Genomic DNA, 52433 nt, shown 5'->3' with positions numbered 1-52433 from the left:
GGGAGGGCGGCCGCCTCGATGAGGGTGCGGGGTGGGCTCCACGGGCCCTCAGGGGCCGGGGCGGTGCGCAGGACCACCGAATTGGCCGGGTCGGTGGTGAGCATGACGAATTGGCCGAGATGGTCGTTCCACTGCACCGACAGTTCGGCCACGCCGCCCACGATGGGAGCGGAGGCCTTGGCATCGTTGGGTTTCCAGCCGTGGCCGTCCCAGTATTCGTAGGCGTCGAGATTGGCGATATCGGGTTCTTTGACCCGGCTGATGTATCCCGCGTGGTCGCGGCCTGCGGAGGTGCCGTATTTGTAGACGTAGCCGCCGCTCTTGACGAAGGCGTTCTGCTGGAAACGTTCGAAGCCGTCGACATTCGCGCGGCGAGTGGTCGGCAGCTGGGCCCAGGTCTGGCCGCCGTCACCCGAGACGGCGAGGGTGGAGAAATTGGTGTCCCACTTGCCGTGATCGCCCCAGTGCCGCACCGACATCATGCTCATGTACTGGACGCCACCCACGGAGATACCCGCGGTGGGGATGAGGCTGATCTCGATGCCCGGAATCTTCGGGCTCGGCAGCGGATTCGGGACGACGCCGTCGAAAATGATGCCGTCCGACGGGTCCGGATCGTGGCTGCGGAACAGGACATTGCTGGTCCAGGCCCAGACGCTGCCCGCGAGCAGATTCGGCACACCGAGCCCCGCACTGTCACCGAAGGCGGTGATCATGCCGCCGCGGCCGTCATCCCACATGATGCCGAGGTCGGTGCCGAGCACATTGGCGTTCTGGGTTTGGTTGGGACTGTCCATGCCCGTGACCTGGAAGACCGCTTGCGTGGGCCCGGGCAGCGCGGGCAGGCCGCGCGGTTGCCCGTTGAGTCCCGGAATCGGGTTGACGTTGTTCGGATCGGCGATCGCCGGCCCGGCCAGAACCATCGAGCACACGGCACCGACCACCCCGACACGAGCAACCGCAGACAACGATCGCTTCCCGATCACGTTTCCTCCTGGCGTGCTCTCCGGTTCCGAACGCTAGGAGAACCCTATCGGGGACGACCGCGACCTGCCACGCCAGAACAGACGAGGCCACGCCGGGCAAGGCCACGACAGGAACGAGCACGCAAAAGAGTGGCCCGGAATGATTTCCGGACCACTCTTCGCTTTATCCCAACTCGCCACCTGATCTCGCAAGATCCGGGTAACTCACCGGGTACGGGCTAACCCGGCCAGACGACCTATCGCCGCCCGCCAACGCCACGCACGTAGCGTCTGAGTCCGGCCAAGAACCTCGGGTAGGCGGGACCGCTAGAAAGCGGCTTCGTCGAGTTCCATGATGTCGTTGTCCAGGTTGGCGAGCACCGCGCGGGTGGAGGTCAGCTCCGGCAGGACGTTGCGGGCGAAGAACTGCGCGACCGCGACCTTGCCGGTGTAGAAGGACTCGTCGGCACCGGTGACGCCCTCGTCGAGCTTGGCGCCCGCGACTTCGGCCTGACGCAGCAGCTGCCAGCCGATGAGCAGGTCACCAACGGCGAGCAGGAAGCGCACCGAACCGAGGCCGACCTTGTACAGCTCGGTCGGCTGTTCCTGGGCGCCCATCAGGTGCCCGGTCAGGGTGGCGGCCATGGCCTGCACATCCTCGAGCGCGGTGGCCAGCAGCTTGCGCTCGGCCTTCAGGCGGCCGTTGCCCGCTTCGGAGTCGATGAACTTCTGGACCTGGCCTGCCACGTGGGCAAGGGCCACACCGCGGTCGCGGGCGATCTTGCGGAAGAAGAAGTCCTGCGCCTGGATGGCGGTGGTGCCCTCGTACAGCGAGTCGATCTTGGCGTCGCGAATGTACTGCTCGATCGGGTAGTCCTGCAGGAAGCCGGAGCCACCGAAGGTCTGCAGCGATTCGGTCAGGTACTGGTAGGCCCGCTCGGAACCGACACCCTTGACGATCGGCAGCAGCAGATCGTTGACGCGGAAGGCGGTGTCCTTGTCAGCACCCGACACCAGGTTGGCGATGTCGTCGTTCTGGTGCGCGGCGGTGTAGAGGTAGATGGCGCGCAGGCCCTCGGCGTAAGCCTTCTGCAGGGCCAGCGAGCGACGCACGTCCGGGTGGTGGGTGATGGTGACGCGCGGTGCGGCCTTATCGGTCATCTGGGTCAGGTCGGCACCCTGTACGCGCTGCTTCGCGTAGTCCAGGGCGTTCAGGTAACCGGTCGACAGGGTTGCGATGGCCTTGGTGCCCACCATCATGCGGGCGTTCTCGATGACGTCGAACATCTGCGCGATGCCGTTGTGCACCTCGCCGACCAGCCAACCCTTGGCGGGCACGCCGTGGCCGCCGAAGGTGACCTCACAGGTGGCCGAGACCTTGATGCCCATCTTGTGCTCGACGTTGGTGACGAAGACGCCGTTGCGGTCACCCTTGGTCTTGGTGTCGAAGTCGAAATGCCACTTCGGCACGTAGAACAGCGATAGGCCCTTGGTGCCGGGGCCTGCGCCCTCGGGGCGGGCCAGCACCAGGTGCATGATGTTCTCGAACAGGTCGTCGGAGTCACCCGAGGTGATGAAGCGCTTGACGCCCTCGATGTGCCAGGAGCCGTCTTCCTGCTTGACGGCCTTGGCGCGGCCCGCGCCGACGTCGGAGCCGGCATCGGGCTCGGTCAGCACCATGGTGGCGCCCCAGTTGCGCTCGGCGATGATCTGAGCCCACTTCTTCTGCTCATCGGTGCCGTTGTTGTAGAAGACCTGGGCGAAGCCTGCACCTGCCGCGTACATCTGCGCGGGCGGGTTGGCGCCGAGGACCATCTCGCCGAGGGCCCAGCCGACGACGCTCGGGGCGCCGAGGCCGCCGAGCTCCTCGCGGACCGGAACCTTGGACCACTCGCCGTCCTCGAGGGCGCGGTAGGACTTCTTGAACGATTCGGGGAGAGTGACGGTGTGGGTCTCCGGGTCGAAGACCGGCGGGTTGCGGTCGCCGTCGACGAAGGAATCGGCCAGCGGGCCTTCGGCCAGGCGCCGGACCTCGCTCAGCATTTCCTTCACGGTCTCGGTGTCCAGGTCACCGTAGGCGCCGTTGTCCAGCAGCGAACCGATGCCGAGGACCTCGAAGAGGTTGAACTCCAGGTCGCGGACGTTGCTCTTGTAGTGGCCCATGTCTGCTACTCACTCTCCATCGAGTTGGTGCGGTCGGTTGTTCTGCCGTTCCCGCCCGTTGTCGCCTCCGGGTAGCCATGCCGGTTTTCCGCATGCTACTCGCGGGTAACTTATGTGCCATATTACCGGCCGGTAAGGCGGTCGCAAAGACGAACCTCGCCAATGTGACGCGATGAACACGCCGCCAACCTCTGGCCCGGCTGCTGGCAGTTGACCTGGGGTTACTGTGAGGTGTGCGGATCGAGACGAGTGCCGGGCCCGCCGAGGTGGAGCTGCGGCGGCCGCGTGGGGCGAAGTTCCTGTTGCTGCTCACCCACGGCGCCGGCGGTGGTGTGGATACCAAAGACATTATCGCTGTTCGCGATTCGGCTATTGCCACCGGTGGAGCGGTCGGCTTGGTGCTCCAGCCGTATCGGGTCGCAGGTGGACGGGCGCCCGGATCGGCGGCGAAACAGGACGCGGCCTGGCTCGAGATCGTCGACGCGGTCCGTCGACGGGTGGGCAGAAAAGCGCCGCTCATCCAGGGCGGCCGCAGTAACGGGGCGCGGGTGGCGTGCCGCACCGCGATCGAGGTGGGTGCGCGCGGGGTGATCGCACTGTCGTTTCCCCTGCACCCGCCGGGTAAGCCGGAGAAATCCCGCCGCGATGAGCTGCTCGCACCCGGCGATATCGAGGTCGTCGTGATCAACGGTGGTAGCGACCCCTTCGGTATCCCCGATCCGGCCGATGCTGCCGAGGTACGTGTCATCCCAGGTCAGCCGCACTCCTTCCGGACGGGCTTCGAGATGATCGCCGAGACGGTGACCCCGTGGTTCGAGCGCTGGAGTAGATAGCGCCGATACGACGCTCGCCCCAGAGCGGGTGCGCGCGGTTCGGTCGAGAAGCGGCAGTGCGACGGGCTCGATTGCCACGCGGCCGGGACCGAGAGCGCGACCGTGTCGGTGGGCGGCGGTGCCATCTGCCGCTCGAGACGTGCGCGAACTCCGGCTCCTGTGGGCGCGCGAACTCCGGTCGGTTGGTCGGCCGGTTCCGGTCGCGTCGATCAGGCCGGTGGCGCTGGTTGTTCGGGGTCGGGTTCCGGATCGGCGCGGGTGACGATGACGAGGGCGTCGATGGCATCTCGTTCTTCGGTCGGCCGGTGGATCCGGTCGGCGACGCGGATCCGGATCTCAGGGAGTCCGTCCAAGTCGGCGACAATGTCGTCGGGAGTGAACAGGATCTCGGGGTCCTGCGGGCCCCCGTAACCCTCGGTGAGGTTGGTGCTGTCGTGGCCGAGGACCAGCAGAGTGCCGCCCGGACTCAGCAGCTCGGCCGCCCGCCGCACCAGCGGGCGACGCTGGGCGGCGGGCAGGTGGAGGAACACCATCAGAACGAGTTCGAACGGTCCGGTGATCCCGGCGCTGTCGAGGTCGGTGAGATCGGTGCACTGCCAGGTCAGCCTGTCCCGTACCGAACGCGACAACCGGGTCGCGACAGTCCGCCCCTTGTCGATGCCGACCTGCGAGAAGTCCACGGCGTGCACCTGCCAGCCATGGGTGGCCAGCCACAGCGCGTTGCGTCCCTCGCCGCAGGCCAGATCGAGTGCGCGCGGCAGGTCGGGGACGACGCCGTCCGCATCCGGAGACAACGGCGTCACCCGGTCCAAGCCGAACACATGCTCCACGACGGTGCTGTTCGGCGGTGCGCCCCACACCAATTCACCTTGCGCGTACCGCGCATCCCAATCGGCCGCGTCCATAGCGGCCAGTGTATTGACCACCCGGGTGCGGGGCGCGACGTCAGGCCGCGAACTCGGGCAGCCAGTCCACCGGCGACGTCTCGCGGATGTGGATCAGCACGTCGAAGGATTCGACGAGCGAGTCGACCGCCGTGAACGCCTCACCATCCTTGGCGGGTTCGTAGACGCCGCTGATCGTGCGCAGCTTCGCCGGTGCGTGACGCCACTGCTCGACGGTGCCGGGAGCGTCTCCGTGCAGGTCGATGGCGAAGGCGGGTAGGTCGATCGTGCCAAGGGCCGCATCGATGAGTTCGGGCGCCGGATCGGGTGCGATCGCCAGGCCGAGGTCCCCGTGGTGGAAGCCGATGGCAACCGAGGCGTATTGCTCGCCGAACTCCGCACGCAGATGGGCGCCAACGCCGCGGAATTGCTCCGGATCGGTTCTTCCGATGCTCGCTCCCGTGGCTGCGGTGTGCCCGATCCCGTCCCAGTAGACGATCTTGGCGCCGGCACGCCGGTGTCGTTCGATGATGGAGTCGGCCGAAGCGCTTTCATCCCGGGCGAATCCGCCCTGACCCGCGACGCTGGACTGATGGAAGTCGACGATCATCCGCATGCGCGCGGCGATGTCATCGGGCACCTCGGGCAGCTGTTCGAGCAGTGACAGGGCGTCGCGGGCATGCTCGACGAACGGGCGGCCGGGGTGGATGCCCTGATGACGCTGCACGTGCTCGTCGATTCGGTGCGCGGTACGGATCGGATCGAGATGGGATTCCAGCCGCGCCCGTGCGTCCGGGGCGTGCCGGCGGACGTGGTCGAGGATCGCGTCGTAATCGGCGGGTTCGGCGGCGGGCGGCACGATGCCGAACACCGTGACCGGATCGTCGGGATGCTGCTCGTTGAACGCGCGGATCCAGTCGAGCGCGGCCACCATTTCCGCTGTCCGCCACGGGCGCCAGGCTTTACTGAGCGCCGTCGCCGGATCGCCGTCGCCGGTGCGGACGTAGGCGTCGAGCCGGTCCCCTGACCGTGCGCCGTCCTGGACGGCCAAGGCCCGGAAACCGTGCTGTTGCACCAGCGCGCGGAAGATGCGCTCGCGTACTCCGAAGGTCTGCCGCGAGAACCGGGTCGACTCGCCGAGCCCGACCACGGTCGCATCGGCGAGCCGCGCGATCAACGGATCGAGATCGGTGCCGACGGCATCGGATTCGGTGCGCAGCGGCTGAGCACGGGCATGCAGCCACGCGTGCACTGCTGTGATGTCCGGGCTTGCCTGAGTGTTCGTGGTCATCGGTTCCTCCCGGGGTCGGTCGAGCATGATTCCCCGAGACTCGTACATCAACCATTGTTCAGGTCAAGCCTGTCTCGGATTCGCGGGAGTCTCAGCAGGTCACCGTCTCGGCGAGCGCCGAGACGGCCGGTAGTCCCCTCGCCCGAGTTGTCGCATGCGCGAACTCCTCCGAAACGACGATGCCCGCGCTGTTCGGCGCGGGCATCGGCAGGAGCACAGGTATTTACAGCTGTGTACGCATCAACACCACGTTGTACTGGCTGTGCACCGTGGTGAGGAAATAGAGGTCGCGTCCGGTCTGGTACGGGAAGATCGACGGTGCGTAGGCACTGGGCAGTTCACGGGTGTCGATGAGTACCTCGGGCGCGCTCCATGGGCCGACCGGCGAGGAGGCGCGACGCATGACGACCGAGTTCCACGGATCGGTGGTGAGCGAGATGAACTGGCCGAGATAGTCGTTGTACATCACCGACAGTTCGCCGACGCCGTGCATGATCGGGGCCGCCTTGTTGACATCGCGGATCCAGCCGCCGCCGTCCCAGTACTCGTAGGCGCCGAGGTTCTGCATATCGGGCTCGCGTACCCGCGAGATGTAGGCGGCGTTGTCGCGACCGGACGGCGTGCCGTAGACGTAGACGAAGCCGCCGTCCTTCAAGAAGGCATTCATCTGGAAGTTGGCGTTGCCACCCTCGTTCGGGCGCCGGGTGGCGGTGAGATCGGCCCAGGTCTCGCCGTTGTCGGCGGAGGCGGCCAGGCCGGAGAAGTTGGTCGTCCACTCGCCGGGAGCGTCCCAGGTCTTCACCGACATCGTGCTCATGTACTGCACTCCGCCGACCGAGATACCCGCGGTGGGGATGCGACTGATCTCGAGGAACGGAATCTTCGGGCTCGGAATCAGATCCCTGGCCTGACCGAAGACGTCGCGGACCACGCTGTCGAAGAAGATGCCATTGGCCGGGTCGGTGGTGTGGCTACGCACCAGAATATTGCTGCGCCAGGCCCACATGCTGCCTGCGAGCAGATTCGGGAAACCGAGACCGGCCGTATCGCCGAACGCGGTGAGCATCTCGCCGTGCCCGTTGTCCCACATGATCCCGAGGTCGGTGCCGAGCACGTTGTAGTTCTGGGTGACATTCGGGCTTGCCATGCCGGTCACCTGGAAGACGGCCTTGGTGCGCCCGGGCAGGTTGGGCAGGCCGTTGGTGCCGTTGAGCACCGGAATCGGGTTGATGGCGTTTGGGTTTGCCGTGGCCGGGGTAGTCGCGGTGAGAAGCAGGGCTGAGGCGCCCGCGATCGCGGTCATCAGGATGGACGCGGTTCTACTCACTGAGTCGAGCCTCCGGGGTCGCGCCGAAATGGGCCTCGATCCACGGCATGCACGTGTGTCGTGCACCACATTTCGGCTGGCGGGCAAATCGTCGGAAATGCTAGCAGTGAATTCCGTGAAATTGGGGGGTTGCGCCTGCGACCGGCCGATCCTCCACATCTATTTCGTTGTTTTTCCACCTGATCCCAATGCGCGCCGCACGATCAGCGGCAACTGCGCAGCACGCTCGAGGGCGAACGCTCGGCGTGCGGACGCGTGCCACGCGCGGTCGATGAGCCGCTTGGCACTGGCGACGGCCTGGGGCGGACGGGAGGCGATGCGGTCGGCCAGCTTCTCCGCCTCGGCCATCGGGTCCGCGCTGATCTCGGTGATCAAGCCGATGCGGTCGGCGTAGGTGGCGTCGACGGTGTCGGCAGTCATCGCGAGCAGCAGCGCCTGGTCGGCGCCGACGAGCCTGGCCAGCGTCGCTGTCCCGGTCATATCCGGGATCAGCCCGTGTCTGACTTCCATGACCGAGTATTCGGAATCGGGGGTGCCGAAGCGGACGTCGGCGGCGAGGGCCAGTTGCAGACCGCCGCCGTAGCAACGCCCGTGCACGACCGCGATCACTGGGACCGGCAACCTGCGCCAGGCCCAGCACGCTTCCTGGAAGGTGTTGGTGCCCCGCCATGGCAGTGGGACGAAGTTGCGCACGATGGCGAGCGGGTCTCCAGTGGCCTCGGCGATGTCGAGGCCACTGCTGAAGCTGGGGCCGTTGCCGGACAGGATGACCGCCCGCACGTCGTGATGGGCGGCGATGGTGTGTGCGGCGGCGATCAGTTCCCGCAGCATGTCGATGGTGAGCCCGTTGTGCTTGTCCGGACGGTTCAGCGTGACGTAGGCGCGCCGGCCGTCGAATCGAACCGCGATATGTGAACCCATGACCCGGATCTTACTCTCCGGTAAGGTCGAATGCGGTCCGCTGAGCGGAAGAGCCACCCGAAGCCGCGTCACACACCGCCCGGCTCGCCTAGTGTCGATCCCGGTGGTCGTCACCGGACCCGATCGCGACGGCCATGTGCTGCTCATCGAGAGGACATTCCATGACCGATCTGGTGCTGGTCGAACGGCGCGACGCGATCACCGTGCTGACCGTGAATCGCCCAGAGGCCCGCAATGCCATCGACCTGGCGACCGCAAAGGCCATCGAAGCGGCCGTCGACGCGTTCGAGGCCGATGTGGAAGCCAGGGTGCTCGTGCTCACCGGCGCGGGCGGCACATTCAGCGCCGGGATGGATCTGGTCGCCGCCTCCCGTGGCGAGATGCCGATCACCCCGCATCGCGGCCCGTTGGGGATCGCGGCGAAGCCGCCCGTCAAGCCGATGATCGCGGCGGTCGAGGGGTTCGCGCTGGCCGGCGGGTTCGAGCTGGCTCTGTCTGGTGATCTGATCGTCGCCGCCCGCGACGCACAGTTCGGGATTCCCGAGGTCAAGCGCGGTCTGGTCGCAGCCGGTGGCGGCGTACTACGGCTGACCCAGCGCCTACCCCGCAGTACCGCCGCCGAACTGGCGCTGACCGGTGGCCGGATCAGTGCCGAGCGGCTATATCAACTCGGCTTGGTCAACCGGATCACCGAACCCGATGCGGCGCTCGATACCGCCCTCGAACTCGCCGCCGAGATCGCGGCAGCGGCTCCGCTGGCGGTCGCCGCGAGCAAACGCATCATCGACGAATCACCCGACTGGACCGTCGCCGAAGCCTTCGCCAAACAAGGTGAGGTCGCGCTCCCCGCGCTGTTCTCCAAGGATGCCGCCGAAGGCGCGCTTGCCTTCGCGCAGAAACGTGAGCCGCAGTGGCAGGGCCGCTGACCCACTAATCTCGGATCCGGCCGTCGCCTCGCAGGGGGAGGCGGCGGCCGCTTTCGTGCGACTACCGCCGCTCGCCGAGTAGCACCTGCGCGCAGGCGTCGGGGTCGTCGTAGAACGGTGTGTGGCCGATGCCGTGCAACGTGATGTGCTTCGCGCCCGGAAGGTATTGCTTCGCGCGGCGGGCCTGGGTGGCGTAGGTCAGCAGAATGTCGCGGTTGCCCCAGGCGATGGTGACCGGAATGCCGGCAAGGGCGGCGGGGTCGGGCAGACGGAAATCGGTGAAGGAGGCGAGGGCGTCGTCGAAACCGGGCGCGTCGATGGCGCCGAGTGCGGTGGCGATCGCGATATCGGTGTCGAGTGCCCACGGCTTGCCGACCACCAGGCTGAGGAAGGCGGTGCGGCCGGCAGCGGTGCCGAGAACCTTCGGCAACAGGGATCGCAGATGCCCGCCAAGAGCCTTCGACTTGCCAAGCGACTGCTGGCACCAGATCCGGCCCGCGGTGTCCCAGAAGCCGATCGGGGAGTAGGCGGTGACCGAGCGGGCGAGCCCGCGGGCGCCGAGTTCGAGTGAGATCCCGCCACCCATCGAATTGCCCGCGAGGTGGGGTCGTTCGATGCCTTCGGCGATGAGGAAGCCTGCGAGGGCGTCGGTGAGAGTGGCGACCGAAGTGTGCGGCAGCGGCTCCGATTCGCCGAAGCCGGGCAGATCCACCGCGATCACCTCGAAGGAGTTCGCGAGCGCCGGGATGATCGGCCCCCATACCTGCCTGCGGCTGCCGACTCCGTGGACCAGGATCAGGGGTTCGCCGGAGCCGAACCGGTCATGGCGAATCGTGCTCATCGTCGAACTCCGATCGGTCGTCTGGTTGTGTCGGAAGATTAACAGTGGGCGGGCGCTGTCAGTTGTGGAAATCTGGGCTGGTGGATACCCGGCGACCGGTACGATAAAAGGTATGGCAACGCGTAAGGTAACCCTTTCGCTGGACGAAGCCGCCTGGTCGTTCGCCGAACAGGCCGCCGCCCGCGCGGGAATGTCGCCGTCGGCCTGGATCTCCAAGGCCGCGCGCCGCGAGGCCGTGCGCACCGGCGTCGGCCCCGTCCCCGACCGGGCCGTTATCGCTGCAGAGGCGGCGATCGAGGCGGCAGAACTGGCCGCCGCCGAGGAGGCGATGCGTGCGCAGGGGTGAACTCTGGCTCTACCACCCGCACGGTTCGCCACGACATCGCACAGTCGTGCTCATCAGCAGTGACGGCATCAACGAATCCCCGCGCCCCTGGTTGATCGCCGCCGAACTGCTCGACCAGGACCCCAAGGACATCCTCGCGGTTCAGCTCGGCACGCTCGGCTGGGTGCACGCGGGCAATATCGGCCGGATCTATCGCGGCTGGCTGGCCGAACGGGTGGACGAGGCCGATCCGGAGACGATGGACCGGCTCGACACCGCCCTGCGCGCCGCCATGGATCTCTGATCGGCTGCCCGAGAGCGAGCGCGAATGCGCAGGGCCGCGCTGTGTAGCGCACGGAATCCGGCCTTCGGGTTGCGGACCTCGCCCCGCTGCGACTACACACGGTGCGTGGATTCGGCCGCATCGGCGGTGCGGGCCATCGACCCGGCGCCCGCCGCCGGTTCGGCATCACCACCTGAGAGAGGATTTCGGTGCGGATCAAGCTCATTGCCACGGCGCTCATCGCCCTGCCGCTGCTGGCTGCGTGCGGCGGCAGCGATGCCGAGGCGGCCTCCGTTACGGAGGCAGAACTGTCCAAGTCCATGCAGGACAAGGGCATGCAGGACAAGGCACTCGCCGATTGCGTGGCGAAGGTCTTTGTCGCCGAGGGCATCTCCCAGGACGGGCTACGCACGCTGTTGAGCGGCGAGCACGATCCGCAGTCCCCGGATGGGGAGAATTTCGGGATGAGTCAGGAGGACGCCGACAAGACGCGTGCGGCGCAGGCCAAGATCGTCACCGAATGCGTGAAGCTGCCCAGCTGACGGGATAATCGGTGCGCGGATCAGATCGCGATGACGATCTCGATCCGCGCCCGTGAGCCCGCAACCAAATCTTCGGCCAGACGAACCGGCTTTTTCACCGGCAGCACATAGGTGGCGCGGGATTTATCCGGGAACAGCGACGTCGACCAACGACTGCCGCCGATCGTCACCCGGACCCGCACCGAGCCGAATCCACCCGAGCGGTGCCCATAGATCTCCTCGATCTCGTCAGCGATTTCTTCGGGCAGGTCGACGAAATGCCATGAGCCCTGACCGTGGTGCTCCCATAATCGCGCGGTGAAGGTGTATCGCCCGTCCGTCACACGTCGACCGTAGCGCTGGGCACCGACATGCCCGGTTTCGATCGCGCTGCGTCTAACCGGTGCTCTCGGCGGCCGGTGGTTCAGGCACTGGCCGCCGAGGTCGGGGTGGCGAATCATGGATGAGCTGTTCGCTTCACCCGCCGACGGCGCCGGCCTGCGCCGCGCATTCGCGAACTTTCCCAGCGGTGTGGTCGCGGTCTGCGCCCGGGGCGACGGTGTCCCGCACGGTATGGCGGTGGCGACCTTCGTGCCTGTTTCGCTCGACCTGCCGCTGGTGTCGTTCTGTGTGCAGAACACCTCCTCCACCTGGCCGCGCCTGACCACCGCGAGCCGGCTCGGCCTGAGCTTGCTCGCCATCGACCGCCTCGCCACCCATCCGCACCGCGAACCGCTCATCTTCCACGGCTCCCGCTTCCGGCTGCTGCGCGCGGGCTGAACGGGCATCGCCAGGGACACATCGGGCATCGGCCGAGGACTCGGCGGCATCGGCCCAGCTCGTCCTCGTGGGGCGACACGCGCGGGCGTCCGGTTTCGAGCGTGGGGTTGCGGTGTCCCGCTGGGTAACCCATCGTGGAGGACGCTGGGTCAGGGCTTTTGTTCTACAGTCCAGTCGTACCTCGAACGACGAGCTAAGGGGGCCGAAGTGGCGCGAACTGTGCGGATCGATCCGGATGCGGTGAGCACATACAAGGTGGTCGCGGATCAGGTGGCCGGTGAGCTCGCGGGTGCCGCGGCGCAGCTGGTGCCAGGAACCGACGCGGCCCGCATCGCTGCGGGAGTGGGGTTGCTCGGCGCCGATTTCGCGACCGAGTTCGTCGCGGCCGTCGGTGACGATTACACCGCGCTGAGCACGGCGGCGACATTGGTCACCGCGTACGGGCAGACGGTGCAGGGGCAAGCCGCCGCAGCCGGCGGCCTCGATGCCGACGGCGCCGCCGCGCTCGGCCGGGCGGGTGAGCAGGCATGAAACCGATATCCGATCCGCCCATGGTGACGGTCCTCGCCGAACCGCTCCTGCGGCTGCGTTCCGGGCTCGGATCGGGTGCGGCAGCCCCGGACCAGCAAGTACTCGGCGCATTGACCACGGCCTCGGCCACCGCCGATGCCACCGAATCCACCCACACCCGTGGCCTACATGCGTTGGAGTCCACGTGGTCCGGCCAGGCCGCCGACGCCGCGGTGCCCGTCATCCGTACCACCCGTAGCGAGATCGGCGCCGTCGCCGACCGTGGACCGCAGTATGCGGCGCTGCTGTCGGATGCCCAGTTCACCAGTAGTCGCGCGGCACGTGAGGTCGACGGCATCATCGACGATTTCCGGCGCGACGCCCGCACCATCCTGGACACGGCCACCTCGGCGCCGGAAACCGACGCCGTCATCGACCGTGCCGCCCAAGCCATCCGGGAGGCGCTCGGCGTGGTGAACACCGCTCAGGGCGAAATGGACGGCCACCGACAGCGATTGCGCGATATGGGCCCCATGACGGTGACCACGCCACAGGGCGTGCTCACCACACCCGGCGCCATCCCCGGCACGACCACGACGGTGCCGGGCGCCGTACCGGGCCAGCCGATCGATCCGGCGCTGGCGATGCAGTTGCAGTTGCAGCAGCAGCTCGTGGCCGCCGGCGTCCAGCTGGGCACCACGGCCATCGACGCCGGAGTGGAACTCGGATCGAAGATCATCGACCGGATCGCCGACGTCGGCCTCAAAGTCGTCGACACTGTCGGCGCCCAAGCCGGTACCGCCATCGAGCAGGCGCTCAATCCGAACAAGGCCGACCAGGCGCAGACCGGTCCGTCCTCGACGGCACCTGCCGGCGCCGGGAACCCGGTGCCGCCGAAGATGTTCGATTTCGGTGGTGGGCCCGCGCCGAAACCGGAGACGGCGCCCTCCACCCCCGGTGCCGCGATGGCGGCGCCACCCCCGCCTGCATCTCGTTCGCAGCCGGCCGAGCCCAAGCCTTCCGACAACACCGGTGGCGGGGGCGGACCGTTCTCCGCACCGCCACCAGCCTCTGGCGGACAGCACGGCGGCATGGTCATCCCGCCAGGGACCGGCCAGGGTGGTGGCGATCAGGACCGTAAGCCGAGGCCCGGCCAGCTCGGGGTGACCGTCCCGGCGACGCTCACCATGGCCACCGCACCCGCGATCGGTGCCGACGACGACCGATGAGCGACAACCCATTCGACCCCGGGCTGCCGATGGTGCGTGTACCGCCGCCCCGCAAACGGGGGCGGCGGCGCAGGCCGCCGCCCGAAGGTGGTCCCGGTGACCGCGAGGGCAACTGGGACGACTGGCTCGAAACGCCCACCGGCCCGCTGGAACCTCCCGCGGCCGATGAGGAGGCTGCCGACGAGGAAACCGAGCAGTGGCAGCAGGAGCCGGAGTACGACGCACCGGAGGAGACGGTCGCCGCCTACCGCGATCATGAGCCCTCGCTGTTGCCGCCGCTGATCGACCGCAGCGGCAAGATCGGTGGCGGCTGGCGTAAACCGCGGTCGAAACGCGCGACCCGCGACGACGACGGCAGCGGCGGCGGCCGCGCGCTGAGCATCCTCATGGGCGTTGGGCTGGCAATCGGGATCGCGGCGGTCGCCGTTGTCATCGCGACCTCGACCGGCGATGAGGACAAACGCGCGGTGTCGGCCGATGTTCGCGGACAGACCCCGAACGCCGGCGACCAGCTCCCACCGGGTAGTTCCACAGCGGCAGCCGCCCCAACAACGCCGCCTGCCGAATCGCCGGTGGAGTCACCGCCGTACGCGGCCGACGGGTGCGTGCAGCAACTCGACGGCACCGGTGGTGCGGTGGTGTCCGGAACTCCTACCGGCGGAACCGGGTCCGGTGCCGACGCGATCTTCGGATTCGAGCACGCCTACTACGTCGCCCGCGACGGCCACCGTGCGCGCGGCTTCGTCACCGCCGACGCCGCCGTCTCCGATGCCGCGGGCATCGACCGCGGCATCTCCCAGGTCCCCCTCGGCACCCGCTACTGCGTCACCATCACGCCGCTGCCGAATTCCGCCCCCGAGCGCTATCTCGTCGACCTGGTCCAGCAGTACCCCGGCGAACCCCCCGACACGTTCAACCAGATGGTCACCGTCGCCACCCTCGACGGCCACACCCGCATCACTCGCATCGAAAAGGCCCCGGCCTGAGCCGGATCGCCGGCGGGCGGCAAGAGTCGCGCGTCGAGGAACAGGCCGATATAGCCGTCGACGACGCGACTGGAATGCGGCCACTGCGGCGGAATAAGCACGGCGGGCGGGGCGAGCCGCCCTGAGCCGCCCGCGCTGACCTCGGCGGGATTGTCGCCGAGCGGAAGGATCAGCTTCCAGGTCGGATGGCGATGGTTCGTGACGGCCGAGGTACCGGTATCGGCGAACAACGCCGCCGATCCATCACGCGCGAAGACGCGGCGGCGATCGTTTTGTTCAAGCCGCCACAGGCACGCCGGCGCCATGCTCACCCCATGCACGCTATCGCAGCGACCGTGCTCGGACTGTTCCTCATCGCCTGCGGTGTCTCACACTTTGTGGCGCCGGCGTACTACGCGGCGCTGGTGCCGTCGTGACCGGCGTGGCCGCGGCTGCTTGTAGCGATGTCCGGCGTTGTGGAGATTCTGCTCGGCGGGATGGTCGCCCTGCCTGCTACTCGAGACCTCGGTGGTTGGCTCGCCGCTACGTTGCTTGCGGTGTACCTACTGATCTGGCTGGACCGCCTGCGGGGTGCGTCGCAGCAGGTGGCCGGGCGTCGTGCCGCGGCTGCCGGTGTGGCGGTCGATACCGCGTACTTCGCCTGGGGAGGCTATGTCGCAGTGGCGGGTGGGTGAACCCGGGCTATTTCTTAGCGCAGTGGCGGACACGAGATTTCCCCGGCACGCGCAGGAGTTTCCGCTCTGACGAAGGACGCTCGCGGTCTATTCAGCAGAGTGGTGTGATGTGCTGGACAGTGCCCGGACCGCCGAGGAGACGGAATTGCGCAGCCGGTCCAGCGGGTAGTCGGTCCCAAGGATCATGCGCCGCAATTGCGGCATGGCCAAGCTCCATCCGACCAGGCCGAGGGTAAAGAACAGCAGTGCTCGCGGGTCGTCGTCGCCGGTGGTGGTTTCGGCGGCGCGGATCTTGTCGAGGTAGTGCTCGGTGCGTGCAGGTTCATCGGGGACCGGTTCGTCGCCGAGTTCGAGCGCTTCCCACAGGAGCAACCGCAGAGCTTCGGGATGAGCGCGGTGGTAGTCGAAAAGCGCGCCCGCGTAAGCGTCGAGGTCTTCGTCGTCGCGGGGTGGGACAGCTTCGGCAAGTTCGGTCATCAATCGTTCCAGCACCGCACCGAACAGCGCCTTCTTATCGCCGAAGTAGTCGTAAATGGCCCGCTTGTTGGCCTTCGCGGTGGCTGCGATGCGATCCACCCGTGCGCCCGCGACGCCATAGGTGGCGAACTCGGTCACCGCAGCAGTGAGGATGCGTTCCTTGGTTGCCGCTGAGTCGTATGCCACAAGGTGAATTGTAACGAACCAGTTCGTTTGACTTCGAAACCTATCGACTTCTACCATTCGAACTAACTAGTTCGATCGGTTTGGAGATGCTGATGAACCCAACTCAAACCCCGGCGACCGATGCCGGAACGAAGGTGCGTCCGCTGTTGTTCGCGGTGATGGCAATCTGCAGTGGCGTGACCGTGGCGAATGTGTATCTGGCACAACCGTTGCTGACGTTGTTCGCCAGTGCACTCGGGATCGCACCGTCGTCGGCTGGGTTGGTGGTGACATGCGCACAGTTCGGCTATGCCGCGGGAATCTTGTTCCTGGTGCCGTTGGGTGATGTGCGCCGACGACGGCCGCTGCTGATGGTGATGCTGGCCGTGACGGTGCTTGCGCTGCTATTGGCTGCGCTGTCGCCAGGTCTATCGTTGCTGGCGGCGGCCGCGGCGCTGGTCGGCGGATTCACCGTGGTCCCGCAAGTGCTCGTGCCGCTGGCCGCCGAACTCGCCCCGCCACAGCGGCGAGCCTCGGCGGTGGCCGGAGTCCAGATCGGATTGATGACCGGAATCATCGGCTCCCGTGTGATCGGTGGCGCGGTCGGTGAGGCGTTGGGGTGGCGGGCGGTCTACGTGCTCGCGGCCGTGCTGACCGCAGCATCGGGGTTGCTGACCGTGGCTCTGATTCCGCGAGAACCCAACCGCAACAACACGATCGGCTACGGGCAGTTGCTGGCGTCCCTGCCGCGGCTGCTGCGCAGCGAGCCGGCGTTGCGGCAGTCGTGCCTGCTGCACGCCAGCCTGTTCGGTGCCTACAACGCCACCTGGACCTCGCTAGTGCTGGTACTCACCCACAACCCGTATCACTTCGGCGCCGCGGCCGCTGGCTTGTTCGGCATGCTGGGTCTGGCGGGTGCGTTCGCCGCGCCGTGGGCCGGACGGTTCATCGACCGGCGCGGCCCGCTGCCGATCGTCACCGCCGCGCTGGTGCTGACCCTGGTCTCGGCGGGAGCGTACGCCCTCGGCCGGACCGTGATCGCGTCGATGATCGTGGCGATCATCGCGGTGAATGTCGCGGTGCAGTGGAGCCAGATCGCCAACCAGGCCCGCATTTTCGCCTACCTGCCCGAGGCGCGCAGCCGCGCCAACACCGTCTACATGGTCGCGGTGTTCCTCAGCGGCGCGATCTGCGCCGCCGCGGCTGGCGCCTGCTACGCCGGCCTCGGCTGGGCCGGCGTGTGCGCGCTGCAAGCGCTACTCGCCGTCACCGGTCTCGCGGTTCTGCCCTTCGCACGACGCTACGAACGAAACCATCGCACCCCGGTAACGGCATGAATGCCAACGATTTTCCCACCACTATCAACCCAGGAGATTCCCCGATGACCATGCCCGCCATGCCCGCCGCCGTGATGAAGTTTTTCGCCGCTTCCCAGTCCGCTGATGCCGACGCCTGGGCCGATGCCTTTGCCGTCGACGGCGTGTTCCACGATCCGATCGGTGAGCCGCCGATCGTCGGCCGCCCCGCGATCCGCGAGTTCATTGCCTCGGTGCTACCCAATTTCAGCCTGTTCCTCGGCCTGACCCCGCGCGAAGCCCACACCGTCGGAAACTCGGTCGCGGTCTGCTGGTCCGGAGCCGCCGTAACCACCACCGGAACCCCGGTGAACTGGTCGGGGATCAACGTCTACGACCTCGATGACGACGGACTCATTCACGAAGCCCGCGCCTATTTCAACCGAGCGATCTTCCAAGCCCAACTCGACCGATAAGACCAGCCGAATCCGACCCCAACCGCCCACAGGGTCAACAACAGCGGTGAAGACCGACGAGGAGATCATGGAGATTCGGGCTGCCGACGATCTGACCGGCAGTTACCGAAGAGCTGCCGAACTGGTCGGCGCTTGGTGAGGACCGTTTCTTGCTGGAGCCGATGACGGGAATCGAACCCGCGCTGTCTGCTTGGGAAGCAGAAGTTCTACCATTGAACTACATCGGCAGCACCCGATACCGGGTATCAACGGAGACTGTAGCAGAGTCGGTGCCGTCGGGGGAAAGCTCCAGGTAAGCGCGTCTGACCTGCGGTTGGAGTGTGTGGTGGGGCGGGGGTCGGCGGCTACGGCGCTTGTCGGCGAGGAAGAGTGTGGCACCGGGTGGTGCCGGTGTCGTGGGCCGATCCTCGCTGCTCCCAAGAAGATTCACTTTTCCGGCGCCTGGGGTTGTTTATGACTGACCGGTCATTCATAATCGACTCATGCCGAAAGTTGTCGATCGGGCCGCTCGTCAGCGGGAGATTCTGGATGCGGCGGCCAAGGTGTTCGCGCGGAAGGGGTTCGCGGCCTCGCGGGTCGACGATGTGGCGGCCGAGGCGGGGATCGCGAAAGGGACCATCTACCTGTATTTCGGCAGCCGGGATGCGCTGCTGACCGGTGTGTTCGCCAGCTACGTCGCGGAGACGGGGCAGGTGCTCGCCGAACTCGGTGCCGGCACCGCGTTGGAACGGCTGGCGCGGTTGGTTCGCGGGGCGATGGAAATGCTCGACGCGCATCCCGACCACGTGCGGGTCCTGCTTGACGTGTGGGCCGCGAATCCGCCGATCGACCTGGTCGGCGTCTACCGCGACTACCGCGCCGCGATTGCCGAGCTGTTGACCGAGGCCGCCGCTGGTGGCGAACTGCGTCAAGGGATCGATGCGCGGCATGCGACGGTCATCGTCGCGGCGATCGAAGGATGCCTGGTGCAAGCCCTGGTCGATCCCGACATGTCGCTGCGCGAGCTGGTGGAACCCGTACTGCACGTGTGTGTGGAAGGGATTCGGCGATGACTCTCATCGAACGGCTGATCGCGCCACAGGCGACACGCGCTGAAGTGTGCCTTGGCTTCGGCGCCGCAATCGGCGGTGCCGCAACAGCTTCCGCCCTCGCCGTCGCCGCGGAATGGTCGTGGATCGCGGTGGTTGTGGTCGTGCTGATCGCCTTCGACGTATTCGGCGGGGCGGTGGTCAACGCGATGGCCTCGGCCAAGCGGTGGTATCACCGGCCGGGCCGGACGTGGGTTCATCACCTGGGATTCGTCGCGGTGCATGTGCAGCCGTTCATTCTGGCGGCGGTGGTACCGGGCTTCGGGTGGCTGGTCGCGGCCGTCATCTACACGGTGGCGTTGGGCGGCGCCGTCATCGTGACGGTTGCGCCGGAACCGTTGCGCCGTCCGATCGCCTTCGCGGCCACCGCATTCGGCCTGGTGGTGGTGACCAGTCTGATCACAGTGCCGCAGGAACTCCTGTGGTTCGCGCCCGTGCTGTTGATCAAATTGCTGCTCGCCCACCTGCTGCCGGAGGGGGCCGCACGCCCTGAACTGCGCACATCGTCGACCGGAGCAGCGGTGGCATGAGCATCGCTATCCTGCGAAAGCAGCGGCCGGTAACGGAAACCTCGACCCACCCTCCGAGCCGGCGCGGCTCGTACGGGAAGTGAGGAACACCCAGCACATGAGCACACCCACACACGCATTCACCGACGACGCGCTGGGCGAGCTGGACGCGGTGGCGTTGGCCGCGGCGATCCGCGACGGTCAGGTGAGCCGCGCCGAAGTGATCGAAGCCGCCGTCGAACGGGCGCAACGAGTGAACCCGCAGCTCAATGCCATCGTGACGGAATGTTTCGCACACGCGCGCGCCGCGCGGGCGACCTCGGGAGTGTTCTCCGGGGTACCGGTCTTCGTCAAGGACAACACTGACGTCGCCGGGATGCCGACCTGCCATGGCTCGGCCGCGTTCGACCCGCATCCGGCTGCCCGCACCAGCGGTCCGGGCGCGCAGTTCCTGCATCCCGGGTTCGTCGTGCTCGGCAAGTCGACACTGCCCGAGTTCGGGCTCACCGCCAGCACCGAGTACGCCGACCGGCCGGCCACCCGCAACCCGTGGAATACCGATCACTCCGCGGGGGCATCGTCGGGTGGGTCGGCGGCGCTGGTCGCGGCGGGTGTGGTGCCGATCGCGCACGCCAATGACGGTGGTGGTTCGACGCGCATCCCGGCGGCCGCCAATGGCTTGGTCGGGTTGAAGCCGACCCGTAACCGGCTGCTCGACCAGCCGGGTGCACGGCAGCTGCCGGTCCATCTGGTGGCCGAAGGTGTTCTCACCCGATCCGTGCGCGATACCGCGCACTATCTGGCCGCGGCCGAACGGTTCCACACCAACACCAAGCTGCCACCGATCGGCCTTGTGGAGGGGCCGAGCGATCGGCGACTTCGGATCGGCCTGATCAGGTACGACGTCCGCGGCCGTGCCGTGCACGAGGAAACAGGCGCGGTGCTCGATTCCGCGGCGGCCGTGCTCGCCGGGCTTGGCCACGAGGTGGTCGAAACCAGCCTCGATATCGATGAACAGTTCATCGAGGATTTCAAGCTGTACTGGGCCGCCGTCGCGGCGCTGCTGTCGACCTCGTTCCGGGTAGCGCAGCGCAAGAATTTCGACCCGCGCCTGCGCGATCCGTTCACCAAAGGTCTGTCGGCCCTTGCGGCGAGCCGTCCGCTGGGCGTGGTGGGTGCGGTGCGCAGACTCCGCGCCGCACCCGCGATCTACGACGGCCACTTCACCGAGGTGGATGTCCTGCTCAGCCCGGTGCTCTCGCATCCGGCGCCGCTGATCGGCGAGCATTCGCCGAACCTGCCGTTCGAGGAACTGTTCGCCAAGCTCGTCGACTATGTCGGGTTCACACCGCTCAACAATGTCGGCGGCGGGCCCGCCGTCTCGCTCCCACACGGACGGATGTCGGCGAACCTGCCCGGCTCGGTCCAGCTGTCCGCCCGGCGCGGCGCCGAACGGACACTGCTGGAGTTGGCCTACCAGTTCGAGGCGGCCAGCCCGTTCCCGCGCATCACCGACGTGGAGTCCGCGACCGAACGGAACGCGAGTTAGCCGGAACTGTGGGTCAGCTCCGGAAATACCTGGGCGGCGACGACTGAGCGGAGCAGCGATGGCTGAGCTGTCAGCCCGGCAATGACCTCACTTCTGCGCCCAGACCCCGAGTTCGTTTCCGCTGGGGTCGGTGAAATGGAATCGGCGCCCGCCGGGGAACTCGTAGGGCCCGTTGACGACCGCGCCGCCCGCCGCTTCGACCGCTCCGACCGAGGCGTCGAGGTCGTCGGAGTACAGCAGCACCAGCGGCCCTCCCTGCCGGGTCTGATCGGCCAGCGCCAGTCCGCCGACCTCGGAAGTTTCGGGTGCGGCGGGGTCGCGGATGCCCGCGTAGGTGGGGCCGTAGTCGTTGAACTGCCAGCCGAACGCCTCGCCGTAGAAGCGTGTGGCCGCGGCGAGGTCGGTGACGGCGATCTCGATGTAATCGATGGCGTGGTGGCGGTGGGCAGTGGCGTCGGAATCAGACATGTGCTCATCCTGCGCCCGGGGTGCGACAACTTCCCGGTGACGCGCGCGCAGAAGCCTGCCATTACGCTCTTGCGCGTGCTGCTTTCCGATCGTGACATCCGTGCGGAGATCGCCGGTGGGCGTCTCGGGCTCGAGCCATTCGAAGAAACCCTCATCCAGCCGTCGAGTATCGACGTGCGCCTGGACGGGATGTTCCGGGTGTTCAACAACACCCGATACACCCATATCGATCCGGCGCAGCGGCAGGATGAGCTGACCAGTCTGGTCGAGCCCGCGCCAGGGGAGCCGTTCGTGCTGCATCCGGGTGAATTCGTGCTCGGCTCCACCCTCGAGGTCTGCACTCTGCCCGACGACCTGGCCGGGCGTCTGGAGGGCAAGTCGAGTCTCGGCCGCCTCGGCCTGCTCACCCATTCGACCGCTGGTTTCATCGATCCGGGTTTCAGTGGCCACATCACGCTCGAGCTGTCGAATGTGGCGAACCTGCCGATCACGCTCTGGCCGGGTATGAAGATCGGCCAGCTGTGCCTGTTCCGGCTGACCAGCCCCGCCGAGAATCCCTACGGTAGTGCTGTCACCGGCTCGAAGTACCAGGGCCAGCGCGGACCGACGCCGTCGAAGGCGTACCTGAACTTCCCGCTGCCGAGCTTCGACCGCTAGCCCGCTCGGCCCAGCGCACAGCTTCCTCGTCTATGCGCCGGGGCCGAGCGCGGACGACCGCTCAGTCCGGCCGATCCGATCCGACCGCCAGCGCCGTGGTGACGATCACCGACAGCGGTGGCAGCAGTTCATCGCGTTCGGGTGGTTCGACCCAGTAGCAGCCTTCTCTGGTCCAGCGGCCGAGCCCGGTGGGCAGCATGACGGCACTGCCGACGGCAGGAATGCCGATATCGAGGCGGTTGAGAACCTCCATGACCTGCGAGCCCGGCCTGCTGTCGGGCGCGGCCAAGAAACTCCACCGGATCTGCCTGGCGAGCATCGGCGCTCGGATGCCCTGCTGATCCAGTGCTGCGCGGACTTTTTCGGCACGCTCGGTCGGTAGATGGACCACGCAGGCCCGTGCGGTGATCGGTAGCATCACGAACCCGCCGCGTTCGGTCACCACCAGACCGAATTCGTGCCGGTAGTACGCCGCCCAATCGTCGATCGTTCTGAGCTTTTGCACGTTCATCCCTGAGCCCCCTGGCCGCTGATGTCGGGCCGGTCGGAGTCGGTTTCGCCACCGATTCCAGGCTCGCCGAAATCCCCGGCGCGCCACAAGCGCCCACACGCCGGCGTTCCACTGCCCTTGCGCCGCCAGTTATTCGGCCCGAAAAGCCTTGTGGCAGGGCTCACAAATTGCTCGTAATCTGTGGAGGACGTTTCGTTCGGAAGGGAAGACAACGTGGTCCGGCAGTGGTCAGGTAAGGAGACCCGGGCGCTGCGCGACGCCATGCGGATGAGTATCCGGGAGTTCGCCGCCCATTTGGGGGTGCACCAGCGCCTGGTATCCAAATGGGAGGCGGGCGGCAGCCGGGTCCATCCACGGCCGGTCAACCAGGCCGCGCTCGATACTTCCTTGGCCAGGTCCGACGATGTGGTGCGGGCACGGTTCGCGGAGCTGATCAGTCAGCCCGCCATACCGCGATTCGACGCGCGAGCCGGCGACTCGGCGCACAGCAGTTATTCGAGCGACGCGGAACTCTTGGACCTCATAGACGCCGGCGCGGTGAGAGGCGATGCGTTAGCAGCGATTTCGGAGAGGGACCTGATAATGGCGGCTGCCCACGAGGCCAGTGAACACGCAAGTCGTGCCGAGAGCACCAATGTCGGCGCGATGACGTTGGAACAGCTCGACGCCGATGTCACCCGAATCGCCAACGATTACGTGCATATTCCGCCGGTACCGATGATGGTGGAGATGCTGCGGGTGCGACGGCGGGTGTATCGGCTTCTGGAAGGGCAGCAGCGTCCCGCAGATACCAGCCATCTGTATCTGCTCGCGGGCAGCCTCTCCGGTCTGCTCGCCAACGCCAGCACCGACCTCGGGCATTACGACGCCGCCGCCGAACAGATCCGCGCCGCGCGGTCCTACGCCGAATTGTGTGGCCACAACGGATTACGTGCGTGGACCCGTGGCATGCATGCGCTCATCGAATACTGGTCCGAGCGCCCACGCCGGGCGGTCGAGCTGGCCCAGAGCGGTCTGGAATTCGCGGATTCGGCGACCGCGCGGGTGCGGCTGAGCAATATCGAGGCCAGGATCTGGTCGAAGATCGGCAGTGTCGCCGATACCGAACGCTGCCTGCGCGCGGCGATAGACGCCCGTGGTGGTTCGGGTTCGGACACGCTGCACGACGGTATCGGCGGCGTCTTCGGTTTCCCCGACGCGAAGGCCGAGTACTACGCGGGTGCCACCTACATTCATCTGGGTTTGGCCGAGCCCGCGCTCACCGCCACCCAGCAGGCGATCGAACTGTATTCGGCGGGGCCGTCGTGGCAGCGTTCCTACGGCGCGGAAGCGTTGGCGCGCGTCGATTCCGCGGCCGCGCACCTGATCAATGGCAGTCTCGACGGTGCGGCAGCGGCACTGCGTCCGGTACTCGGACTGGACGAGGACAAGCGCATCGCTCAGCTGGAGGAGCGGCTGACCGGTGTCCGGCGCAGGCTCTCCGCGCCGGCCTTCGACGGTGCCACCGAGGCCGTCGCGCTCGACGAGAGTATCGAGGAGTTCTGCGGAACCACCGCGGCCAAGGGGATTCCGGTCGGACCTGTGTGAGCGCGGCTACTTCGACTGGTTCATCTCGCTGCACAGCCAGCGGCCGTCGAGATGGACCATCGTCATGACGAACGATATCTGCTGGTTCCTGGGCGTCGGGGTGGTGCCGTTCGTGATGGCCTGGTTCGCGATGACCGTCACCTCGGCCCGGTCGGCGTTGCCGGACTTGTGGAAGCACTGGATAGCGGAGCCTGTCGAGATCGTCCGGGAAGCCGACATGACGTCGCGCAGGCCGGGAAACGCACTGTCGAATTCGGTTCTGAACGGGGCGGTCGAACCCGCGTCCACCGACCGTAGGTAGCCGTCCAGATCCCGGTAGTCGTAATTGGTCATGACACGGGTGAAATCGCACGCGGCCTGACGCGCCGCCTCGCGCGTGTCCTCTACCTGCTGCCGCTCTGTCTCTTGTTTCTGCGCCTGCTGGTCGGCGGCGGCCGAGTTGCGCATCGCGATGGCGACCGCCGCACCCGCGCCACCGAGCACCAGCACCAGCACGACCACGGCGGCGCTGATCAACGCGATCTGGCGACCCTTGGTATTCGAGCCAGGTGATGGCGCCGCCGTCGGGGCGAAGGCGGGGTACGGCATCGGTGCCCCGGACAATGCCTCGTTAGCCGCTGCCGCGAGCTCGCCGCAACTACCGAACCGATTCGCCCGATCCTTGGCCATGGCCCGGGCGATGACCGCGTCGAATCCGGGAGGCAATGCGGGGTTTCGGCTGGTCGGCGCAGGTATCGGCAGGTTGAGGTTGGCGTGGATCAGCTGTGCGGAATTCGTCCCCGGATACGGGGCCGTGCCCGTGAGCATGTGGAACAGGGTGGCGCCGAGCGCGTAGACGTCGGTGCGGTGGTCGACCACCGCGTCGGTATCGAACTGTTCGGGTGCCGCATAGCGCAGGCTTGCGAGCACCTCACCGGTGCGGGTGAGCCCGACCGATTCGTCGAGTGCCTTCGCGATACCGAAATCGGCGAGCAGCACCCGTTCCTGCGCTCCGCGCGCAAGCAGGATATTGGCCGGTTTGACGTCGCGATGCAGGACTCCGGCACGATGCGCGTGATCGAGTGCCCGGGCCGTCATGGTGACGACCCGCACCGCATGCGCCGGAGGCAACGGCCCCTCGCCGAGCACGGCGCCCACATCGGTGCCGTCGACGTACTCCATCGCGATCCACAGCTGACCGTCCTGTTCACCGCGCGCGTGCACCGCGACGATGTCCGGATGTGACAGCCGGGCCGCGGTGTCGGCCTCGCGGCGGAACCGCTCGCGGACCTCGGCATCGTTGGTCAATGCCCGGCTCAGCAGCTTCAATGCGACCGGTCGGGGCAGGTCGCGGTCGCGCGCGAGATAAACCTCGCCCATGCCGCCGCTCCCGAGCAGCCGTTCGATCCGATAGCCCGCGAATTCCTGGCCATCCGCCAGTGACTGCCCCAAACCCGGTTCTCCTCCACCCGCAGTTACGGCGGTCACCCTACTGGACCGAAGTGCGGGGAGACGGAGATCGGATTGCCGAGGATGGCACCATGGAGCGGTGAGTACTGGTCATCATCCGCATCGCCCGCCGCGCGTTCTGGAGCAATCCACCAAGCTGCAGGACGTCGTCTACGAAATCCGTGGACCGGTACTCGCGCATGCGGCACGGCTGGAGGGCGAGGGTCACCGCATCCTCAAGCTCAATATCGGCAACCCGGCCCCTTTCGGGTTCGAGGCCCCCGATGTGATCATGCGCGACATCATCGCGGCGCTGCCGTATGCCCAGGGGTACTCCGAGTCCAAGGGCATCCTGTCGGCCCGGCGCGCGATCGTGACCCGATACGAGCTGGTGCCCGGCTTCCCCGAGCTCGATGTGGACAGTGTCTACCTGGGCAACGGCGTCTCCGAGCTGATCACCATCACCATGCAGGCGTTGCTGAACAACGGCGACGAAGTGCTCATCCCCGCTCCGGACTATCCGCTGTGGACCGCGATGACCAGCCTGGCCGGCGGCACTCCGGTGCACTATCTGTGCGACGAGTCCAATGGCTGGCAGCCCGATGTGGCCGATATCGAGTCGAAAATCACCGATAAGACCAAGGCGCTGCTGGTCATCAACCCGAACAACCCGACAGGGGCGGTGTACTCCACCGAGGTGTTGCAGCAGCTGGTCGACCTGGCCCGCAAGCATCAGCTGTTGCTGTTGGCCGATGAGATCTACGACAAGATCCTCTATGACGACGCCAAGCACATCTCGTTGGCGACCCTCGCTCCCGACCTGCTGTGCCTGACCTTCAACGGTCTGTCCAAGGCCTACCGGGTGGCGGGGTACCGGTCCGGTTGGCTGGCGATCACCGGCCCGAAGGAACATGCGGCCGGATTCATCGAGGGTATCGATCTGCTGGCCTCGTCGCGGTTGTGCCCGAATGTGCCTGCTCAGCACGCCATCCAGGTGGCGCTCGGTGGACATCAGAGCATCGAGGACCTGATCCTGCCCGGCGGCAGGCTGCTGGAGCAGCGCGATGTGGCCTGGGAGCGGCTGAACATGATCCCCGGCGTTTCCTGCGTCAAGCCCAAGGGCGCGCTGTACGCGTTCCCGCGGCTTGACCCGAATGTGCACGAGATCTACGACGACGCCAAGCTCATCCTCGACCTGCTGTTGCAGGAGAAGATCCTGATGGTGCAGGGCACCGGCTTCAACTGGCCGGCGCACGATCACCTGCGGATCGTGACCCTGCCGTGGGCGCGTGACCTGGCCGTCGCGATCGAGCGGTTCGGCAACTTCCTGTCCAGCTACCGCCAGTAGCGCGGGTTCAACCCGACCTGCCCCCGGTTCCACCGGCGAAAACCAACCTTGTGTTGGGGTTCTATGGGTTTTTGAAGACTTACTAGCGCAAAACAACTTCTTTTGTGTACAGTAGGCATCGGCGCTTTCGAGCGCCCGGTTGGATTGTCTACCCCCCCTGGACAATCCAGCTTTCGGGTTAGGCTGCCTACCCCCCTGGGCGCCGACCTGCGGCCGGCGGAGACATCCCCCTGCTCTCCGCCGGCCCTCCCGCCTCTCCGCGATTTTTGGCCAGGCTCAGGCGTGGGGTGATCTGCGTTGGCGACCGGCGGTTGTGTTCTTCGGGTGAGTTAGCCCGTTCCCGGTGAGTTACCCGGATCTTGCGAGATCAGTTGGTGCGTTGGGAAGAAGCTTGGTCGGTGGTCGTCTTCGCGCGTATCTCGCGGTTGGTTGCCGGGCTTTGCGCATCTGGGCAGTTGTCGCCGCCGCGAGGTCCCGGATGTATCCTGTGACCGACGTCTCGGACGTATTCATGGCGGGCTGACCGCTGTTGGCGCGCCTCTTGAAAATGACGTCCATTAAGCTCGCCGCGTGAGCGACCATCATCACCATCACCACGATCACTCCGGGCCGATTGCTATCGGGGCGACTGCTGCTCGGGTCGTTGTCGGATTACTCGCGGTCATCGGGGTCATCGTGTTGATCGCCACGGTCGTGTTGTGGCCGAGTGAGCAGAAGGTTGATATTCCGCTGCCGATGCAGAACGCGGGTGGTGGGGCGGTGGAGACCGAGGCGGGGACGGTGGTTCTCCAGGACATCGGGGCATGTGGCAGTCCATCGCTGGGCAAAGTGTTCGCCGAGCGGCCGGATCCGCCGGCCACCAACGCCTACACCTGTCAGCGCAGCCTGATCGCGATCGAGTCGGGGCCGCATGAGGGCAACCACACGCTGCTCGAGATCGCGCCGGGACCGGGACAACCCGAATTGCAGGCCGGCGACAGCATCCGGATCGTCCGCCAGACCGCACCCGACGGCACGCCACTGTACTCGTTCGACGATTACGCCCGTGGCCTGCCATTGACGCTGATCACGCTGGCGTTCGTGGTGGTGATCATCGTGGTCGCCCGATGGCGTGGCCTGCGTGCACTGCTCGGTCTCGGATTCGCGTTCGGCGTGCTCGTAGTGTTCATGCTCCCGGCCCTGCTGGACGGAAAGCCTGCCATTCCGGTCGCACTGGTCGCGGGATCGCTGATCTTGTATGCGGTGCTGTATCTGGCCCACGGGGTGAATTTGCGGACCAGCTCCGCCCTGCTCGGCACACTGACATCGATGGTGCTCGCGGCGGTGCTGTCGTGGCTCACCATCGGCGTCACCGACCTGACCGGACTGTCCGAGGAACAGAACACCAACGTCGCCACCTATCTCGAACACGTCAGCATCACCGGGCTGCTGCTGGCCGGGTTCATCATCGGTTCGCTCGGTGTGCTCAACGATGTCACCATCACCCAGGCTTCGGCCGCGTTCGAACTGGCGGCGCTCGACGAAGGCGCGTCCCGGCGGGAGATCTTCGCCGCCGCCATGCGCGTCGGGCGCGACCACATCGCCAGCACTGTCTACACCCTGGTGCTCGCCTATGCCGGTGGCGCGCTGCCGTTGCTGTTGCTGTTCAGCGTCGCGGGCAGGTCCATCCAAGACGTGCTGGTCGGTGACGCCGTCGCGATCGAGATCGCACGCTCCGCGGTCGGCGGTATCGCGCTGGCGCTGTCGGTTCCGCTGACCACGGGTATCGCGGTCATGCTCGCCCGTCCGTTCGGGGCAGCAAAGCCCGCACCGCAGGTAAGCAGGAGGGCTCGGCACGCGAAGGTCTGATATCAGGGCGGCGGCGCAGGGGGGAACAGCGGTGGGATGGTGGGAACGATGATGGGCGGCAGCCCAGGAACCACCACGATCGTGTTCGGTCCGACCGTCGTCGTCTCAGGCTCCTCCGGCAACTGCCGCTGCGGTGGCGGCACGGCGATCGCTTCCTCGGCCTCGGTGGTGGTCGGCGCCGCGGTCTGCGGATCGGCCGCGGTGGCGTGGGCCGGGGTGGTCGGCAGTGGCGAGGTATTGCCCTCGCTGGTGTGCGAATCCCGCTCGAGCACCTGCGGTCCGTAACCGAGCCCGAGACCGATCGCCGCGACCACGGCCAGCGCGGTGACCGTCAGCGCGGCACCACTGATCTCGCGCCGCCCGCGCCTGCGGGTGGTGGGAGCCGACAACCACGACGGCGCGAGGTCGTCGTCATCGAAGCTGGCGGCCGGAGCGGAATGTGGGGCGGCCGCGACCGGGCGCGGTGCGCGCACGGTCCGGGCCAGCAGCGCCGCACCGCGGGCCGCCACGGTTTCCGGGTCCGCAGGCACGGTGACCGGCAGGCCCATCCAGTGCTCCAACACCGTGGCGACCAGCGGAATCCGGGAGCCGCCGCCGACCATCAGCACCCCGTTGACCTGCACACCGGAACGCATCACCACATCGCGGGTCATCCGCGCCGACGATTCCACGGCGAGCATGATCAGCGATTCGAAGTTCTCCTGCGCCAGCAGTACCAGGCCCTGCTCGCTCGGCAATGCCACCGCGGTATTGCTCGACAGCTGCTCCTTGGCCTGTCTGCACAGTGCGTCGAGCTGCGCGAGCCCGGAATGATCGTGCGGATGCGCGATCCGGCCGGAGGCGATCTGCTGTTCGCGGATGAGCGAATCGATGTAGTCGCCACTGATATCGCTGGTGCGTTCGGTGTGGCGGACCTGCCTGGACTCGACATCGACGATGCTCACCGAGAGCCCGGAACTGCCGAGGTCGTAGACAACGAGCGCGGAGACATCGGCGATATCGCCGCTGGTCTCGGCGAATTCGACGATCGCGTTGAGTTCGGGAACCAGCTCGTAGTTGGTGATCTGCTGTTTGGCCATGGCCGCGCGGATTGCGCGGGCCTGCTGGTCGGTGCGGTAGGCGATCGCGGTGGCGGTGATATCGGCGGACGCTTCGAGCGTCACCCCGATGACCTCGGCGGTCAGTTCGGCCGTGTCCTGTTCGCCGACGGGGAGGGTCTGCGTACCGAAGGAGTGCGCGGAAAGGTGTTCGTGCTGGAACCCGGCGTGCGGCCGCGCCAGTCGAACAGCGCAGGCCCCCACGGCAACTCCCAGTACCGAACCCATCAGCTGCTCATCTCGTTCCCGCTCCACGACATGTGAGCTCGCACCATCTACGCGGCGACGGCTCGACCCCGAACCCTACCGACCGAGATCTGCGGAGTTCGCGGCAGTGCTGGCCGTATCCGATGGCCCCCGCCTCGACGGCAACTCTACGGTGTGCCGAGCCCCGCGTACACCCATCCTTCGTCCCGCCAGGTGGCCGGCTCGAGACAGTTGCGACCGTCGATGATGGACCGGGTCCGCACCACCGGATCCAGATCGTGCGGTCGCAGCGCGGTGAACTCGGACCATTCGGTGAGCACGAGCACCACGTCCGCGCGATCGCAGGCTTCGGCCACCGAGGTGGCGTAGTTCAGCGTAGGGAACACCCGGCGCGAATTCTCCAGCGCCTTGGGGTCGTACACGGTGACAACGGCCCCATGTAGTTGCATCATGCCCGCGACGTTCAACGCCGGGGAATCGCGCACGTCATCGGATTCGGGTTTGAAGGCGGCGCCGAGCACCGCGACATTGGCGCCGAGCAGCGATCCGCCGCAGGCCTTTGTGGCCATATCGACCATCTTGGTGCGGCGGCGCATATTGATGTTGTCGACCTCGCGAAGGAAGGTCAGCGCATGGTCGGCGCCCAGCTCACCCGCGCGGGCCATGAATGCCCTGATGTCCTTGGGAAGACAACCACCGCCGAATCCGAGGCCGGCATTGAGAAAGCGGCGGCCGATCCGGGCGTCGTAGCCGAGCGCGTCGGCGAGGACGGTGACATCGGCTCCGGTGGCCTCGCAGACCTCCGACACGGCGTTGATGAATGAGATCTTCGTGGCCAGAAATGCGTTCGCCGAGACCTTGACCAGTTCCGCGGTGGCCAGATCGGTCAGCAGGAACGGGATGTCGGCGGTGATCAGATCGGCGTAGACCCCGCGGAGTAATTGCTCCACCCAGGCAGATTCGGCACGGTCCCGGTCGACGCCGAGGACCAGCCGGTCCGGGCGCAGCGTGTCCTGCACCGCAAAGCCTTCGCGCAGAAACTCCGGATTCCATGCCACTTCGACATCAGTGGAGGCCAGAGCCCTGGCGCGGGAGCCGAGTTCGGCCGCGGTGCCCACCGGCACCGTCGATTTGCCGACGATCACCGACGGCCGCTCCAGCATCGGCGCCAGCGAGTCGATCACGGCATGCACGTACTTCAGGTCGGCAGCGTACTCGCCCTTCTTCTGCGGCGTGCCCACACCGAGGAAATGGACCTCGGCATGTGCGGCCGCTTCGGCATAGGAGGTGGTGAAGCGCAGGCGTCCGGCGTCCAGATTGCGGCGGAGCACGGCCTCGAGCCCCGGCTCGTAGAACGGCACCACCCCGTCGGACAGCTTTGCGACCTTGCCCGGATCGACATCAACCCCGATCACGTCATGCCCGAGTTCGGCCATGCACGCGGCGTGCGTGGCCCCCAGGTACCCGGTTCCGAAGACTGTGCATCGCATGATCGATTGGTAAGCCGCCACGGTGGCCACACCCCCACACCGAGGCAAGAGTCCGGGCAACAGTAGATGTACAAGGAGTGGAACTTCACCTGACCTGCGGGTTTACCACTGGATGGCCTGCCATCCATGCCATGGGGCCTGGCCGGCGGCCCATTACCCGGCGATGGCCACGGGAGGTTCGGATTCGTATGCGGTGTGCAGAAATTCGACCAGCTCCGACGAACGGTCGAGCGGTGTGTCCCCGATCCGGTGTACCGCGATCGCGGGTGTCCATGAGTTCAGGACGACTGCGCCGCGGTATTTGCCAAGGTCGGCGGGCCGTACCACCTGCGTCCGTTGTGGCACGCCTGCCACCTCGAGTTGACGGCGAACGGTGCCCATCATGGTGCCGGTGAGCACGGCCGCCTCCGGCCATACGACGGCGTCCCCATCCCAGAACGCAAGGTTCCAGATCGATGTTTCGGATAGGCGTCCCTGCCGGTCGACGAAGGCCGCATCATCGAATCCCGCGGCACGAGCGCGGCGCATGTAGTAGGTCTTGGCGCCCTCACCGACATGCTTGATCTCGGGCATGAACCGTTCATGCTCGAAGATCGCGAGCGAGAGCGGGCCTTGCGGGCCGTTCGCCGGTGGCGCGGTGCGGATGAGAGTATGCAGCGACGGCTCGGCGGAGTCGTTGGTGAATTCCCCGTTGGAGTCGAACACCGTGAGGTACAGCGAGAGGTCGGGCGGTGAGCCCGCGATCGCGGTACGCAGGTCGTCGAGGATTCGCTCGGGTGAGAGTTCGGCGTTGAACAGCGACCGGGACGCGTCGACCAATCGGTCGAGGTGCAGATCGAGTCCGCGGACAGCGCCATCGCGGACCTGCATCGCGGTGAAATGTGCGAACCCCGCGAACGCGTTCGTCGTGAGTGTGCCGGGGTCGGCGGGCTGTCCGTCGATCAATGTCACTGAAGGAAATGCGCTCATGGAGGCGAACCTAAGCCCTGACATGGGTGTCAAGGTCAAGCCTCGAGCCGAGGAGGAGTGCTGATGCTCATCGGAGAACTCGCCGAACAGACCGGAATATCGCCACGTCTGCTGCGCTACTACGAACAGCAGGGGCTGCTCGATGTCTCCCGCCACCCGAACGGCTACCGGGACTATGACCCGGACGCCGTCACGGTCGTGCGCCGGATTCGCGGACTGCTCGATGCGGGGTTGAACACCGAAACCATTCGTACGCTGCTTCCGTGCGTGCACGGCGAGGAACCGAGCGTCGAACTGTGCGCCGAGGTGGACGCGATACTGCGTCGCGAGCTGGGCGAGCTCCAAGCCGAGATCGACCGACTGACCGAGAAGCGCGACGCGATGTCCGGGTTGCTCCTCGATTGAGCGAGCCGGGCGTGGTGGTCGCCCGGGCGCCCGGCGTGGATAGGATCGGCCGATGCGTCGGATCGGCGGGACTGTGCTCGTCGTCTGCGCGGTGCTCGCGATCGTCACGGCCGCGCTGTGGCCGGTCTATGTCGGACCGCAGACCGAACAGTCCGCGCCCGCCGATGCGATTCTGATTCTCGGCGGCGCCCACGATGGGCGTGAGGAACTCGGGCTGCGACTGGCCAGGGACGGTTATGCGCCGCGCGTACTGGTGTCGAATCCGTATGAGCACAGTGCGCTGGTCAACCGGATCTGTCACGGCGGGTACAGCTTCGAGGTGGAGTGCTTCGATCCGGAGCCGCGCACGACCCGGGGCGAGGGGCGATACCTGGCGCAACGCGCGCGCGAGGAGCAGTGGACGCGCGTCATCGTGGTGACATTCACCCCGCATATCTCCCGCGCCCGCTACATCCTCGGCAAATGTTGGGCGGGCGAACTGCTCTTCGTGGACCCGAAGCCGCGACTTTCCGTCGCACGCTGGGCTTATGACTACGTCTACCAGTCAGCGGGATACGTAAAAGCGGTATTCGAGGACTGCGGCTAGGCCCTGCGCGGCACGCACCGTCACCTGGTCGGAGTCGTCAATCGCGCCACACGGCGGTGAACTCGTACCACGGGCCATCGAGGTGGGTTGCGGTGAAATCATCGAAGCCAACCGGTGTGCCGTGCGGTGAGTACGCCCATCCACTGCTCACCGTGAGCCCGAGCCCGCCACCGTCGATGAAGTAGACGGCTCCGTCGGGATCCTTCCTGACATAGCTGATGTCGAACCGGCCGATGTCGAGATGGGAGCGTGAGGTTTCCGAACTCACCAGCAAGTCGAGCGCCACCCGCTCGAACTGCGGACGGGTGTCGTCGAAAGACGGGCGCGGCAGAAGTACGACTGTGCCCGCAACGGCGAGGATCATCGCCGGGGCTGCCGCGATCCACCATGACCATGTCCGGCCCCGCCCGACGACATACAGCGTGCGGATCGCCCATACCGCGCCGCAGATGAACAGCCAGAGCGCGGCCGCAGCGCCGAACAACAGCGGATCAGCCCAGCCGAAGGAGCCGTAGCGGGACGGCCACCAGTCGTAGTAGAGGCATACCAGCACGACAACGGCGACGATAGTGATTGCCAGGTGAATCGGTCCCGGTGGCCTGTTCGGCTTACCCTTGTCGATCAATGCCCGGCCGAGTCGCTCCCGGTTGCTCACCGCACCAAACTACCGCGCCGCAGCAGCCTCGAGCGCCATCACCGGGCTGACCGGGAATCAGTCAGGTCTGCGCCGGTTCGACCACGGTGCGGATGCCGCACTGCCCGGTGGCGGAATCCGGGCAGTGCGGTCGGGTCACGGCCTGGTCAGGCGGGCGTAGCGGTTCAGATGGTAGGCGCTGGAACCGAATTCGTTCTCGATGGCGGTGAGTCGTTTGAAGTAGTGGCCGATGGCCAGCTCCTCGGTCATCCCCATCGCGCCGTGCAGCTGCACCGACTGCTGGCCGATGAATCGGGCCGTGCGGGCGACGGTGACCTTGGCCGCCGAGATGGCGCGGGCTCGCTCGGCCGCCGAGGCCGATAAGGCAAACGCAGCGAGATATGCGGCGGCAGTGGCCTGTTCGAGTTCCATGTACATGTCGACCATGCGATGCTGCAACACTTGGAACCCGCCGATCGGCTGGCCGAACTGCTGACGTTGCTTGCTGTACTCGACCGTGTCGGCGACGACCTTGCGCATGAGTCCGACCGCCTCGGCGGCAACCGCGGCGATGGCTTCCTCGAGGGTCGCTTCGATGATCGCTGTGGCCTGGCCCTCGGCGCCGAGCAGTGCCGAGGCTGGCAGGCGGAAACCGGTGAAGGTCAGATCGGCGGCGTACCGGTCATCGATCGTGCGGTAGTTGTGCACCTCGATGCCCGCAATGGGTGCCTGCGCATCGAATTCGGTGAGGAACAACGACACGCCGTCACGGTCGCGTCGATCGCCTGCGGTACGGGCGCTGATGATCAGATGGGTGGCCAGTGGCGCGCTGGTGACCACGATCTTGGTGCCGTCGAGCACCCATTCGTCGCCATCTTCGCGCGCGGTGAGGGACACATCATGCGGTGATTCTCCGGCCGAGGGTTCCAGGCTCGCGAAGGCTGTGCGCGCGCTCCCGGCGACGATCTCGCGCAGCACGGCATCGGCGGATTCGCCCCCGGACCGTGACAGCAGCCCACCGCCGACCACGACGGTGTCCACGAACGGCTCCACCACCAGCGCGTGACCCAATTCCTCGGCAATGACCATCAATTCGGTCGGACCGCCGCCCATGCCATCGACCCGTTCGGACAGCGTCGCGCCGAGAATGCCCAGTTCGTCTGCGAATCCGCGCCAGATCTCGGGCTGCCAGCCGGCAACGGATTTGGCCGCGCTGCGACTTTTCTCCAGCTCATATCGCGCGGTGAGGAATCCCGCGACGGAATCGCGCAGCAACTGCTGTTCATCGGTGAGTGAGAAGTCCATCAGAGCCCCAATGCTGCCTTGGCGAGAATGTTCCGCTGAATTTCATTGCTACCGGCATAGATCGAACCGGCGCGGTCGTTGAAATAGCGCAGCGGCGCGACGGCCTGCCACTGCGGACCGCTGTGATAGCCGTCGGCCGGTGGCGTGAACTCGGCGATCGGGCCACCCGGTTTGGTGGCGTGCGGCTGGTAGGCGCGACCGCGCGGCCCGGCCGCCAGCAGCGCCAGTTCGGTGAGCTGCTGGCTCAGTTCGGTGGCCAGGATCTTGAGCATGGACGAGGCCGGGCCCGGGTCTCGACCCTGGGCCAACGCCGAGATCGTCCGGTATTCGAGGATCTCGAGCACATCGGCGCGGATGCGGGCATCGGCCAGCTGCGCGGCGAATCCGGGATCGTCGATGAGTGGCTCCCCGTCCGGGCCAGGCTGTTCGGCCGCTGCCTCGGCCAGATCCTGCGCCATGACCTGCAATGCCGGAGCCGCCGCGCCGCCGCGTTCGTGCACCAGCACGTACTTGGCGACCGACCACCCCTCATCGACCCGGCCGAGCACGTTGCTCTTGGGGACCCGGACGTTGTCGAAGAACACCTGGTTCTGCACCTGCTCGCCCGAGGTCATGACCAGCGGCCTTACCTCGATGCCCGGCGTGGTCATATCGATGAGCAGGAAGGTGATGCCCTGCTGCTTCTTACCGGTGCGCGATGTGCGGACCAGGCAGAAGATCCAGTTCGCCTCGGTGGCGTGGGTTGTCCAGATCTTGCTGCCATTGCAGATGAAGTCCTCACCGTCCTCGACGGCGCTCATGGTCAGCGACGCGAGGTCGGAACCGGCTTCGGGTTCGGAGTAGCCCTGGCAGAAGAACACCTCGCCGGTGAGGATGCCGGACAGAAAGAAGTCCTTCTGTTCCGGCGTGCCGAAGGCGATGATGCCCGGCGCCACCATTCGGATGCCCATCGGCGACAGCGGCGGCGCACCGGCCAACGCCAGTTCGCGGTTGAAGATGTAGTGCTGGGTCAGGGTCCAATCGCAGCCGCCGTGCTCCACCGGCCAGCTCGGCGCGGCCCAGCCACGCTCGTGCAGAGTCTGCTGCCACCGCATGCTGGCCTCATGGTCGGGATAAACGCTCGTTGCCAAGCGCCCGGCAGCCCGCAACTCCGGCGTCAGGTTGTCTCGCAGGAATCCCCGCACCTCGTCCCGAAAGGCCGAGTCGGCCTCCGACCAGTCGAAATCCATCCATACTCCCGAGGGCTGTGCATCGTCGCCGCAGCGCCCGCGAACCGGGCACCCATGAGAGAAGTTATCCGCAATTCTCGCACGGAGTCAAACTGAAGGCATATGCCATCAGGTTGGCGTGCGGCGCGCTCGCACCTGCCCGCCCGAACCGCCAGGCGGGTTTTGGCACGCTGACTTCATGGCCGTGCCGGTGCCGCATCCCGGGATGCCCCCCGCAGGGCGCCGGTAGCCAATAGGCCGCCGCCTGGTCGAATGCCACCCGGCAGACCTCGCATAACGCAAGGCTCGCGGGTAAATCAGCTGTTCAGAGGGGCTTTGTATCCCCGGAAGTGATAAAATTCGCCGATGGCCCTCGTCGAGGTCAATGGGGTGCGGCTGCTCGTCGAGGAATCGGGCAGCGGTGATCCTCTTGTGCTGGTACACGGGAGTTGGGACAGCCGGCGCGTATGGGAACTCGTCGAGCAAGATCTGGCGCGAAACTTTCGGGTATTCAGCTATGACCGACGTGGTCACACCGGCAGTTCAGAAGGCTCCGGGTCCGGGACGCGCCGCGATGATGAAGATGATCTCGCGGAGTTGATCGGTGTGCTCGAGCTCGCGCCGGCGAACGTGGTGGGCAATTCGTTCGGAGCTTCGATAGCGTTAGGTTTGGCCGCCAGGCGGCCGGAACTCTTCCGCACTCTCTGCGTGCATGAGCCACCGTTGATTTCGCTCGCGCCGGATGACCCGGTGGTCGTCGCAGCCGGTGGTGTCATCGGAACCGTATTGCGGTTGATCGACGGGTGTGAGTTCAAAGCCGCGGCCCGCACCTTCGTCGACAACGTCGCCCTCGGTCCTGGCGCGTGGGAGCTGATGTCGAGCGATGAGCAGTTGTCGATGATCATCAACGCCCATACCTTTGCCGGCGAGCAACATGATCCGCACTGGGCCGAGATCGACCTCGCCGCCCTGAGCGAGGTCGGGTTCCCGGTCCTGTTGACTCAGGGCGACCAGAGTCCGCCGTTCTTCGCAACGATCAGCGCGCGTGTTGCCGAGGCTATCGACGGAGCCGAGGTGCGGACATTGCCTGGCACCGGGCACATTCCACACGAGACGCACCCCGCGCAGTACGCGGATGTTGTCGGCGGGTTCATGACTCGCTGAGCGATGCGATTGACCGATCCCGAAGACGAATCTCGCGCGCCGCAGTGAGGTGCCACTCGCGGTGTTTCAGCCGCGGAGTCGGTAGGCGGTGGCGGGGTGTGCTGCGAGGTACTCGGCCCAGGTTTGTTTGCCGTCGCGGTGGTCGGGGCAGGTGTTGCTGCCGGCGCGATAGGCACGTGCGGCGCGGCCTGGGATGGGGATCCGAATTGGGTGGCGCGGGCGACCGTACGCGGCGCGCCAGGTGTCGGTGAGCTGGGCGAGGGTGAAGAGTTCGGGGCCGCCGAAGTCGGGGGCGCGGCCGAGCGGGGCGCCTGCGATCAGCTCCGTGACCCTGGTGGCGACGTCGGCGGCGGCGACGGGTTGGAAGCGGAAATCGAGGGGCAGGGGTGCGACTGGCCAGCGGTCGACGGTGCCGAGGATGAAGGCGATGAGTTCGTGGAACTGGGTGGCACGCAGGATGGTGTGCGGGACGCCGCTGTCGATGATCAATCGTTCGCAGTCCAGTTTCCGCTGGTAGTACGCGAGGGGAATTCGATTGATGCCGACGATCGACACGTACAGCAGGTGCCGGGCATCGCGAGCGGCCGCGAGCAGATTGTCGGTTTGCCGTAGGTCATGGCGGCCAGAGGCCCGGAAATCGGTGGCGGCGTGCACGATCAGATCGGCGCCCGCCGCCGCTTCGGCGACACCAGCGCCGGTCTGAAGGTCGCCCACGTGCGTGCCCGCGCCCGGCCGCCGGGACAATACTCGGATCTCGTGATCGGTCGAACGTAAACGCTCGGCGATCAGCTTGCCGAGCGCTCCGGTGCCACCGGTGATCAGAACAGTACTCATGGTCATCAGCTCCCCTCTCGGCCCGCGGATTTCGCGGGTCGCTGAGACGACTCGACCCGGGCCGCCGTACGGGACCCGGGTCGAATCATGCCTATTCAGATGTGTTTGTTCAGTTCTTCTTGCCCGGCGCCTTCGCACCGGACTTGAATCCGAGGCCGCCCGGCTTGGCGGTGGGCAGCGGCGCATCCGGTGCGCCATTGCCATTCGCGGGGGCCGGTGCCTCGGCGGATTCCGTTGCGGTGGTCGCCGTCGCCGTTTCCGCCGCAGCCGAAGCGGATTCGGCCGCAGCCCCCTCGGCCGTAGCCGGGTCCGCCGCGGGTGCCTTGGCGCCGGGAGCCTTCGGTCCCGGACGCTTGAACCCGGACTTCATGGCGAGGCCCTTGGCAGCCACAGTCGGCATGGATTCGGCAGGTGCCGAGGCCGATTCGGTGGCGGCTCGCTCGGCAGGTGCGGAAGCCGATTCGGCCGTGGCCGGGGCGGAAGTCTCTTCCGACGCGGTTGCGGCAGACGTCGATTCCGCCGCCGCTGCCTTGGCGCCGGGTGCCTTCGGTCCCGGACGCTTGAAGCCCGACTTCATGGCGAGGCCCTTGGCGGCGACGGTCGGCTTGGTTTCGGTGGGAGCCGAAGCCGTTTCGGTACCCGGCTCGGCGGTCTCGGTCACAGCTTCCGCATCGGGAGCAGCCGGAGCCTTCGCGCCGGGTGCCTTCGCCGCACCCTTCATGGCCAGGCCCTTGCCGCCGGGTGCCTTGGCGGCGCCCTTCATGCCAAGACCCTTGACCGGCGGTGCCGAGGGAGCCTCGGCGGCGGCCTCGGCGGGAGCCTCCGCCTTGGCGCCGGGTGCCTTCGCCGCACCCTTCATGGCCAGGCCCTTGCCGCCGGGTGCCTTGGCGGCGCCCTTCATGCCAAGACCCTTGGCCGGGGCCGGAGCCGCGGCTTCTGCTTCGGCGGCCGGAGCAGCCTCGGCCTTCGCGCCCGGTGCCTTGGCGGCGCCCTTCATGCCGAGTCCCTTGCCGGGCGCCTTGGCCGGGCCCTTCATGGCCAGGCCACCACCGGTGGGTGCGGCCTTCGCCGCCGCGGTGGCGGCTTCGGCCACCGGTGCGGGCTCGGGTTCGGGTTCCGGCTCGGGTTCGGCCTTGGGTTCCTGGATGACGGTCAGTTTCTCGGTCAGCGTGGCCGGTTCGACCCGCTCGATGGCATCGAGCATCAGCTGGGCGACATCGACGACCTCGACACCCTCGCCCTTGCCGTCTTCCTGACGTGCGGTCACACCGTCGGTGAGCATGACGCGGCAGAACGGGCAGCCGGTGGCGATCTTGGCCGGGTTGGTGGTCAGCGCCTCGTCCACGCGGTCGATATTGATGCGCTTGCCGAGCTGTTCTTCCATCCACATGCGGGCACCACCGGCACCACAGCACATGGAACGTTCGCCGTGGCGCGGCATCTCGACCAGGTTCGAGCCCGAGGCCTCCATCAACTCACGCGGTGCGTTGTAGACCTTGTTGTGGCGACCGAGGTAGCAGGGGTCGTGGTAGGTGACGTTCTGCGACACCGACGCCACCGGCACCAGCTGCTTCTGCCGCACCAGCCGGTTCAGCAGCTGGGTGTGGTGCACCACCTCATAGGTGCCACCAACCTGCGGGTACTCGTTGTTGAGCGCGTTGAAGCAGTGCGCACAGGTGACCACGATCTTCTTCTTGCGCTGCTCGACACCCTCGAAGACCGAGTCGAGCAGCTCGATGTTCTGCTGCGCCAGCTGCTGGAACAGGAACTCGTTGCCCGCACGACGCGCCGAGTCACCGGTGCAGGTCTCTTCCTGACCCAGCACCATGAACTTCACGCCCGCGGTGGCCAGCAGCTCGGCCACGGCCTTGGTGGTCTTCTTGGCGCGGTCTTCGTAGGCGCCGGCACAACCGACCCAGAACAGGTAGTCGTAGCCGTCGAAGCTGTCGGCGTCCTTACCGAAGACCGGAATGTCGAAGTCGAGCTCGTTGATCCAGTTGAGCCGGTCCTTGGCGTTCTGACCCCACGGGTTGCCCTTGTTCTCCAGGTTCTTGAACAGACCCGCGAGCTCGGACGGGAACTCCGACTCGATGAGCACCTGGTAGCGGCGCATATCGATGATGTGGTCGACGTGCTCGATATCGACCGGGCACTGCTCGACGCACGCACCGCAGGTGGTGCAGCTCCACAGCACCTCGGGGTCGATGATGCCGTTGACATCCTCGGCACCGACCAGCGGACGCTCGGCCTCTGCGCGGGCGGCCTCGGAGATCTTGGCCAGGGCGGCCTCGTCCGGCGTGCCCTCGGCATCGACCAGACCGACCTCGTCGCCACCCATGTCCTTGCGGCCACCGGCCAACAGGTACGGCGCCTTCGCATAACCGTGGTCACGCAGCGACATGATCAACAGTTTGGGCGAGAGCGGTTTACCGGTATTCCAGGCCGGGCACTGCGATTGGCAGCGACCACACTCGGTGCAGGTGGTGAAGTCCAGCCAACCCTTCCACGAGAAGTCCTCGATCCGGCCGGCACCCAACGTGTCGGTATCGGGGTCGACGTTCTCCATGTCAAGGGCCTTGCCCTTCGACATCATCGGCTTGGCCGCACCAAGAGCGACGCCGCCATCGTCTTCACGCTTGAAGTAGATGTTCGGGAAAGCCGAGAAGCGGTGCCAGGCCACACCCCAGGTGATGTTGCGGCCGACCACGAACAGCCAGACCATGCCGGACATCAGCTTGACGAACGCGAAGATCGAGATCAGCGTGACATTGGCCGGGATCACCTTGGCGATCTGTCCGGTGACCGGGTCGGTCCAGCTGGAGTGGCCGTGCAGCGACAGCACGCCCGCCTTCACCAGCACCATGCCGATGCCCTCGGAGAGCACGACCCACTCGACGAAGTAGGCGGGGCCGAACTTCGAACCGCTGAAACGCGACAGCCGCTCCGGCAGCCGCGGGTGATTGAGCTGGCGGATGATCATCAGCGCCACGATGCCGACGACGGTGCCGACGCCGAGGATCTCGTCGCCAAGGTGGAACCACCAGGTTTCACCGATCAGCGGCCACGACCAGGTGGGTTCGAAGGTCTGGCCGTAGGCCATGAACCAGAACTGTGCGCCAGCCAAGAAGCCGATCATGACCAGCCAGTGCGCCCAGCCGACGGTGCGGAATTTGTTCATGCGCGTATGCGCGATGAACTCCACGATCATCTGCTTGAAGCGCGGAAAGAACGGCCGCCACCGATCCGGCGCGGACTGGCCGACCATGACGGTACGCACGATATTTCCGGCGCCGCCTAAGAACGACACCCAACACAGGAGGCTGAGCGCCGCCCCAATCGTGCCCAGCGTGATTGTCAGGGCATTCATGTCGCGACCTTTCTTTCGAGGCAACACGAGCTGTCGAGGCGGTGTGCCTCGGGTTGGCTCGTATCCTAACTGCCAGTAAGTTACCCGCCGGTAACTTGTGGTGTCCAGCGTACGATTCGTGATCGGGTGGTGCCCCATCTTCCTGGGGGTTGACCGCGGATCGTGTTGTGATCAAGCTCACACAAGACTGTTCGGTCAATGTGCAAGCTGGGCTGTTCAACACCGTAAACGGCATGCGTAACCCTGCATGAAATAAGGACAGGCTTACCCACTCGCGGTCGCATCTATGCGTAACGAATCTCGCATCTGGACTTTTGTTCGACTAGGCTCACGGCGTTCTGTTCTGTGTGCGTGTCTTCGCAATGCTCGGAGGGGATTTCGGACTTGCCGGCCGAAATGAATGGGCTCGCGCGTGAAGGCTCACAGCGCACGGACAACCTGATGATGGATTGGAAACTGAATGAAACTCCGCAAGTCCAGCGCGATTGCCGCGATGGTGACCGGCGCGATGGCCATGGGGTTCGGCACGGCCCACGCTGAACCCGCTGCCGAGGCGGCGCAGCCCATCAGCTACTCCGTCAAGCTGGTCGACAAGACCGTCGTCACCACCCTCAAGAACGGCACATTCGAGCTGGCCAAGTCCTCGAAGGACGTCAAAGAGGACGACGTCTACCTGATCAAGGACGGCAAGGGTGCCACGGTCGTCTCGCTGCCGATCGCGTTCGACGTCGCCGACGTCGCGGTCCCGGTGAAGCCGGTGGTCAAGGACGAGGGCAAGGTCCTCGAACTGACCCCCGACCAGGCTGCGGTTCCGGCTGAGGCCAAAGTCAACACGGTCAACGTCGCCGTGAAGGAAGTCGCCTCGCCCATCGAGAACCAGCGCGCCCAGAACGAGTTCGCCAGCCAGTTCGGTATCGCTACCGCGGTCGGCGGCTTCCTCGGCACCGCGGTCGGCGTGATCGCCGGTGGTGTCATCGGCTGCATCCTCGGCCTGCCGTTCCTCGGCGTCGGCTGCATTCCGGCCGCGATCGCAGGTGCGGGTATCGGCGGCATCCTCGGCACTGTCGCGGTGGGTGGCCCTGCGCTGGCCATCACCGGCATGGATCTGATCAACACTCTGCAGGCAGAGCCCGGCACGACCAAGTGGACCGACGAGAACATGAAGGGCCAGAAGTAATACCTCGCGGTAGTTCACGCTCGTAGCAACCGGCCCGTCCCCGAAAGGGGGCGGGCCGGTTCGCGTTTCGGGATGGATGTGATTGTTCACGTACCGCTGCGCGCGTTCGTCGAGCGGAACCAGGTATCGACCATCGCTGCGATGAGGTTGTGGGTCACGCGGTTGTGGATGTCAGGCCATATCGGATGCGGCTGGTCCGGGCTTCGGGCACCGATCGGACCTGTCGCAAGCGAGATCGCGCTTCCGGCAGCCTGAGCGACGCCTACGGCTCGAGAAGCGCTGGGGTAACCCAGAGTTCATCCGGCGTTCTCGCGAGCCTCTCCGGGCGATTCAGGCGGGTTTGCGCAAACACAAAGGCCGGCAGCGTGATGCTGCCGGCCTTTGTCACCGTTCGGGCTGAACGCCCGCGGCTCAGTTGGTGCGAACCCGAAGACCCGGGTTGTCCGAGAGGACGACACTGACGGGCTGGGCGAACAACTGCGGGGTGTTACCCGTGAGGGCGCCGATCAGGTTGGGGATCTCGCAGATCGGGAAGTCGGCCACGGAGGACGCGCTCGAAATACCGAGTGCGAGACGGCCGGTCACGATCGGGCCACCGCTGTCGCCGGGCAGAGCGCAGATATTGGCCGAGAAGCTCTGGGTGAGCTGACGGTCACCGACCTGGACGGTCTGATCGACAGCATTGACCACGCCACAGCTGAAGCCGGTACGGGAGCCGGACTTGCAGACCGGCGCGCCGACGACGGGCGTCGCGACACCGTCGACCAGGACGGGGCCCGCGCCGGGCACGCGAACGGCGTTGTTGGCGAAGCGATCCCTGGCCTGGTCGGCGATGCGGACGATGGAGTAGTCCTGGTTGCCGAGCACCGACTTGCTGAAGGTGCCGAGCTTGCCGCCGAGCTTGTCGCCGGGCAGCAGTTCGTGCACCGACGCCGCGTTGCCGCCGCCCGCGCTATCGATGTCCGGGTTGCAGTGGCCCGCGGTGATGTTGACGGTGGAGCCGTCACGATCGACACCGTTGAAGCCGAACGAGCAGCGCAGCGAGGTACGTCCGGCGACCGAGGCATAGCCGTCACCACCGGCCAGCGAGGCGCCGGTGACCTCGGCGATCGGGTCGGCCGATGGCAGCGCCTCACCGGCGATCGGCGGGGCCATCACGATGACGCGGGCCGGGTCGACGAAGCTCGGCATCGGCAGGCCTGGCTTGTCCACCCGCACCGCGATGCTGTTGTTGACGGTGTCGATGACGACGCCGCGCACCAGCGAGGCCACCGGCTCGGGCTGCTCGTCCAGCCACCGCTCGAACGCGCTCTTCTCGCCACGCAGCGCGGACTGGCTCTTGGCCACTGTGCGGACCTCGAAACCGGCCGATTCGGCGGCGGTCCTGGCCTCGTCGAGACCGGAGCCCGGCGCGAGTGCGACGACGGCCTTGCCCGCGTCGTCCAGCCACGCACCGCCGAACACCTGCGGGAACTGCCGCTGCGCGGTGGTCGCGAAGGCGGCGACCTGCTGCGCCAGATCGGCGCGACGCAGGTATTCATCCGCCGAAATCTTCAGATCGCGGGAAACCGCGGTGATCAGCTCGGCGGGCAGGCCCGGCTCGGCGTCGGGCTGCGCTGACGCCACCGCCGCGGTAGGGCCGAACAGCAGGATCGCGGCCGAAGCGGCGATCGCGGCTTTCCGCATCCCAGTCCGTTGCGGAGCTGTCCGGTGTGACCGGAATTTACCTATGCGTGGCAGGAGCATGACCAGACTATATGGGGTTCGGCTCGCGATGCCTACTTGTTCGGCCGACCGGTTTGCTCGAATCCGGACAGATCAGACGGTGTGTGACCCCGCGTGCGGCGCAGGCTTTGTAGGCCGCCACCGATCTCGCGGCGACGGCGTTGTCGATCGCCACGAATACCGCGGCCGCCGAAACACGAACCGGGCCGCTCATGCGCTGATTTCCACAGCGCACGAGCGGCCCGGCTCGGTCGGGTTTCGGCTGGTCCTTCGGAAGGCTCAGCCCGCGTTCGGGCGGGTGCGGACCGTGATCCCGCTGCCGAGTCCGCCGCTCGCGGAGGCATTGATATCGGCGAGGATCGGGCGGATCGGGATGCCGAGGGTCGCGGTACCGCCGTACTGGGCAAGGGCGATATTGGCTTCGTCGCAGCTGGGCGCCTCGGCGGCATTGGAACCGCTGGTGATACCGAGGGCGAGGGTGCCGGAGACGATCGCGCCGCCGCTGTCGCCGCCGAGGGTGCAGGCGGTGCTGGCGAAGCCGCGCACGGTCTTGGATTCACCGTCGGCGGTGAACAGCTGCGTTTCCACCCGATCGGCCACCACGAAACCGCAGGTGAACGTGGACGACTGGCCGGACTTGCAGACCGGAGCACCGATCACCGGGTCGGCGATGCCGGTGATGGTGAGGGTGGTGCCGTTGGCGCCGCGCACCGACGGCTGATCCATACCCGCCCGCACGGCGCGATCGTTCAGCTTGATCACCGAGTAGTCGAGGCCGCTCTGCCCGCCGAGGTTGGCGCGCACGAAGGTGCCGAGCTCGGGGCTGGCCGGAATATCGCGGACATTGGGCATGTAGACGCCGGCGGACTGGTCGCTCTTGCCCAGGTTCGGATCGCAATGCCCGGCACTGATATTGAGCGCATTGCCCGCGGCGTCGACGCTGTTGAAGCCGAACGAGCACACATCGACTCCGCGCAGCGCGGTGTCCTTCAGCGAACCCGGCGCGCTGATGTAGGTGTCGCCACCCATCGGACGACGCTCGACCGGTCCGCCACCGTTGGGCGACAGGATGACCTTGATGTTGGCGATCAACGTCGGCAGGTTCAGCATGTGGCCGACCGGGGTGTTGGCCACGCTGAGCACGAGCTGGCTGTTGAGGAAGTCGATGGCCACCGAGTTGATCGCGCTCGACAGCTCGTTCGGCAGACCGCTGATCCACTGGTTCAGCTGGGTCAGCGAGGTCTCCAGGTTGTCCGCGGAGACCGGGGCGAGACGGGTCTGGTAGCCGTCGGCGGCGGCGATCTTGGCGGCGTCGGGAGAGGTCACCGCGACGGTCGGCTTGCCGTCGGTGCCGATCCAGGCACCGGCGAACGCGTCAGGGCGTTCGGCGCGGAACTCGCGCGCGTAGCTGCTCAGCTGCTGCGCCCGGGCCGAACGATCCAGGTATTCGGTTGGGGTCATCTTCAGATCGCGCGAGACGGCCTGCACCAGCTCGGCCGGTAGGTCGCCGGGTTTGAGCTGCGGGGCCTCGGCCACGGCGGGGCTGGTGCCGAGCATGGGTCCCAGGAGAACGGTCGAGGCGATGGCAGCCTTGACCGCGGCGCGACGCGCCACCGACTTGCGCATGAAGTCCCTTCGTCGGCACAGATGTGCCAGGTAATCCGTGGCCACGGGCAGAATCCGTTGGCGCACAGCCTACGTGGAGCAATGAACCGGATGTGCGCGGGATCCCGCTGTGGCCGGTCAGCGGATCACTTTATGCCACACATCACATCGGTGGCTACTCGTGTCTGATTATCGGCGGGCGCCGGGGATCTCCAGCGCGGGCGGCAGCGGTAGCTGCGGCATGGGCCGGAACGGACCCGTGTTCGTCGACGGCCTGCTCGGGCTGGTCGACGGGGTGGTGCCGGTGCTGGTCGGCGGTTCCTGGGTGGTCGAGGGCGGCTCCATCGGCGGTGGTGTGCTCGGTTCCGGCTCGGGCTCGGGTTCGGTGGTTGGCGCCACCGTGACGGGCGGTTCCTCGGCGACCGGCGGTGCCACGGTCGTCGGCGGCGCCACCGGCAGGGGGCCCCCTGGTGGCGCGTGCGGGGTGGGGCTCACCGTCGCCTGTTCGGATTTGGCATCGCGCATCGGCGGGATGGGTGTGCTGTCGTCCTCGCGGAAGAGCACCGCGACGCCGATGCCGCCGAGGATCAGGCCGAACAACGCCGCCACCGCGATGAGCACGGGCGTGCGGCTGCGGTTCGTCTGTTCCGCGGGTTTCGTGGGTTTCGTGGGTTTCGCGGCGGCTTCGGTGGTGGACGTGGTTTCCGGGGCGACGGCCGCCATCTCGGTCGCCATCTCGGTGGCGGGCGGCTCGGCGATCGGGATCGCGGCCGAATAGGCCTGGGCGTGCGGTTCGGGTGCGGGGACCGCGGGGATGATGTCGGTGTCGAGGGTCGAGTTCTCGGCCGTTGCGGGGTCGGGTGGTGCGTTCCCTGCCGGGGTCGCCAGCACCGCGGTCAGCGCCGTGGCGGCCGCGCCGTAGGCGAAGACTCGGCCGGGTGTCTCGGCGTGCGCATCGGCGGGTAGTGCGCTCGCCTCGGGCAGTTCGGCCTCGCTGACCAGCACAACCGAACGCAGACCGAGGTAGTCCAGCGCATCACGCAGCGCCCTGACGTGCTGTTCCGGCCAGTCGCCCGGATGGGTCGCGTAGAACTCGGCGGCGCCGTTGAGATGGTCGGCGGTCAGGTTGATCAGGCAGAACAGAGCCGTGGCGACGAGATCCTCGGCGCGGTAGGCCGGTCCGTCGTCGACCGAGATCCCGGCCGGGTCACCGACGGCGTCGGCGAATCCGGCGATGGTGTGGGTGTGCCCGGCCGGCGCGGTACCGCCGAGTTCGGCGTCGCCCTCGTCGGACATGTGCAGGATCGGCTCGCGGACGATGTACTCCGGCTCGCCGTCGTTGGTCACGATCGCCGCGATGCACTCGTCGGCGGCGATACGCAGGCCCACCCCAGTGGCCATCCTCAAGTCCTCGCTTCGGCGTCCTGCTCGATCCGGATCGGTCCGCGCGACGGCCACCCCAGTAACGGACCGTGTCCCATTGCGCTGAGCATCGACAATAACTCTGTTCGAGACCCGGCACCGATCCGGCGCCGAATCCGGGAGACATGATGCTCGACGGTCTTGGCTGAGATATAGAGCCGCGACCCGATCTCGCGGTAGGTGAGGCCGAGCAGCAGCAGTTCCGCGACCTGCTGCTCACGCTCGGTCAGCGAGGTCAGTGGCTCGTAGGCGGGCTGGAGCACGGGCAGGGCCGGATCGGGGGCCTCGGCCGCATGCGCGTGGTGGGCGGCCCGTGCTCTGCGGGCGGCGATATCGGCGGGGTCGGCCCTGTACGCCGCGACCGCGGCGTACAGGCGCACCGCCTCGCCGCCCGCGTGCTCGGCGGCTGCGGTGAGGAATTCGGCCAGGCGCGGGTCGCGCACGCCGGATTCGGCGAACAGCACCGCGGTGTCTTCGCGCAGCAGGCCCGCATCGAGCCTGGTGGTGAGCAATCGCCGCTGTACCGTGACGAATCGCTGGGCGCCGAGCTGTCCACGCAGCGGTTCGACAGCGGCTGCTAGCAAAAGGTCGGCGTCGGTCACCAGTGCGCTCGCCCTGGCTCGGTCGACCAGGTCCTGCGCCGAGGCGAAGTCGATATCGAACACCTCGGCCAGCTCACTCGCGTCCAATCCGGCGCCCGCGGCCGCGACGACCAGGGTGTCCAGCAAGTCTGGATCCATGTCGGCCAGCAGGCCGCGGGCCCATCCGGCGACGGCGGGATCCACCGCGGCGACCGCGGCGTCTCGGCGAGCCGAGCAGGCCGCGCGCAGACCGACGACGATGCCCGACCGGATACCGCCGGTCCTGAGCAGGATGTATTCGGCGAGAGGACGCGGAACCAGAAGGCCGAGCTCACGCGCGAACGACATCAGCTCCGGTACGCCGAGGGTGCGCAGGTCGATCACCCGGCCGTGCCGGACCAGCGCGTCGGTGAGCCCGCGCAGGTCGGCGTCGTGCGGCCGCTGTTGTGCCGCGACGACGATGGTGTGGCGCCGGTTGGCCACCATCGCACCGAGCGTCTGCAGGTCGTCGGCGGTGAGCAGGTGGGCGTCATCGATGAGCAGCGCGCGGCGCCCGGCCGTTTCGGGTCCGGTGTCGGCGAGCAGTCGCTTCGGGAGGGTGCCGAGATCATCGAAGACCTTGACGTCGGCCGAGGTCAGCAGATCCCGCACGGCACCGAGGAGCGCGGATTTGCCGGTGCCTGCTCGACCGCGGATGAGGAAGACCGATGGTCGCGCGTCCTTGCTGCTCAGCTCCCGGAACATCGCCTGAGCCGGCGGCATGGATTCGAACCGGAGATCGTGCGCGTGATCGACCTCGGTGCGCCGCTCTGCTGATCTGGGTCGCGTCGGCAGATCGTGCGGGTGGGCAGTGGTCCTGCCCGGTGCTTCGGTCCCGTTCGGCAACCTCGCGACCGGTAGGTCGGTGGCCGGTGGTGAACCGTTGTGCTGCGGTTGTGTGGTGTACTTCGCGATCTCGGCTGTCATCTGAACCCCCGTTCGAGACTATGCGCAGGTGCGGTCACAGTTCGACTGCTTTGCGATTTTCGTCGGCCTCCCCACTACTCTTTCGGGAACTGCGCGTCCGCCGTTAACGGTCTTCCGGACGGTCGAGGGGATTCAGACCAGGAGCGAGCCGTAACCCATGGCTCGCAGCATCGCGAGTAGCTCCGAGCGTGATCCGGCGCCGAGCCGCCGCCGGATCCGGGCGACGTGATGTTCCACCGTCTTGGCCGAGATGTAGAGCCTGGCGCCGATCTCCCGATAGGTCAGCCCGAGCAACACCAATTCGGCAACCTCGCGCTCACGGTCACTGAGCAGCTCGTCGGTGCTCGCCTCGGCGGCGGGGACGCGGCGCCCGGGAGGGGCCGGGCTGACCGTCGACGGCCTGGCGTCGGCGCGCACGGTGCGGGCCAGCTTCAGCAGTGCCGTCGCTGTGGCCGAATCGGAGGCGGCCAGTGCGGCCTCACCCGCCAAACGGGCCGCATCCCAGCTCAGGCCGATCGCACCCAGTTCGGCCACCGCCGATTCCACCCGGACGCCGCACACCTGGCCGCGCAACACCAGCACCCAGGTGCGGCCTGCGTCGGCCAAGGTGGCCGCGTGCCGATCGCCTGCCTCGGCGGCGGCCTTGAGTGCGTGGGCATGCGGCAGCAGTTCGTCCGGGCGTTCGCGGGCGATGGCGGCCTGCACGCCGTACCAGTGGAACAGGTTGGACCAGGCCGGCGGGTTGCCGAGCCGCTCGAGGAGCGCGCGGGCCGCGTCGACCAACGCGGTCGTGCGCCGCTCGTCGTCGAGGCGGATGCTCGCGAGCCACAATTCGCCGATCGGGAGCAGGCTGAGAAGATCGGCCTCCACCTCGTCGAGCAGCGGCTGGGCCGCCTGCCAGGCGTGGGTGAGCGCGGCTTGGTCGCCACCACGGCGGGCCAGGCCGACAGCGGCGGCGTGAGCGAGGAGGGCATCACGGATGTCGAGACCAGCCCAGTCGAGCCCGGCGAGGATGGTGGTGGCGCCGGTTTCGTCGCCGCCCGCCAGTGCCGCCCATGCCGAGAGCACCGGCGACTGGCGGCTCGCACCGGTAGCTCGTCGCAGCGTCTGCACGGCGCGTGCCGGGTCCCCTGTGCTCAGGCACAGCAGGGTCGCGGCGGCGGTAGGGGTGCAGGGCGCAAAGCGCATGGGATCGGTGTGGGTGGCACGGACCAGGGTGGAGATCGCGTTCGCGGTCTCGCTCTCGCGGCCCCGCAGGGTGCGGCCGAGGGCATCGGTGACGAGGCGGATCGGGGCATTCGATTCCGTCGGAGCCCATCGGGAAGCGTTCGCGGCCATCGATGACGCGGCGGCGGCGTCACCGGAGAGGTACAGGACCGCAGCGCCCTCGGCCCACTCGGCTCCGGCCCGGTCCGGGCCGAGCCAGGCGTAGAGGCGTGCCGCGCGTTCGGTCAAGCCGCGGCGGGTCAGGACGGAGGCGCAGATCCGGACGGCGGCTGCCAGGTTCGCGACAGGAACGTCGTCGCGGGCGAGTAGCGGCTCGGCGAGGCGTAGGGCCGTGTCGTAGTCGCAGGCCAGTGCTGCGGCCTCGGCCCAGAGGACGGCGATGGCGTCACGATCGGCGCCGGCTCGCGCCGCGGCGGCGTAGTAGCGGACCGCCTCGTTGCCGCTGTTTCCGGCGGCGGTGCAGAGGAAATCGGCCAGTCGTCGGTCGCGCAGTCCGGATTCGGCGAGCAGTACCGCGGTATGGTCGCGCAGCAGTCCGGCATTCAGGCGGGCGGTGAGCAGATCGCGCTGAATGGTCAGGAAACGGCGCTCGCCGAGCAGTGCGCGCAGCGGCTCGACGGCGGGCGCGAGCAGCAGGTCGGCATCGGTGATCAACGCGGTGGCCCTGGCCCGGTCGATCAATTCGCGGCCCTTGGCCGGCGCTACACCGAGTACCTCGGTGAGTTCCCCCGCGTCCAAACCACTTCCGGTGGTGGCGACGGCCAGGGTGTCGAGGAGTGCGGGATCGATATCGGCCAGCACTGTTCTGGCCCAGCCATCGACGGCGGCGTCCACAGCGGCGATGCTCGCGTCGAGGCGGGCAGTGCAGGCGGCGGACAGCGCCGCGACGACGCCGCCGCGGATGCCGTCGGTCTGCTTGTGGATATGCGCGGCCACCGCGCGCGGTACCGACATGCCCAGTTCACGGGCGAACGGCGCGATCTCCGCGACACCGAGCGGCCGCAATTCCGCGACCCGGCCGCGGCGCAGCGCCGCCTCGAACAGCGCGCGCAACTCGGGATCGTGATGGCGGGGCCGGCCGGCGGCGACCACCGTTTGGCCGCCGGATTCTATTGCGACACGCAGCTTTTCCAGCTCGTCGTGGCCGAGAGCGTCGAGGTTGTCGACCACCAGGGCCGCGCCGGACTGAAAGCCAGTGCGTCGCGTCGTATCGAATACCGGGACGCCGCGCTCACGCAGCCGCGCCCGCACCGCAGCGAGCAGGGTCGACTTGCCGGTGCCGGAGCGTCCTCGAATCAGGTGGACGACCGGATCATCGGAGTCCAGTTCCCGAAACAACTCTCGTGCACAGGGCAGTGTCTCGAATGCCGCAGGCGGTACCGGTTCAGCCACCTGAACCGCCGAGGATCTGGCCCGGTGCGCGCAGCACGGTGCCCACCGCGCCGCCGACCGTGCCCACGGTGTCGCCGAGTGTGTCGGACAGGCCGTCGGTCGGGAGGTTCGGTGATTGCGCCGGTGGCTTCTGGGGTAGCTGTGGCGCGGGCGGCGGCGCGGTGGGCACCGTGCTGCGCGCACCGGGCCAGCTCCTCGGCGGTTCAG

At 67.1% G+C, this 52433-nt stretch carries 47 protein-coding genes, 1 tRNA gene and 2 pseudogenes; 23 read left to right on the top strand and 27 right to left on the bottom strand.

Translation table 11 applies throughout. The features are described 5' to 3' along the window. Together GV792_RS25835 and GV792_RS25830 are read right to left on the bottom strand one after the other, a co-directional pair. Positions 1-923, bottom strand: a 923-nt coding sequence (locus GV792_RS25835) for a DUF4185 domain-containing protein (RefSeq protein ID WP_256673883.1), incomplete at its 3' end; no start/stop codon positions are given. Between the two features lie 369 nt (positions 924-1292). Continuing rightward, positions 1293-3128 carry an acyl-CoA dehydrogenase gene (locus GV792_RS25830; RefSeq protein WP_163827347.1) on the bottom strand — a complete coding sequence of 612 codons (1836 nt, stop codon included), beginning with the start codon at positions 3126-3128 and terminating at the stop codon, positions 1293-1295. A gap of 233 nt (positions 3129-3361) precedes the next feature. Between GV792_RS25830 and GV792_RS25825 the strand changes: the two genes are divergently transcribed. Continuing rightward, positions 3362-3961 carry an alpha/beta hydrolase family protein gene (locus GV792_RS25825; protein ID WP_163827345.1) on the top strand — a complete coding sequence of 200 codons (600 nt, stop codon included), beginning with the start codon at positions 3362-3364 and terminating at the stop codon, positions 3959-3961. A gap of 209 nt (positions 3962-4170) precedes the next feature. Here the strand turns inward: GV792_RS25825 and GV792_RS25820 are convergent, their stop codons facing one another. The 4 genes from GV792_RS25820 to GV792_RS25805 all read right to left on the bottom strand — a co-directional run bounded on the left by GV792_RS25820 (position 4171) and on the right by GV792_RS25805 (position 8372). Beyond that, on the bottom strand, positions 4171-4866 hold the full coding sequence (locus tag GV792_RS25820) for a class I SAM-dependent methyltransferase (protein ID WP_163827343.1): 696 nt from the start codon (positions 4864-4866) through the stop codon (positions 4171-4173). Between the two features lie 40 nt (positions 4867-4906). Next, positions 4907-6136 (bottom strand): erythromycin esterase family protein, encoded by a 1230-nt coding sequence (locus GV792_RS25815; RefSeq protein WP_163827341.1) that lies wholly within the window; start codon positions 6134-6136, stop codon positions 4907-4909. Between the two features lie 223 nt (positions 6137-6359). After that, positions 6360-7463, bottom strand: coding sequence for a DUF4185 domain-containing protein (locus GV792_RS25810; protein WP_163827339.1), 1104 nt, complete (start codon positions 7461-7463; stop codon positions 6360-6362). A 159-nt stretch (positions 7464-7622) separates the two neighbouring features. Beyond that, on the bottom strand, positions 7623-8372 hold the full coding sequence (locus GV792_RS25805) for a crotonase/enoyl-CoA hydratase family protein (RefSeq protein ID WP_175583195.1): 750 nt from the start codon (positions 8370-8372) through the stop codon (positions 7623-7625). 173 nt (positions 8373-8545) lie between these two features. Between GV792_RS25805 and GV792_RS25800 the strand changes: the two genes are divergently transcribed. After that, a complete protein-coding gene (locus tag GV792_RS25800) occupies positions 8546-9310 on the top strand; it encodes a crotonase/enoyl-CoA hydratase family protein (RefSeq protein WP_163827335.1) in 765 nt (254 codons plus the stop codon). Positions 9311-9371: 61 nt separating this feature from the next. On the opposite strand, the gene GV792_RS25795 is transcribed toward GV792_RS25800, so the two are convergent. After that, a complete protein-coding gene (locus tag GV792_RS25795; protein ID WP_163827333.1) occupies positions 9372-10151 on the bottom strand; it encodes an alpha/beta fold hydrolase in 780 nt (259 codons plus the stop codon). A gap of 112 nt (positions 10152-10263) precedes the next feature. On the opposite strand from GV792_RS25795, the gene GV792_RS25790 reads away from it, so the two are divergent. From GV792_RS25790 to GV792_RS25780, 3 genes are all read left to right on the top strand, one after another. Further along, the gene (locus GV792_RS25790; protein WP_163827331.1) at positions 10264-10497 is read left to right on the top strand and encodes a hypothetical protein; all 234 of its coding nucleotides are present in this window, start codon (positions 10264-10266) and stop codon (positions 10495-10497) included. Beyond that, positions 10484-10780 (top strand): hypothetical protein, encoded by a 297-nt coding sequence (locus GV792_RS25785; RefSeq protein ID WP_163827329.1) that lies wholly within the window; start codon positions 10484-10486, stop codon positions 10778-10780. The genes GV792_RS25790 and GV792_RS25785 overlap by 14 nt, the downstream gene beginning before the upstream one ends. A gap of 188 nt (positions 10781-10968) precedes the next feature. Further along, positions 10969-11301: a hypothetical protein gene (locus tag GV792_RS25780; protein ID WP_163827327.1), complete on the top strand. Its 333-nt coding sequence runs from the start codon at positions 10969-10971 to the stop codon at positions 11299-11301. Positions 11302-11321: 20 nt separating this feature from the next. Here the strand turns inward: GV792_RS25780 and GV792_RS29930 are convergent, their stop codons facing one another. Beyond that, positions 11322-11624, bottom strand: coding sequence for a DUF1905 domain-containing protein (locus tag GV792_RS29930; RefSeq protein WP_163827325.1), 303 nt, complete (start codon positions 11622-11624; stop codon positions 11322-11324). A 115-nt stretch (positions 11625-11739) separates the two neighbouring features. On the opposite strand from GV792_RS29930, the pseudogene GV792_RS25770 reads away from it, so the two are divergent. The 5 genes and pseudogenes from GV792_RS25770 to GV792_RS29925 form a co-directional block, all read left to right on the top strand. Then, positions 11740-11979 (top strand): annotated as a pseudogene (locus GV792_RS25770) (flavin reductase family protein); the annotation flags it as partial. Between the two features lie 288 nt (positions 11980-12267). After that, complete coding sequence (locus GV792_RS25765; RefSeq protein ID WP_163827321.1) at positions 12268-12591, top strand: hypothetical protein; 324 nt, start codon at positions 12268-12270, stop codon at positions 12589-12591. Next, the gene (locus GV792_RS25760; RefSeq protein ID WP_163827319.1) at positions 12588-13799 is read left to right on the top strand and encodes a hypothetical protein; all 1212 of its coding nucleotides are present in this window, start codon (positions 12588-12590) and stop codon (positions 13797-13799) included. The genes GV792_RS25765 and GV792_RS25760 overlap by 4 nt, the downstream gene beginning before the upstream one ends. After that, positions 13796-14785: a hypothetical protein gene (locus tag GV792_RS25755; RefSeq protein ID WP_163827317.1), complete on the top strand. Its 990-nt coding sequence runs from the start codon at positions 13796-13798 to the stop codon at positions 14783-14785. The genes GV792_RS25760 and GV792_RS25755 overlap by 4 nt, the downstream gene beginning before the upstream one ends. A 443-nt stretch (positions 14786-15228) precedes the next feature. After that, complete coding sequence (locus GV792_RS29925) at positions 15229-15459, top strand: hypothetical protein (RefSeq protein WP_256668392.1); 231 nt, start codon at positions 15229-15231, stop codon at positions 15457-15459. A gap of 87 nt (positions 15460-15546) precedes the next feature. Here GV792_RS29925 and GV792_RS25745 read toward each other — a convergent pair whose 3' ends face one another. Then, positions 15547-16122, bottom strand: a complete 576-nt coding sequence (locus GV792_RS25745; RefSeq protein ID WP_175583306.1) for a TetR/AcrR family transcriptional regulator — start codon at positions 16120-16122, stop codon at positions 15547-15549. Between the two features lie 92 nt (positions 16123-16214). Here GV792_RS25745 and GV792_RS25740 point away from each other — a divergent pair, with 92 nt between their 5' ends. Both GV792_RS25740 and GV792_RS25735 read left to right on the top strand, forming a co-directional pair. After that, entirely contained in the window at positions 16215-17438 is a 1224-nt protein-coding gene (locus GV792_RS25740; protein ID WP_163827313.1) for an MFS transporter, read from the top strand. A gap of 44 nt (positions 17439-17482) precedes the next feature. Continuing rightward, positions 17483-17872, top strand: a complete 390-nt coding sequence (locus GV792_RS25735; protein ID WP_163827311.1) for a nuclear transport factor 2 family protein — start codon at positions 17483-17485, stop codon at positions 17870-17872. A gap of 153 nt (positions 17873-18025) precedes the next feature. Here GV792_RS25735 and GV792_RS25730 read toward each other — a convergent pair. Next, positions 18026-18099: transfer RNA gene (locus GV792_RS25730), tRNA-Gly, on the bottom strand. A gap of 255 nt (positions 18100-18354) precedes the next feature. Here GV792_RS25730 and GV792_RS25725 point away from each other — a divergent pair. From GV792_RS25725 to GV792_RS25715, 3 genes are all read left to right on the top strand, one after another. Then, on the top strand, positions 18355-18924 hold the full coding sequence (locus GV792_RS25725) for a TetR/AcrR family transcriptional regulator (RefSeq protein ID WP_163827309.1): 570 nt from the start codon (positions 18355-18357) through the stop codon (positions 18922-18924). Next, on the top strand, positions 18921-19490 hold the full coding sequence (locus tag GV792_RS25720) for a hypothetical protein (RefSeq protein WP_163827307.1): 570 nt from the start codon (positions 18921-18923) through the stop codon (positions 19488-19490). The genes GV792_RS25725 and GV792_RS25720 overlap by 4 nt, the downstream gene beginning before the upstream one ends. A gap of 97 nt (positions 19491-19587) precedes the next feature. Beyond that, positions 19588-21018, top strand: coding sequence for an amidase (locus GV792_RS25715; RefSeq protein WP_163827305.1), 1431 nt, complete (start codon positions 19588-19590; stop codon positions 21016-21018). A gap of 87 nt (positions 21019-21105) precedes the next feature. Here GV792_RS25715 and GV792_RS25710 read toward each other — a convergent pair whose 3' ends face one another. Then, complete coding sequence (locus GV792_RS25710; protein WP_163827303.1) at positions 21106-21486, bottom strand: VOC family protein; 381 nt, start codon at positions 21484-21486, stop codon at positions 21106-21108. Positions 21487-21561: 75 nt separating this feature from the next. Here GV792_RS25710 and dcd point away from each other — a divergent pair, with 75 nt between their 5' ends. Further along, positions 21562-22143 (top strand): dCTP deaminase, encoded by a 582-nt coding sequence (dcd, locus tag GV792_RS25705; protein ID WP_163827301.1) that lies wholly within the window; start codon positions 21562-21564, stop codon positions 22141-22143. A gap of 61 nt (positions 22144-22204) precedes the next feature. Here the strand turns inward: dcd and GV792_RS25700 are convergent, their stop codons facing one another. Next, positions 22205-22654: a hypothetical protein gene (locus GV792_RS25700; protein WP_163827299.1), complete on the bottom strand. Its 450-nt coding sequence runs from the start codon at positions 22652-22654 to the stop codon at positions 22205-22207. Between the two features lie 213 nt (positions 22655-22867). On the opposite strand from GV792_RS25700, the gene GV792_RS25695 reads away from it, so the two are divergent. After that, on the top strand, positions 22868-24241 hold the full coding sequence (locus GV792_RS25695) for a helix-turn-helix domain-containing protein (protein ID WP_163827297.1): 1374 nt from the start codon (positions 22868-22870) through the stop codon (positions 24239-24241). Between the two features lie 6 nt (positions 24242-24247). On the opposite strand, the gene GV792_RS25690 is transcribed toward GV792_RS25695, so the two are convergent. Continuing rightward, positions 24248-25672, bottom strand: a complete 1425-nt coding sequence (locus GV792_RS25690; RefSeq protein WP_256668393.1) for a serine/threonine-protein kinase — start codon at positions 25670-25672, stop codon at positions 24248-24250. 97 nt (positions 25673-25769) lie between these two features. Here GV792_RS25690 and GV792_RS25685 point away from each other — a divergent pair, with 97 nt between their 5' ends. Beyond that, positions 25770-27017: a pyridoxal phosphate-dependent aminotransferase gene (locus GV792_RS25685; protein ID WP_163827295.1), complete on the top strand. Its 1248-nt coding sequence runs from the start codon at positions 25770-25772 to the stop codon at positions 27015-27017. Between the two features lie 570 nt (positions 27018-27587). Continuing rightward, positions 27588-28865 carry a YibE/F family protein gene (locus tag GV792_RS25680; protein WP_163827292.1) on the top strand — a complete coding sequence of 426 codons (1278 nt, stop codon included), beginning with the start codon at positions 27588-27590 and terminating at the stop codon, positions 28863-28865. 2 nt (positions 28866-28867) lie between these two features. Here the strand turns inward: GV792_RS25680 and GV792_RS25675 are convergent, their stop codons facing one another. From GV792_RS25675 to GV792_RS25665, 3 genes are all read right to left on the bottom strand, one after another. Further along, a complete protein-coding gene (locus GV792_RS25675) occupies positions 28868-30190 on the bottom strand; it encodes an Hsp70 family protein (RefSeq protein ID WP_175583209.1) in 1323 nt (440 codons plus the stop codon). A 146-nt stretch (positions 30191-30336) separates the two neighbouring features. Then, a complete protein-coding gene (locus GV792_RS25670; protein ID WP_163827290.1) occupies positions 30337-31659 on the bottom strand; it encodes a UDP-glucose dehydrogenase family protein in 1323 nt (440 codons plus the stop codon). Between the two features lie 153 nt (positions 31660-31812). Beyond that, positions 31813-32628 (bottom strand): aminotransferase class IV family protein, encoded by an 816-nt coding sequence (locus GV792_RS25665; RefSeq protein WP_163827288.1) that lies wholly within the window; start codon positions 32626-32628, stop codon positions 31813-31815. 63 nt (positions 32629-32691) lie between these two features. Here GV792_RS25665 and GV792_RS25660 point away from each other — a divergent pair, with 63 nt between their 5' ends. Continuing rightward, positions 32692-33033 (top strand): MerR family transcriptional regulator, encoded by a 342-nt coding sequence (locus tag GV792_RS25660; protein ID WP_163827286.1) that lies wholly within the window; start codon positions 32692-32694, stop codon positions 33031-33033. A 52-nt stretch (positions 33034-33085) separates the two neighbouring features. Continuing rightward, on the top strand, positions 33086-33619 hold the full coding sequence (locus GV792_RS25655) for a YdcF family protein (protein WP_163827284.1): 534 nt from the start codon (positions 33086-33088) through the stop codon (positions 33617-33619). A 37-nt stretch (positions 33620-33656) separates the two neighbouring features. Here the strand turns inward: GV792_RS25655 and GV792_RS25650 are convergent, their stop codons facing one another. The 3 genes from GV792_RS25650 to GV792_RS25640 form a co-directional block, all read right to left on the bottom strand. After that, entirely contained in the window at positions 33657-34274 is a 618-nt protein-coding gene (locus tag GV792_RS25650) for a DUF1109 domain-containing protein (RefSeq protein ID WP_163827282.1), read from the bottom strand. Between the two features lie 135 nt (positions 34275-34409). Beyond that, complete coding sequence (locus GV792_RS25645) at positions 34410-35558, bottom strand: acyl-CoA dehydrogenase family protein (RefSeq protein ID WP_163827280.1); 1149 nt, start codon at positions 35556-35558, stop codon at positions 34410-34412. Beyond that, positions 35558-36787, bottom strand: coding sequence for an acyl-CoA dehydrogenase family protein (locus tag GV792_RS25640; RefSeq protein WP_163827278.1), 1230 nt, complete (start codon positions 36785-36787; stop codon positions 35558-35560). The genes GV792_RS25645 and GV792_RS25640 overlap by 1 nt, the downstream gene beginning before the upstream one ends. Before the next feature lie 345 nt (positions 36788-37132). On the opposite strand from GV792_RS25640, the gene GV792_RS25635 reads away from it, so the two are divergent. Further along, complete coding sequence (locus GV792_RS25635) at positions 37133-37930, top strand: alpha/beta fold hydrolase (protein WP_163827275.1); 798 nt, start codon at positions 37133-37135, stop codon at positions 37928-37930. Between the two features lie 66 nt (positions 37931-37996). Here GV792_RS25635 and GV792_RS25630 read toward each other — a convergent pair whose 3' ends face one another. After that, positions 37997-38764, bottom strand: coding sequence for an SDR family oxidoreductase (locus tag GV792_RS25630; RefSeq protein ID WP_163827274.1), 768 nt, complete (start codon positions 38762-38764; stop codon positions 37997-37999). Between the two features lie 109 nt (positions 38765-38873). Further along, positions 38874-42131, bottom strand: a complete 3258-nt coding sequence (locus GV792_RS25625; RefSeq protein ID WP_163827272.1) for a (Fe-S)-binding protein — start codon at positions 42129-42131, stop codon at positions 38874-38876. A gap of 460 nt (positions 42132-42591) precedes the next feature. Between GV792_RS25625 and GV792_RS25620 the strand changes: the two genes are divergently transcribed. After that, on the top strand, positions 42592-43308 hold the full coding sequence (locus tag GV792_RS25620; RefSeq protein WP_163827270.1) for a hypothetical protein: 717 nt from the start codon (positions 42592-42594) through the stop codon (positions 43306-43308). A 411-nt stretch (positions 43309-43719) separates the two neighbouring features. Here the strand turns inward: GV792_RS25620 and GV792_RS25615 are convergent, their stop codons facing one another. The 6 genes and pseudogenes from GV792_RS25615 to GV792_RS25590 form a co-directional block, all read right to left on the bottom strand. After that, the gene (locus GV792_RS25615; protein WP_163827268.1) at positions 43720-44994 is read right to left on the bottom strand and encodes a S1 family peptidase; all 1275 of its coding nucleotides are present in this window, start codon (positions 44992-44994) and stop codon (positions 43720-43722) included. Between the two features lie 318 nt (positions 44995-45312). Continuing rightward, positions 45313-46659 (bottom strand): S1 family peptidase, encoded by a 1347-nt coding sequence (locus GV792_RS25610; RefSeq protein WP_163827352.1) that lies wholly within the window; start codon positions 46657-46659, stop codon positions 45313-45315. Between the two features lie 168 nt (positions 46660-46827). Continuing rightward, positions 46828-48039: a hypothetical protein gene (locus GV792_RS25605; protein WP_256668394.1), complete on the bottom strand. Its 1212-nt coding sequence runs from the start codon at positions 48037-48039 to the stop codon at positions 46828-46830. A gap of 2 nt (positions 48040-48041) precedes the next feature. Continuing rightward, positions 48042-49607, bottom strand: a complete 1566-nt coding sequence (locus GV792_RS25600; protein ID WP_163827263.1) for a helix-turn-helix transcriptional regulator — start codon at positions 49605-49607, stop codon at positions 48042-48044. A gap of 132 nt (positions 49608-49739) precedes the next feature. Beyond that, positions 49740-52226, bottom strand: coding sequence for a LuxR C-terminal-related transcriptional regulator (locus tag GV792_RS25595; RefSeq protein ID WP_163827261.1), 2487 nt, complete (start codon positions 52224-52226; stop codon positions 49740-49742). Continuing rightward, a pseudogene (locus tag GV792_RS25590) lies at positions 52219-52433 on the bottom strand (hypothetical protein); the annotation flags it as partial. The pseudogene GV792_RS25590 and the gene GV792_RS25595, both read right to left, overlap by 8 nt.

It is taken from the genome of Nocardia cyriacigeorgica (assembly GCF_010868145.1).
Classification (GTDB): Bacteria; Actinomycetota; Actinomycetes; order Mycobacteriales; family Mycobacteriaceae; genus Nocardia; species Nocardia cyriacigeorgica_D.
The sequence above is the reverse complement of the archived record's forward strand: the minus strand, read 5'-3'. Positions and strand labels throughout refer to the sequence as shown.

Excerpts from the sequence above, each read along its gene's own strand:
- GV792_RS25830 (WP_163827347.1), bottom strand. The coding sequence starts at position 3,128 with ATGGGCCACTACAAGAGCAACGTCCGCGACCTGGAGTTCAACCTCTTC.
- GV792_RS25820 (WP_163827343.1), bottom strand. The coding sequence starts at position 4,866 with ATGGACGCGGCCGATTGGGATGCGCGGTACGCGCAAGGTGAATTGGTG.
- GV792_RS25815 (WP_163827341.1), bottom strand. The coding sequence starts at position 6,136 with ATGACCACGAACACTCAGGCAAGCCCGGACATCACAGCAGTGCACGCG.
- GV792_RS25800 (WP_163827335.1), top strand. The coding sequence starts at position 8,546 with ATGACCGATCTGGTGCTGGTCGAACGGCGCGACGCGATCACCGTGCTG.
- GV792_RS25795 (WP_163827333.1), bottom strand. The coding sequence starts at position 10,151 with ATGAGCACGATTCGCCATGACCGGTTCGGCTCCGGCGAACCCCTGATC.
- GV792_RS25790 (WP_163827331.1), top strand. The coding sequence starts at position 10,264 with ATGGCAACGCGTAAGGTAACCCTTTCGCTGGACGAAGCCGCCTGGTCG.
- GV792_RS25760 (WP_163827319.1), top strand. The coding sequence starts at position 12,588 with ATGAAACCGATATCCGATCCGCCCATGGTGACGGTCCTCGCCGAACCG.
- GV792_RS25755 (WP_163827317.1), top strand. The coding sequence starts at position 13,796 with ATGAGCGACAACCCATTCGACCCCGGGCTGCCGATGGTGCGTGTACCG.
- GV792_RS29925 (WP_256668392.1), top strand. The coding sequence starts at position 15,229 with ATGTCCGGCGTTGTGGAGATTCTGCTCGGCGGGATGGTCGCCCTGCCT.
- GV792_RS25740 (WP_163827313.1), top strand. The coding sequence starts at position 16,215 with ATGAACCCAACTCAAACCCCGGCGACCGATGCCGGAACGAAGGTGCGT.
- GV792_RS25735 (WP_163827311.1), top strand. The coding sequence starts at position 17,483 with ATGACCATGCCCGCCATGCCCGCCGCCGTGATGAAGTTTTTCGCCGCT.
- GV792_RS25725 (WP_163827309.1), top strand. The coding sequence starts at position 18,355 with ATGCCGAAAGTTGTCGATCGGGCCGCTCGTCAGCGGGAGATTCTGGAT.
- GV792_RS25720 (WP_163827307.1), top strand. The coding sequence starts at position 18,921 with ATGACTCTCATCGAACGGCTGATCGCGCCACAGGCGACACGCGCTGAA.
- GV792_RS25715 (WP_163827305.1), top strand. The coding sequence starts at position 19,588 with ATGAGCACACCCACACACGCATTCACCGACGACGCGCTGGGCGAGCTG.
- GV792_RS25710 (WP_163827303.1), bottom strand. The coding sequence starts at position 21,486 with ATGTCTGATTCCGACGCCACTGCCCACCGCCACCACGCCATCGATTAC.
- GV792_RS25700 (WP_163827299.1), bottom strand. The coding sequence starts at position 22,654 with ATGAACGTGCAAAAGCTCAGAACGATCGACGATTGGGCGGCGTACTAC.
- GV792_RS25675 (WP_175583209.1), bottom strand. The coding sequence starts at position 30,190 with ATGGGTTCGGTACTGGGAGTTGCCGTGGGGGCCTGCGCTGTTCGACTG.
- GV792_RS25670 (WP_163827290.1), bottom strand. The coding sequence starts at position 31,659 with ATGCGATGCACAGTCTTCGGAACCGGGTACCTGGGGGCCACGCACGCC.
- GV792_RS25665 (WP_163827288.1), bottom strand. The coding sequence starts at position 32,628 with ATGAGCGCATTTCCTTCAGTGACATTGATCGACGGACAGCCCGCCGAC.
- GV792_RS25660 (WP_163827286.1), top strand. The coding sequence starts at position 32,692 with ATGCTCATCGGAGAACTCGCCGAACAGACCGGAATATCGCCACGTCTG.
- GV792_RS25655 (WP_163827284.1), top strand. The coding sequence starts at position 33,086 with ATGCGTCGGATCGGCGGGACTGTGCTCGTCGTCTGCGCGGTGCTCGCG.
- GV792_RS25645 (WP_163827280.1), bottom strand. The coding sequence starts at position 35,558 with ATGGACTTCTCACTCACCGATGAACAGCAGTTGCTGCGCGATTCCGTC.
- GV792_RS25640 (WP_163827278.1), bottom strand. The coding sequence starts at position 36,787 with ATGGATTTCGACTGGTCGGAGGCCGACTCGGCCTTTCGGGACGAGGTG.
- GV792_RS25635 (WP_163827275.1), top strand. The coding sequence starts at position 37,133 with ATGGCCCTCGTCGAGGTCAATGGGGTGCGGCTGCTCGTCGAGGAATCG.
- GV792_RS25630 (WP_163827274.1), bottom strand. The coding sequence starts at position 38,764 with ATGAGTACTGTTCTGATCACCGGTGGCACCGGAGCGCTCGGCAAGCTG.
- GV792_RS25625 (WP_163827272.1), bottom strand. The coding sequence starts at position 42,131 with ATGAATGCCCTGACAATCACGCTGGGCACGATTGGGGCGGCGCTCAGC.
- GV792_RS25620 (WP_163827270.1), top strand. The coding sequence starts at position 42,592 with ATGAAACTCCGCAAGTCCAGCGCGATTGCCGCGATGGTGACCGGCGCG.
- GV792_RS25615 (WP_163827268.1), bottom strand. The coding sequence starts at position 44,994 with ATGCGGAAAGCCGCGATCGCCGCTTCGGCCGCGATCCTGCTGTTCGGC.
- GV792_RS25610 (WP_163827352.1), bottom strand. The coding sequence starts at position 46,659 with ATGCGCAAGTCGGTGGCGCGTCGCGCCGCGGTCAAGGCTGCCATCGCC.
- GV792_RS25605 (WP_256668394.1), bottom strand. The coding sequence starts at position 48,039 with ATGGCCACTGGGGTGGGCCTGCGTATCGCCGCCGACGAGTGCATCGCG.
- GV792_RS25600 (WP_163827263.1), bottom strand. The coding sequence starts at position 49,607 with ATGACAGCCGAGATCGCGAAGTACACCACACAACCGCAGCACAACGGT.